Genomic DNA, 41,353 nt, shown 5'->3' with positions numbered 1-41,353 from the left:
CTCAGAGGCCCCGACGACGCGCCGATCAAGCTCAGCACCACCGTACGCATGCTCAGCAGTCGCAAACAGAGGCCAGAGCGGCGACCACCCGCGTGGGGTGGCCGCCGGGCCCGCCGACGGTACGGTCAGGTCAGGAGACGTTGACCGCGGTGTCGTCGATCACGAAGGACGTCTGCAGCGAGACGTCCTCGGTGCCGAGGAACTTCAGGGTGACGGTCTGGCCGGCGTACGCGGCCAGGGAGAACGACTTCTGGCTGTACCCGGTGGCCTTGTTCAGGTTCGAATAGGTGGCCAGAGTCGCCAGCACCGTCCCCGACGAGTTGAGCACCTGCACCTTGAGCGTGTCGTACGCGATGCTGGTGGTCGTCTCGGCCGAGTCGATGTGCAGCCAGAAGCTGAAGTTGTACGTCGTGCAGCCGGTCGGCAGGGCGACCGCCTGCGCGACGTTCTCACTGCTGCTGTAGCCGTAACCGTTCAGCCAGGCGAACCGGGTGCCACCGTGCGCGGTCTGGCCGGCGAACGAACCGATCGCGGTGGTGTTGCCCGTCCACGGGCTGGTCCCGGTCTCGAAGCCCGGGTTACCCAGCTTCTGCCCGGCACCCGTGCAGCCACCACCGGTGCCGTTCACGGTCAGCAGGTAGGTCGCCGAGTGGTTCACCGAGGTGCCGGTGCCGGTGACGGTGACCGAGTAGCTGCCGGGCGGGGTGCTCGCCGAGGTGCTGATGGTGAGGGTGGACGAGCCGCCCGAGGTCACCGAGGACGGGTTGAACGACGCGGTGGCGCCGGTCGGCAGGCCGGACGCGGAGAACGTCACGGTCTGCGCGGTGCCGCTGGTGGTCGCGGTGGACACGGTGGTGGAGATCGCGTTGCCCGCGGTCACCGAGCCGGAGGTCGGCGAGAGCGTGACGGAGAAGTCGTTGCCCGTCGATCCGCAGGGCGCGTCGTTGCCGGCCACGTTCACCGCGGTCCACGCCGCCTGAACGGCCTTGTACTCCGTGGAGCAGTTGCCGTACAGGTCGGTCGCCGCCCGCAGCGTGTACGCCCGGGCGGTGTTCGCCGGGTTGCTGGTGTTGACGTACGTCGTGTTGGAGGTGAAGTACACGTCGAGCGCGCGGTACCAGATCTTCTCCGCCTTGGCCCGGCCGATGCCGGTCATCGCCGGGGCGGAGCCGCAGAGCGGCGAGGTGCCGTACGCGGTGGAGCCGGTGCCCTCGGCCAGGTTGAAGTAGAAGTGGTTGCCCGGGCCGGACGAGTAGTGCACGTCGACGTTCTTGGTGCTGGTCGACCAGCAGGTGTGCGACGCGCCGTCCAGGCCGGGGTTGTACATGTAGCGCAGCGGCGTGCCGTTGCCGTTGATGTTGATCTTCTCGCCGACGTCGTAGTCGCCCGGGTCGCTCGGCGCGTTGGCGTAGAACTCGACCATCGTGCCGAAGATGTCGCTGGTGGCCTCGTTGAGGCCGCCGGACTCACCGGAGTAGACCAGGCCGGCGACCGCCTCGGTGACGCCGTGGCTCATCTCGTGCCCGGCCACGTCGAGCGAGACCAGCGGACGGGCGTTGCTCGACCCGTCGCCGTAGGTCATCTGGGAGCCGTCCCAGAAGGCGTTGACGTAGTTGCTGCCGTAGTGCACCCGGCTCGGCACGCCGGCGCCGTTGCCGAAGATGCCGTTGCGGCCGTGCACGTTCTTGAAGTAGTCGAACGTCTTCGCCGCGCCGAAGTGGGCGTCGACGGCCGCCGACTGCCGGTTGGAGTTGGCGCCGTTGCCCCAGGTGTTGGTCGAGTTGGTGAATGTCGTGCAGGTCGACGTGCCGTTGTTCATGTCGCAGGTGCGGCCGTTGCCGTGCGACGGGTCGACCATCTGGTAGGTGCTGCCGGAGAGCGTCGTGTCGATGGTGACCGTGCCGGAGTAGATGCTGTTGCCGGTGCCGTTGACCGTCTCGATCTCGTCGTACGAGCCGATCACCTTACCCGTCGTGGCGTCGGTGATGACGTGCAGCTTGGACGGCGTCTGCTTGTCCGCCTTCCAGCCGGCGGCGACGGTCTCCCAGGCCAGGCGGCCCTTGCCGGAGCTGGCGTCGACGAAGAGTTCCGGGGCGCCCACCGAGGTGAGCGTGCCGGAAAAGGTCTTGCGCGCGCTCGCCGCGGCCGCGGCCGAGCTGACCTTGGCCGTGGTGCTCAGGGTGAGCGGCGCGTCCAGGCCGACCGAGGCACCGGTCATGGCGCCGTTCGGGGCGGTGTGGATGACGAAGTCACCGCCGTAGACCCGCAGGCCGTGGTAGGTCCGGGTGTACTTGGTGTGCGACGCACCGTTCGGGTCCGTCTTCGTCCGGACGGCCTGGTAGGCCTCCCCGCTGGCGCCCTGGACGGCACCGGGGTTGGCGCGGAGCAGGCTCTCCGCACGAGCTGCAGCAGCGGACTCGGGGGCGGGGGCACTGGGAGTTGCCGCGTACGCCGAGGTGGTGACGCAGGTCAGCACGCCGCTGGCAAGCAGCGCGGCGCTGACGGCGGCAAGGGGTCTTTTCACGGGCCCTCCTGACAGGAGAAAGTTGTGACGGGGGTAGTCACTGATGTAGATATAGTGATACATCGAAGAAGATGGAAGAGGGCGAGCGCTTTCCTGCCGGCAACATTGGCCGTTCGGATGAGGTAGCCCAGGTTGGCGGAACCGGAGGGCCCGGCCGTGCGTCCGAGCGGCATGAGAACAGCCCCCGTCGCGGCGGTCATCCTCGCCGTGCTTCTCGCCCTCACCGGCTGCGCGCAGGCCGGTGGGACCACCGCCACGGAGACCGGCGGGACCACCGCCACCCGGACCGGCGGGCCGACCGCCCCGCAGCCCGACGCCACCGCCGCTCCGGCCACCCCGCCCGCGACGGCCACCGACGCCGGCTCGCCGGGCCGCCCGGGCGTCGACGTGGTGCTGACCAGGACCGGCGGGATCGTCGGGCTGGAGGACACGCTGACCGTGACGCCCGACGGCCACTGGACCAGGGTCGACCGGGCCGGGGCCGCCCGCACCGGCCAGCTCAGCCCCGCGGAACTCGACCGGCTGCGGCAGCTCACCGCCGACCCGCGCCTGGTCGCCGAGGCCACCGCCACCAGGACGACCATGTGCGCGGACGCCTTCACCTACCGGCTCACCGTGGGCCCGGTGACCACCGGCTACGTGGACTGCCCGCCGGAGGTCACCCCGCCCGCCGCCACCGCCGCCGTGGTCGAGCTGCTCACCGGCCTCCTCGACTGACGCCACGGCCCCGCGGCCCGCCGGGGATCGCCCACACGTACGAAAGAGTGGTCATCCCGGCTCGGATGACCACTCTTTCCGTGAATCAGGCGCGTCCTAGCTCAGCTGGCCGCCTCCCGCAGCGCCCGCCGCAGCGTGGCCGACACCCAGCCCCAGCCGGCCACCACCGCCACCGCGAAGACCACCATCGCCACCGGGTGCCCGCCGGCCATCAGCGCCAGCCAGGCCGCCGTGAAGAAGCCTCCGGTCACGCCGCTGTACACCGCCCAGCCGCGCTCACCGCGCCGGGCGAAACGGCGCGCGGCCACCAGGCAGGCCGCGATGAGCGCCGTGAAGGCGACCGCCCCGGCGCCGAAGTGGGCCGCACCGTGCCAGCTCACCTCGCCCGGACCGCGCGGCGTACCGGCCGGGAAGCCGTCCAGCGGATCAGCCACAAAGATCCCGGCCAGCACCAGCCCGACGCCGTACTGGCCGACCAACCAGGGTCCGCTGACTGGACCGAGGCCGGGGTGCGGGATCCGCCGCAGGGCCAGGGCCGCCCCGACGCAGAGCAGGCCGGCCACCACGAAGTTGCTGATCTGCACCCAGCCCAGGTCGCCGGTGCTGAGCACGCTCACCGGGTGTCGGCGTGGGTCGAAGCCCTCCCGGGCCAGCGCCTGGACCAGCGCGACCGCCACCCAGAGCGGACCGGCCAGGACGCCGCCCGCAAGCAGGGCCCGCTCCCCGGTCACCCGGTCGACGGACCGTTCGATCGCCTCGGTCACCGGCCCGCTCCCCTCAGGCCCGCGGGAACATCTGGCCGATGCGGATCTTGTTGCCGAACGGGTCCCGGATGCCGAAGTCGATGCCGTACGGCTGCTCGGTCGGCTCGTCGTAGACGTCCACGCCCTTCGCCACCAGGTCCTCGTACGTCTTGCGGGCGTCGTCCGTGGTCATGAAGAGGTGACCGCCGAGCGCCCCCTTGGTGAGCAGCTCGCGGACCTGCTCGGCGGTGGCCGGGTCCAGGGCCGGCGGCCCGGGCTTCTCCAGCAGGATCTCGCGGTCCGGCTCGCCCGGCAGGTTGACCGTGAGCCAGCGCATGAAGCCGAGGTCCGCGTCGGTGTTGACCTCCATGCCGAGCTTGCCGACGTAGAAGTCGAGGGCCTCGTCCTGGTCGAGAACGTAGATCTGGGAGCGGGAAATCGAGTTCATCGTCATGCCGAAGACGCTAGGCCAGACCGCCGGTCCCCTGCTTATCCAAAACTGATGGATTGGCTGGTCAGGTGGGGATGCTCGGGCGCATCCACGCCTTGATGAAGCAGTTCGGCACCGCCGCGGGCACCGTCTTCCGCGTCCGGTACGCCGAGGGCGGCTCGCCGACGATGTCCCGGAAGGTACGGCTGAAGGTGCCCAGGCTGCCGAAGCCGACCGCGTGGCAGATCTCGGTGACCGGCTGGTCGGTCCGCACCAGCAGGTACATGGCCCGCTCGACGCGCCGGCGTTGCAGGTAGCGGTGCGGGGTCTCGCCGAAGGTGGCGCGGAAGGTGCGGATGAAGTGCGCCTCGGAGACGTGCGCGATCCGGGCCAGCGCGGGAATGTTCAGCGGCTCGGCGTACGCCCGGTCCATGGCGTCCCGGGCGCGCAGCATCGCCCGGTTGGACTCCTCGGCCGCCCGACTCACCGGCCCGCTCCCGCCACCCTGTCGTCGACCGCCAGGTCGAGGGCCCCGAGCTGGTCGGGTTCGGCCACCACCTCGATCCCGATGATCCGGTCGGTGACGGTGAAGCTGAGCGCCAGCCGGATCCGGCCGTCCACGACCACCACGGCCCCCGGCATCCCGTCGACGAACGCGGGCACCGCGCCCTGGGCGCGGCCGTTGAAGAAGTCGGCCACCGGGGACGAGCCGCGGAGCTCGCTGGTCCCGCCCATCCGCACGGCGGCGGCGTCGCCACGCAGCACCACGTACGGGTCGAGGAGGCTCACCAGGTCGTCGAAGCGGCCCTTGCGCGATGCGGCGAGGAAGGCCTCGACGACCCGGCGCTTCCGGACCGGATCGGCCTGCGGGTCGGCCGAGCGGGTCTGCACCCGGCGCCGGGCGCGACTGGCGATCTGCCGGACGGCGATGGAGCTGCGGTCGACCACCGGCGCGATCTCGTCGAAGGAGACGGCGAACATGTCGTGCAGCACGAACACCAACCGCTCGGTCGGGCCGAGGGTGGTCAGCACCACCTCGAGCGCCTGACCGACCGACTCGGAGAGCAGCGCCTCCTGCTCCGGGTCCCGCCCCCCGGGCGCCTCGGTGGCCGGCTCGTCCCCCGCCACGTCCGCCGCCTGTTCGTGCCGGACGCTGCCGGACCGCAGCCGGTCCAGGCAGACCCGCCCGACCGTGGTGGTCAGCCAGCCCGGCAGGTTGTCGATGGTGTCCACGTCGGCGCGGCTGAGCCGCAGCCAGGTGTCCTGCACGGCGTCGTCCGCCTCGGCCGACGAGCCGAGCATCCGGTGGGCCACGGCGCGCAGCCGCGGACGCTGCTCCTCGAAACGCTGGGCCAGCAGATCGGTGTCGCTCACGCCTCGCCATCCCGACCGGACGCGGCCCTTGGGTGACCGCTGTCACATCTGTCACGCCATCCGCCCCGCGCTCGACATCCAGGCGACGGACGACAACGCGGCGGCGATGAACGCCGGCCAGCCTAACAAGACAGGACCAACGGACATGGCTCTCGAAGCACGTATTCAGAATTCCGCGGCGCTGCTCCCGGACGCGGCGAAGGGGGTCAACCTGCTCTACAAGGCGGCGCACTCGGCGGGCGTACCGGCCAGCACCCTGGAGCTGGTCCACCTGCGGGCCAGCCAGATCAACGGATGCAGCGCCTGCGTCGACTCCGGGGCGCGCAACGCCCGGAAGAACGGGGAGACCGAGGAGCGGCTGTTCGCGCTGGCCGCCTGGCGCGAGACGCCGTACTTCACCGACGCGGAGCGGTCGGCGCTCGCCCTGGCCGAGGCGGCGACCCGGCTGCCCGACCGGAGCGACCCGGTGCCGGACGTCATCTGGGACGAGGCGGCCCGCCACTTCGGGGAGAAGGAACTGGCGGCGCTGGTGCTCTGGATCGCCACCACCAACTTCTTCAACCGGATCAACGCGACGACCCGCCAGCCCGCGCCGCAGAACTGGGGCTGACCGCCGGCGTACCCCCGCGGGCGGTCGTGGTTCGACGGCGACCGCCCGCGGGGCCGGGTCATGACCGGCGGTCGTCCGGTGGCGGGGCCGCCTTCGAGGCCTGCTGGGCGGCCTCGATCACCTCGGTGAGGGCGGCGTGCAGCTTCCGGAGGTCGTCGAGCGGCATGCCGAGCCGCTCGACGATGGCCGGCGGGATCCGCTCGGCCTGACTGCGCAGGGCCCGGCCCTTGACGGTGAGCGTCACGGCGAGGCTGCGCTCGTCGGCCGGGTTCCGCTCCCGCTGGAGGTAGCCGCTCGCCTCCAGGCGTTTGAGCAGCGGCGACAGGGTGCCCGGGTCGAGCTGCAGCAGCCGGCTCAGGTCGCGTACGGAGAGTGGCCCGTGCTGCCACAGCGCGAGCATCACGAGGTACTGCGGGTGGGTCAGGCCCATCGGTTCGAGCAGTGGGCGGTACACCGCCACCACCCCGCGGGCCGCGACGGACAGAGCGAAGCAGACCTGCTGCTCCAGCGCCAGCGGGTCGTCGATCCCGCTCAGGTCACCCGATCCTGCACTGCTTCTCGCCACCCTGTTACCGTACCAATAGTTGGTGCACCAACCATTTGCCCACCAACGAGCGGACGCGGGACGGAGCGTGGACGATGGCTGCCGAGGAGAAGAAGGCACCCGGCGAGGGCGGCCGCATCCTGTCGTGGGTGTTCAAGAACCTGGCCGGCCCGCCGACCGTGGAGAACGCCATCCAGGGCGGCTCCCAGCAGGCCCGCGACCTGTGGAAGCAGGACCTCGAGCGGCGTAAGCAGTGGAGCCGGGAGGAGCGCGAGCGCAAGCGCGCCGAACGCGACGCCCGCCGTTCCAACTGAGGACGGCGGGCAGGTGGATGAACTGGTCCAGCCTCTTGTACACCGGTGGCTCCGACAACTTGTCGCAGATCGGGCCGGATGGCTTTTCCCAGACGCCTAAGTAGACATCGTTTCCCTGGCAGCTGCTTTCCGGAGGGAAACCACCGTTCGCCGCCGTTACGCTCTGCGCGCATGTGATGCCGCCGAGGCATCCGGCCGGCGACGGGTTCACGCCGGCGTCCATGCCCAACAAAGGGGGACCACTTGAAGAAGACGCTGATTGGGTTCGTCTCGGCCCTCGCCATCGCCGTCGGCGGGTCGCTGGCCGTCGCCGCCCCGGCGCAGGCGGCCACCCCGGCCGTGATGATCACGAAGGTCTACTACAACTCGCCGGGCACCGACAACAGGTCGAACACCAGCCTGAACGCGGAGTACGTGCGGCTGACCAACAAGCGCAGCTCCACCATCAACCTCAAGAACTGGACCCTGCGCGACAAGTCCAACCACGTCTACAAATTCAGCAGCGACTTCAACCTCAAGGCCGGCTACAGCGTGGTGATCCACACCGGCAAGGGCACCAACACCAGCAGCAACCGCTACTGGGGCTTGTCCTCGTACGTGTGGAACAACACCGGCGACGCCGCCTACCTGCGCAACTCCGCCGGCACGGCGATCGACAGCTGCTCCTGGGGCAGCCGCGGCAGCTACACCTACTGCTGACGGCACCTCCGCCGCAGGCTGCAACGCCGGCCCACTGGAGAAGGTGGGCCGGCGTTTGCCGCAGGGACCGGCGGCGTCGCCACCGACTGATACCGTCCTGACACCATCCATGGAGGGTGATGTCTCCGGCTGACGACCGGATGACCTCTGTGTACTCAGAGAAGTCGGTCAGCCTGCACGTCGACTTCGTCGACGCGGCTACCTGCGAACCGGTCAGCGGGGCGTGTCACCCTGGCCGACCCGGTGCACACCGATGTCTCGCAGTACGGCCAGTGCGGTTCCGAGGTGGACTACAAGAATCTCTTCGCCGCCGAGCACTTCCGGCTCTTCGTCGCGCCGTACGACGGGGAGCACAGCGCAGTGGGTCTCGACGACCGGTGGCGGAACCGGCGACCCGGCCCTGGCCAGGATCTTCGCGCCGACGCCGGGCGAGCGCATCCGGGTGACCGTCAAGCTGGACGGCGCCGGCACCGTGACCGGGGTCGTCCGGGACGCCGCGACCGGAGCCGGCGTGGCCGATGTCTGCCCCAGCCCGACCTGGCCGGCCTTCGACGCCAACGCCGGGCCGAACTCCTCCTGCACGTACGCCGGCGGTCAGTACCAGATCCGCAACCTCGGCCCGTACCAGTGGAAGCTGGCCTTCCCGGCGTTCGACGGGAGGCATGCGTGGGCGTGGTCCGGCAACGCGGCGACCCGGTCGTCCGCGACGCCGGTGCAGGTGACGGCCGGCGAGACCACCGCGCTGGACGTGGCGCTGCCGGCCACGGGCACGGTCAGCGGCACGGTCACCGTGCCCGAAGGCACCTGCCTGCGGTGCGTGTCCATCACCGCGGTCGACCCGACCACCGGTGACTGGGCGGGCGTGGAGACGTCCCCCGCGCCGACGGCACCTTCACGATGAAGGGTTTCAACCCGCAGGACGTGAGACTCCTCTACAGCGTGGGCGACGGCCGGGTGGCGTACCCCGACCTGATCCACACCACGGCGGGCGGTGCCGTCAGCGGCGTCGCGATCACCGTGCCGGCCGCGTAACGCCGGCGACCCCGGGCCCGTCCACCGTCGCGGTGGGCGGGCCCGCTGCCATCGGGCACCCCATCGAGGCGACAGGCGGCAGCGCGGCGCCGATGTCGGACGCCCGCTCGGCCGACCCTTGATGGGCTCGCCGGACGGGTCTTGACCAGTGAAGGCGTGGAGCCCCCGGCCGGGATCGAACCGGCGACATCTCGCTTACAAGGCGAGTGCTCTGGCCAGCTGAGCTACAGGGGCGCGTGGTGCCGTGGTCAGCATAGCGACTGAGGCCCGGAAATCCCGTTCCGCAGGGCTCCCGAGCACGGAAAACGTCAATTTCGTGACCTCGACGCCGACGTATCGACACCGGGCCGCCCGACAGCCGTGGGGATTGATGCCTCGGCGTGCCCGACTGACCGGAATGTGTATGCGGTCCGTCCCATCCCACGCACCCCGTCTTGGCACGATCGGAAAACCCGTTTACCGTGCAGTGACACGGACGACACCTCCGGTCCGCCTCGGCTGCCTGGGGTGACCGCCCGTTGGCCGGCACCGTGGGTGCCGGTCGCTCCTTCCACTCGGATCGTCCGGCACGTTCCTGCCGGTGAAAGGAAGCGCTCCACCATGGCTACGGTCACCTACGCGAAGGCGTCCCGGATCTACCCGGGCACCGAGCGCCCCGCCGTCAACAAGCTCGACCTGGAGATCGGCGACGGGGAGTTCCTCGTCCTGGTCGGCCCGTCAGGTTGCGGCAAGTCCACCAGCCTGCGGATGCTCGCCGGCCTCGAGGACGTCGACGACGGCGCCATCTACATCGACGACCGGGACGTCACCCACCTGCCGCCGAAGGCCCGCGACATCGCGATGGTCTTCCAGAACTACGCGCTCTACCCGCACATGACGGTGTACGAGAACATGGCGTTCGCGCTCAAGCTGCGCAAGACCTCGAAGTCGGAGATCGACCGGCGGGTCAAGGAGGCGGCGGCGCTGCTCCAGCTCGAGGACTTCCTCAACCGCAAGCCGAAGGCGCTCTCCGGTGGTCAGCGCCAGCGGGTCGCCATGGGCCGCGCGATCGTCCGGGAGCCGCAGGTCTTCCTCATGGACGAGCCGCTGTCGAACCTCGACGCCAAGCTCCGGGTGCAGACCCGTACGCAGATCGCGTCGCTCCAGGCCAAGCTGGGCGTCACCACCGTGTACGTGACCCACGACCAGGTCGAGGCCATGACCATGGGTCACCGGGTCGCGGTCATGCTCGACGGCGTCCTCCAGCAGGTGGACACCCCGCGGGCGCTCTACGACACCCCGGCCAACGTCTTCGTCGCCGGCTTCATGGGCTCCCCGGCCATGAACATCAAGACGGTGCCGCTGACCGAGCAGGGCGCCGAGTTCGCCGAGATGCACGTGGCGCTGACCCGCGAGCAGGTCGAGGCGGCCAAGGCCGAGGGCGGCGACGGCAAGGTCACCGTCGGTTTCCGGCCGGAGGACTGCGACCTGGTCAGCCCGACCGAGGGCGGCATGCCGGTCGTGGTCGAGCTGGTCGAGGACCTGGGCTCCGACGCCAACGTCTACGGCCACGCCGCGCTCGGCGGCAGCTCCGAGCGGTTCGTGGTGCGGACCGACCGCCGCACCATGCCGAACATGGGTGACACCGTGTTCGTCAAGCCGCGCCAGGGCCGCAGCCACGTCTTCCACGCCGCCACCGGCAGCCGGATCTGACGTACGTAAAAGGGGCGGTCCGCCACGGCGGACCGCCCCTTTTCGCGTCTTCCGGGAAGGGCGTCAGACCTCGACGGCGCGGCGCCGGGCGACCTCGGCGAGGGTGACCGCGGCGGCGACGCTGGCGTTGAGCGACTCGACGTCGGAGACCATCGGGATGCGCACGGTCAGGTCGCACGTCTCGCCGACCAGCCGGGACAGCCCGCGGCCCTCCGAGCCGACCACCACGACCAGCGGGCCGACCGCGGCCTCCAGGTCGTACAGGTCGGTCTCGCCGTCGGCGTCCAGGCCGACCACCACGAAGCCGGCGTCCTTGCACGCCTTCAGCGACCGGGTCAGGTTGGTGACCTGGGCGACCGGCACCCGCGCGGCCGCGCCGGCGCTGGTCCGCCAGGCGGTCGCGGTGATCCCGGCCGCCCGCCGTTCGGGTACGAAGACGCCCTGCGCGCCGAACGCCGCGGCGGACCGGATCACCGCGCCGAGGTTGCGCGGGTCGGTGACCCCGTCCAGCGCGACCAGCAGCGGGCACGCCTGCTCCAGCGCCGCCGCCATCAGGTCCTCGAACGGCTCGTACGCGAACGGCGGGACCTGGAGGCCGACGCCCTGGTGCAGCACCCCGCCGGTCATCCGGTCCAGCTCGGCCCGGCTGACCTCCAGGAGCGCGATGCCCCGGTCGGCGGCGGTCCGGATGATCTCGTTGACCCGGTCGTCGATGTCGATGCCCTGCGCCAGGTAGAGGGCGGTGGCCGGCACCTGGGCGCGCAGCGCCTCGAGCACCGGGTTCCGTCCGACCAGCAGCTCCGGGCTGTCCTTCGCCGGGTTGGACCGGCGGCCCGGGGCGACCCGGGGACCGCCCCGGGCGGCCGGCTTGCCCTTGCCACCCTTCACCGGGACGCCGGCGCGGCTGCCCTTGCCCCAGGTGGTGTCCTTGCTGCCCGGCTGGCCGATCTTGGGGGCGCGCCCCTCCTCGGCCGCCGAGCGGCGCTCCTTCTCCTGCTTCCAGGCGGTGCGCTGGGGCAGCTTCTCGGTGCCCGAGTATGCCTTGTGCCAGGGTCGCTCGTCGGCGGGCAGGGTGCGGCCACGGCCCGCGAGGGCGTCCCGCCCCTTGCCGCCGGAGCCCTTCGGCGCACCAGCCTTCGGCGTCAGCCGTCGGCCACGGCGCTGCGAGTTGCCGGCCATCAGTCCTGCTCTCCAATAGTCCAACGGGGGCCCTGGGGGGTGTCCTCGACCACCACGCCGGCCTGCTTGAGCTGGTCGCGTACGGCGTCGGCGGCGGCCCAGTCCTTGCGGCTGCGGGCCTGGGCGCGCTGCTCCAGGGCCAGCGCGATCAGGGAGTCCACCACGCCGCGCAGGTCGCTCGCGCGGCCACCGCCGGTCCAGGCCGGGTCCAGGGGGTCGACGCCGAGGATATCCAGCATCGCCCGGGCGGCGGCCAGGGTCGTGCGGACGGTCACATCGTCGCCGGCGGCCAGCGCGCTGTTGCCGTCCTTGACCACCTCGTGCAGCACGGCCAGGGCGGCCGAGGTGTTGAGATCGTCGTCCATCGCGGCGGCGAAGCCGGCCGGCATTTCGCCGCGCTGCCCGCCGCCGACCCGCTCGGCCGCGCGCTGCACGAAACCCTCGATCCGCCGGTACGCGACGGCGGCGTCGCGCAGCGAGTCCTCGGAGTAGTCGATGCGGGACCGGTAGTGCGCGGCGACGTAGTAGTAGCGCAACTCCACCGGGCGCACCCCGAGGGACGCCACGTAGTCCAGGTCGAGGGTGTTGCCCAGCGACTTGCCCATCTTGGCGCCGCCGATGCTGAGCAGCCCGTGGTGCACCCAGTAGCGGGCGAACGCCAGGTCGGCCGCCTGCGACTGGGCGATCTCGTTCTCGTGGTGCGGGAAGGTCAGGTCGAGCCCGCCGCCGTGGATGTCGAACTCCGCGCCCAGGTAGCGCCAGCACATCGCCGAGCACTCGATGTGCCAGCCGGGCCGGCCCCGGCCCCACGGCGACGGCCAGTACGCGTCCGCCGGCTCGTCCGGCTTGACGCCCTTCCACAGGGCGAAGTCGCGCGGATCGCGCTTGCCCCGCTCGGGTGTGTCCCCGGCAGGCTGCATGTCCTCCGGCGACTGCCCGGACAGCGACCCGTACGCCGGCCAGGAGGCCACGTCGAAGTAGACGTCGCCGGAGCCGTCGGTGGCCGGGTAGGCGTGCCCGGTCTCGATCAGCCGGGCGATCAGCTCGTGCATCTCCGGGATGTGCCCGGTGGCCCGCGGCTCGTAAGTCGGCGGCAGCACGTTCAACGCCCGGTACGACTCGCCCAGGATCTGCTCGTTGGCGTACGCGATCGACCAGAACGGCCGCTCCTGCTCCACCGCCTTGACCAGGATCTTGTCGTCGATGTCGGTCAGATTGCGGATGAAGGTCACCTCGAAGCCGGAGGCGAGCAGCCAGCGCCGCAGCACGTCGTAGTTGACGCCGGAGCGAAGGTGGCCGATGTGCGGCGGGGCCTGGAGGGTGAGACCACACAGGTAGACCCCCACCTTGCCGGTTTCCCGCGGGACGAAGTCCCGCACCGATCGGGCGGCGGTGTCATACAGGCGTAGCGTCACCGTACAAGGGTAGCCGTCCGCGACATTTCGAGGTTGTGCGGAGCCGGTCGTACGCTGCGTGCTGTGGACACGGCGGCACGGGCGGGAGAGACGGCCCAGACCCTGGACCGGGGGCTGCGCCTGCTGCACCTGGTCGCGGACGCGCCCGGCGGACTGACGGTCACCGAGGCGGCGAACCGGCTGGGCATCGGCCGGGCGGCGGTCTACCGGCTGGTCGGCGCGCTGACCGGGCACGGCATGCTGCGGCGCGACGGTGCGGGCAAGCTCCGGCTCGGTGCGGGCGTGCTGCACCTGGCCCGCCGCGCCCAACCACTGCTCGCCGAGGGCGCCCTGCCGGCGCTGCGGCGGCTGGCCGAGCAGAGCGGGGCGACGGCCCACCTGACCGTGGTCGAGGGAGGTGAGGGGGTCGCCCTCGCGGTGGTGGAGCCGAGCTGGACGTCGTTCCACGTGGCGTACCGGACCGGGTCCCGGCATCCGCTGGAGCGGGGCGCCGCGGGGCGGGCCATCCTCGCCGGCCGGTCGGGCGCCGCCGGCCCGGTGAGCACCAGCGGCGAACTGCAGTCCGGGGCGTACGGAGTGGCCGCGCCGGTGCTCGGCGTGCCCGGGTTGGAGGCGAGCGTCGGCGTGGTGTCGCTGGCCCCGCTCGACGTGGCGGTGGTCGGCGAGCAGGTCACCGTCGCCGCCCAGGCGATCGCCACCGCCCTCGCCTGACGCTGCCTGGCCCCGCCTGATCGGCGAAGCGGCGGTATCCCCCGGGTCGGATACCGCAAGGTCAGCGACCCGGGGGCCGGACACCGCCGAACCGGCGACAGAGCCGGGAGCCCCCGGAATGAAGGCGGTGGCCACCCAGGGGCCCCTAGCACAAAGTGCGGGCGGTGTGGCGGTTGTCTACAGGGCGGGGCAGCGAGACCGGCCACGGTTGTCCACAGGGATGTCCCTCGCCCGCGCTGCGCCGCCAGGCTTGTTCCCATGCCTCCTCATCCGCACCGGCCGGCCGAGTTGGCCTGGCAGGTCTTCCGTGGCTCGGACGTGGTCCAGCGTGGGCTGCTGACCCGGCATCAGCTCCGGGGCGCATCCTGGCTCCGCATCCGGCACGACGTCTACGCCGACGCCCGGTTCGACCGTGACCACGCGCTGGCCTGCCGGGCCGCCCTGATCCGGCTGCCGCCGGGCACGCTGATCGCCGGGCCCTCGGCCGCGTACCTGCACGGCGTGACGCACGCCGCTGGTTTCGCGGACGACGTGCACGTTCTGCTGCCGCCGATGGCCCGTGCCGACTCCCAGCCTGGCATCCGGGTCCATCGCATCCGTCCGGACGTGTCCCCCACCTGCGCAGGCCTCGTCATCGCCGGCAGCGCCACCGCCGGGGTGCCGGGCACCGCCAGCAGCAGCGCCGACCGGACACAGATCGCCGCCACGACCACTGGGCAGACGAGCGCCCGAAGCCGCACCGCGGACCAGACGAGCACCTCTGGCCGCACCACCGACCAGACGAGCATCGCCGCCGGTCGGACGAGCACCGCGAGCATCGCCGCCGGTCGGATCGACAACGCCAACCGGTCCATTCCGACGTCGGCGCGCGCCACCTCCGTTCGACCGGTCAGGCGGGCTGCCCCGCCCGTCGCCCGTCGGGCCGGTCAGGTCGGAGCAGACCCGATTCGCCCTGGCCGTTCGTCCTGGGTGCCGCGCAGCGGCCCGGCGGCGTGTGCCTGGGAGACTGCGGTGTGGGCCGACCCGGTGCGGGCGGTCGGCATCCTCGACGCGCTGCTGGCTCAAGGCATGGTCAGCCGGAGCACACTCGCCGACACAGCGGACCGCAACGCTGGACGACCCGGTGGCCGACGCGCGAGTTGGGTGTTCGGGTTGGCGGATCCGGCGGCGCAGTCACCGCCGGAGTCGCACCTACGGGTCCGCCTGGTGCTGGCCGGGTTGCCGCGACCGGTCGCGCAGCACCCGGTCCGGTTCGACTCCGGGCTGGTCCTGCATCCTGATCTGGCCTGGCCGCAGTTCCGGGTCGCCGTCGAATACAAACGGCACGTGGCACGCCGACGCCGACCAGCTGCACCGCGACCGGCAACGGCTCAACCAGTTCGTCGGTGGCGGCTGGCTGGTGCTGCACGTGACCAGCCACCGCCTGCACCGGGATTTCCCCGCCGTGGTCCGCGAGGTCCGGGCCGCGCTCGTCGCCCAGGGGGGGCGAGCGTGAGATGCGCCGAAACGTCGATGTGGCGGTATCCCGGGCACCTGGATACCGCCACATCGCCGACACGGTCCACGGTCGCGGACCCGGCGCGGGCCCCGCGGCGGGAGGGTGCGGCTGAGGGCCGGGGGACGAGTCAGGGGCGGGCGAGGAGGTCGAGGAGGAGGTCGGGGAGGTCGGCGAGCGTGGGCACCTCGGCGTCCGGGGTCAACCCGGGGGGGCGGGGCAGGCCGGCCCGGTTCAGCCAGACGGCGCGCAGTCCGACGCGCTGCGCCGCCACCACGTCGTGCTCTGGCGAGTCCCCGACGTACACGATCCGCTCGGGCGGCAGTCCGGCCGCCGTCACCACGGCGGCGTAGAACTCCGGCGCGGGCTTCTTCGGCAGGCCGTTCTCGTGCGCGTACAGCTCGAAGGTGAACTGGCCGGCGAGCCCGCAGCGTTCGGCGCGGCTGTTGCCGTTGGTGGCCAGGCCGAGCAGGTGCCGCGGGCGCAGCGCGGCCAGCGCGGGCACCGCGTCCGGGAACGGCCGGCTCAGCGCGAAGCGGCGGGCGAAGAAGAGCGCGGCGAACTCGTCCAGGTGCTCGTCGAGGCCGGCCCGGGCCAGCGACCGGGCCAGCGCAGCCCGGCGGATCTCCTGCACCGGCGCGGCGCTCAGCGCGCCGAACACCGCACCCCAGTCCGACTCCAGGTCCGCCAGGGAGACCCCCGCGGCCGCCGGGGCCCACCGCCGCATCTCCTCGAGTACGGCCACCAGCGCGCCGGTGACCGCCGGGCGCAGGTCGATCAGGGTCTCGTCGGCGTCGAAGACGACCGCGGTACGCGGTTCGCTCACCGCTCGCCGGCCAGCGCCGGCTCGGTCGGGGCCGGCGGGACCGCCTCCGGCGTGCGCAGCTCGTCCAGCCGGACCAGGGCGACCCCGACCACGATCAAGGCCCCGCCGAGCAACTGGACAGCCGTCGGCAGTTCGGCCAGCACCAGCCAGGCGATCAGCACCGCGAACATCACCTCGGTCAGCCCGACGAAGGAGGACAGGCGCGCGCCGAGCAGCCGGGCTCCCGCGACCCCGGCCAGATACGCGACCACCGCGGCGATCAACGACAGCCCGGCGATCGGCACCAGCCAGCTCACCTGGTGTCCGGCGAAGGTGACGTCGGCGGTGTCGGCCCGCAGCGGCAGCAGCCGGGCCATGCCGAGCAGGGCGAGTGCCAGCGCGCCGATGGCCATCCCGCCGCTCGCCATCACCACGGACGGCAGCGCGGCGTCGACCCGACCGGCGATGACGTAGTAGCCGGCCAGCCCGACCCCGGCGCCAAGCCCCCAGAGCACCCCGATCGGGTCGAGCCGTCCGGCGCCGGTCAGGTCCAGCACGAACACGAGCCCGCCGAGCGCGGTCAGCGACCCGATCACGGTGAGCAGTCGGGGCCGCTGGCCGTGGACCAGCCACATCCAGCCGACCACCAGCACGATGCCCAGATACTCCAGCAGGAGCGCGACACCGACCGGCAGGTAGCGGACCGCGTTGAAGAAGCACGCCTGGGCCACCGCCACCCCGAGCAGTCCGAACACGACGATCGTGCCGGCGTTGCGCCGCAGCACCGGCCACCGCCCGCGCAGCGCCAGCAGCGCCGGCACGGCCAGCACCAGCGCCGCGATGCCGACCCGGGCCAGCACCACCGCCTCGGCGGACCAGTCGCCGGCGATCAGGGAACGGGCGAAGGTGCCCGAGGTGGCGAACGTGAGCGCGGAGAGCAGGGCCAGGCCGAGGCCGACGCCGGACCGTTCACGCATCGACAGCTCCTTGATCGAACGACCGGTCATTGGTGAAACATGGTTATGCTGATGACGCTAGGCCGGCATCCTGACAGGAGTCAAGTTGCTATTCGCCCATGACACCGAGTGTGGCCTGGTCGCCGCCGCAGGACTGGTGAACACCGCCGGGCCGGACCGGGAGGGCCTGCCCGACGTGCCCGCCCTCGACGAGTTCATCGCCGCGCACGGCTGGACCGGCCGGCACGAGCACACCGACGCGGAGCTGCGCGAGGTCCGCGCGCTGCGCCCCCGGCTCCGCCGGATCTGGTACGCCGACACCGACGAGGTGGTGGCCATCGTCAACGGGCTGCTCCGCGAGTCGCACGCGCTGCCCCAGCTCATCCGGCACGACGGCGAGCCGTACCACCTGCACGCCGTGCCGCGCGACGCGCCGCTGGCGACCCGGATCGCCGTCGAGGCCGCCATGGCGATGGCCGACCTGGTCCGCACGGGTGAGCTCAGCCGGCTACGCCTGTGCGACCACCCGGACTGCGACAAGGTACTGGTCGACCTCTCGAAGAACCGGTCCCGCCGGTTCTGCGACACCGGCTGCGGCAACCGTGCGGCGGTGAGCGCCTACCGAGCCCGCAAGGCGGCGGCCCACTCCTGACCGGCCGGCACGATCCGGAGCCCCGGTCAGGGGTGGGTCATCCGGAGCAGGTCCAGGGCCTCGTCGAGCTGGGCCTCACTGAGCTTGCCCGAGGCGACGTGTCCCCGGGAGAGCACCACCTCCCGGATCGACACCTGCCTGGCCAGCGCCTCCTTGGCGATCGAGGCGGCCTCGTCGTAGCCGAGGTGGCGGTTGAGCGGGGTGACGATCGACGGTGAGCCCTCGGCGTACGCCAGACAGACCTCGGCGTCCGCGACCAGGCCGACCACCAGGCGGTCGGCGAAGAGGCGGCTCGACGCGGCCAGCAGCTTGATCGACTCCAGTAGGTTGCGGCCCATCACCGGGAGCATCACGTTCAGCTCGAAGTCGCCCTGCGAACCGGCGAACGCGACGGTGGCGTCGTTGCCGATGACCTGTGCACAGACCTGCCGCATCGCCTCGGCGACCACCGGGTTCACCTTGCCCGGCATGATCGACGAGCCGGGCTGGAGATCGGGGATGCGCAGCTCCCGCAGGCCGGCCCGGGGGCCGGAGCCCATCCAGCGGATGTCGTTGGCGATCTTGTACAGGCCGACCGCGATGGTGCGGAGCTGGCCGGAGGTCTCCACCAGCGCGTCCCGCGCACCCTGCGCCTCGAAGTGGTTGCGCGCCTCGGTCAGCGGCAGCCCGGTCGACTCGCGCAGCTTCTCGATCACCCGGCCCGCGAAGCCGAGCGGGGTGTTGATGCCGGTGCCGACGGCGGTGCCGCCGAGCGGGAGTTCGGCCAGCCGCGGCAGCGCGGACTCCAGCCGCTCGATGCCGTAGCGGACCTGGGCGGCGTACCCGCCGAACTCCTGGCCCAGGGTGACCGGGGTGGCGTCCATCAGGTGGGTACGCCCCGCCTTGACCACGGTCTCGAACTCGGCTGCCTTCTCCTCCAGCGCCCCGGCCAGGTGCTTCAACGAAGGGATCAGATCCTCCACCACGAACTGGGTGGCGGCCAGGTGGATCGACGTCGGGAACACGTCGTTGCTGGACTGCGAGGCGTTGACGTCGTCGTTCGGGTGCACGTTCCGGCCCAGCTCCCGGCTGGCCAGCGTGGCGATCACCTCGTTGGCGTTCATGTTGGACGACGTGCCGGAGCCGGTCTGGAAGACGTCGACCGGGAACTGGTCGTCGTAGCCGCCGTCGGCCACGTGCGCGGCGGCGGTGGTGATCGCCTCGGCCACGTCCGCCCCGATTACCCCCAGCTCGCCGTTGACCTGGGCGGCGGCCCCCTTGATCTGCGCCAGCGCCTTGATCTGGGCCGGTTCCAGGCCCCGCCCCGAGATCGGAAAGTTCTGCACCGCACGCTGGGTCTGCGCCCGCCACAACGCCTCGGCTGGGACCTCCACCTCGCCCATCGAGTCGCGTTCGATCCGGTAGCCGGTCGCCTCTGGAGTCGTCACGCGTACCATCCTGCCGCGCGGGTCGCCGACCCGCAGCGAAAGCTCCGCCCGCGCCGGCCCCGGGGCTCAGCCCAGCTCGGCCAGCAACTGCTCGGTACGCCGCTGGTCCGGCGACTCGATCTGACGGAACAGGGCCAGCGCCCGGCTCGCGTGCGTGCGGGCCTGCTGCGGGTCGGTGTCGCGCAGACAGCGGGCGATGCCGTCCAGCGCCTTGGCCTGCTCGTAACGGACTTTCAGCCTGGTGGCGTCCGCCAGCACCCGGCGGTGCAGGTCGAGCGCGCTCGCCACGTCCCCCTGGTCGAGGATGGCCTGTGCCAGCAGGTTCCGCGAGGCGCACTGCCCGATCCGGTCCCCCACCTCCATCATCTTCACCAGCGCGTCCCGGTGCAGCGAGGCGGCCGCCTCGGGCCGCCCGGCGTGGCGCTCGATCAGGCCGAACTCGTTGAGCACCTCGCCCACGCCCACCTGGTTGCCCGACTTCCGCTTGAGGCGGAGCCCCATGCGGAGCAGCCGGCGGGCCGGCTTCCCGTGGCCCAGGCGATTCCGGATCATCCCCAGGTGGGCGATCGCGTGGGCCAACTGACGGGCGTCGTCGACCTGCCGGGCGAGCAGGAGATGCCGCCGGCTGATCCGCAGCGCCTCGTCGTACCGGCCGGCCATGAAGTGGGCGAAGGACAGGTTGTTCAGCAGGACGGCCATGGCAGCAAGATCGTCCGGTCCCTGGAACATGGCCCGCGCGGCCGCGAAGCACTCCGCGCCGCGGCGGGCGTCACCGTTGATCGTGTGGGAGACGCTGAGGTTGCCAAGCGTGTTGCGTACCTCGTGCGGGAGCCCCAGTCGGCGCCAGAGGTCGACGGCCGTCTCCATCAGGTCGATGGCCTCCGCGAACCGGGCCCGCCGGAAGTACGCCGAGGCGAGGTAGTTCAGCATCGTCGCGAGCGCCTCGTCGTCGCCCAGGCTTTCGGCAGCCCGCCGGCCGACGTCGTGCATCTCGATCAGCTCGTCGAGGTGACCACCGTCGAACTGGGCCCGCCAGCTCGCCCGGGCGAGCTGCCAGCAGTGCCGGAGGAACCCCTCGGCCGCGGCCAGCCGGGCCAGCGCCGGCAGCAGCGCCCGGTTCTCGTCGAACCAGCTCCGCCCCTGGGCGACCGAGGCGGCGACCAGGTCGGGACGGGACGGTTCAGGCAGCCGCAGGGCCAGCCGGCTGGTCGCCCACTCGATCTGACGAGCCAACTCGGCGGCCACATACAGGTGGTGGTCCAGGAGCCGGCGCAGGGCGTCCCGCCGTTCCTCGGCCCGGTCCGGCTCGGCGAGCAGGAGCCGGGCGTACTCCCGGATGAGGTCGTGCAGCCGATACCGGCCCGGCTCCGCTTCCTCGGTGAGGTGGGCGTCGACCAGTTCGTCCAGCACATCCTGAACCTCGTAGACGGACAGATCCGCGAGGGCGGCGGCCACCCGGTTGTCGAACCGTACGCCGGGGTGCAGCCCGAGCAGCCGGAACATCCGTTGCGCGCCGGGCGGCACCTGGGCGTACGACAGGGCGAAAGCCTGCCCCACCGACCGGTCCCCAGCCGCGAACTCGGCCAGCGGGTTCCGCCCACCGGCCAGGCGCTCGGCCAGGTCCGCGATCCGCCAGGCGGGACGGTGGGCCAGGCGGGCGCCGGCCAGCCGGATGGCCAGCGGCAGGTGACCGCAGCGGCGGGCCACCTCGGCGGCGGCGTCCGGTTCGGCGGCGACCCGCTCCGGGCCGGCGATCCGGGCGAGCAGCTCGACCGCCTCGCCGGGCGCCAGCACCGGCAGCGACGAGGGCCGCCCGTCGTCGAGCCCGATCAGCCGACGTCGGCTGGTGATCAGGACCAGATTGTCCGGCCCGTTGGGCAGCAGCGGCGCCACCTGCGCGGTGTCGGCCGCGTTGTCGAGCACCACCACGGCTCGCCGGTTGGCCAGCTCGCTGCGCCACATCGCCAGCCGGTCGTCCAGTTCGAGCGGCACTCGCTCGGGCGGCACGCCGAGCTGGCGGAGCAGCATCGCCACCGCCGCCGCCGGGGTCAGCGGGCTGCGCTCGCTGTGCCCGTGCAGGTCGAGGAAGAGCTGCGCGTCGGGATAACGGTCGCCGAGCACGGCCGCGACGTGCACGGCCAGGGTGGTCTTGCCACTGCCGGCCATCCCGTCGATCAGCTGGATCCGGGCCCCGTCCTCCTCGATCTCCCGTACCAGCCGGGCCACCGTCTCCTGCCGCCCGGTGAAGTCGCCGATCGCCCGGGGCAGCGAGCGGACCGGCAGGGTGAGGCGACTCTCCTGGCCACCGAACGCCAGGTCGCCCGCGAGCACCCGCTGGTGCAGCTCCTGCAACGCGGCACCGGGCTCGATGCCCAGCTCCTCGGCGTAGATGCGGCGGCCCTCGCGATAGACGGCGAGGGCGTCCGCCTGCCGGCCGACCGCGGACAGGGCGAGCATGAGCTGGCCGCGCAGCCGCTCCCGCAGCGGATGCCGGTCCACGCTCTCGGTCAGCTCGTCGATCAGGTCGGCTGCCCGGTGCAGACGCAGTTCGACGTCGACGCACTCCTCCAGGGTGGCGATGCGCTGCTCGTCGAGGGCCAGTGCCCGGCGCCGTACGCGCCGGCTGGCGATGCCGCTCAAGGCCGGGCCGCGCCAGAGCGCGAGCGCGGTCCGGTAGTGCCGGCGCGCCTCGGTCGGCTGTCCGCCGGCCACCGCGGCCCGACCGGCCTCGACCGCACGGGCGAAGACCTCCGCGTCCAGATCGGCCGGATCGATCCGGATGCCGTAGCCGACCGGGTCGGTGACGATGGTCTCCGCGGGCAGCCCGAGCAGGGCGAGCCGCTGCCGCAGTCGCGACACGCAGATCTGGAGCTGGGCGCGGGCGGTGGCCGGGGGGCTCTCCTCCCAGACCGCGTCGACCAGCTCCTCGACGGACACCACCCGGCCGGCACGCAGCAGCAGCATGGCGAGCACGGTCCGGTCCCGTCCCGCGGTGACGGTGGCCTCGCCACCACCCACCCGCAGGGGCCCCAGGATCCCGAACCGCATCTGCTCCCCGTACGCCTTCCTGTGCAACTTCCAGCAGGGTAGCCCGACGGTCACAGATTGCCGCGCCCGGACGATAGCGATGTGATAGCGGATCGACAGCGCCAGCCCGCAGACTCGTCACGGTTGTCGGTGACGACATCCGACGGGGGCGGTGCGCCCGTCCGGGCGCGCTTTCCGGGCGGGCGCACCGATGTCGCCATGCACCTGACGACGGGTGAGCGCCGGACCCGAGGCCCCGTTGCTCGACGAACTTAAGATCATCACATCATTGCGCATCTCACTCGGAGGCTTCATGTCGATTCGACACGGGGGATCGGCGCGGCGGGCGGCCACGACGGCCGGCGCTCTCCTACTGGCCACCGGCGGCCTGTTGGCCGTGACCGGGCAACCAGCGGCGGCGATGGTCGACTACGTCACCCCGGCCAGCGTCGCGTGGACCGACGCCCGCCAGCCGACCAGGTCCTTCTCCCCTTCCGGCGACACCGTTCCGGTCGGCACCTGGGAGGCCGACGGGGCCAAGCACACCGCCCGGGCCTACTTCACCTTCGACCTGACGCCCTACCGAGGGCAGCGGGTCGTCTCGGCCCGCGCCATCACCGGGGAGTCGAAGGTCAACGACTGCGACAAGCCGCGCGAGATCGAGCTGTGGCGGACCGACCCGCCCACCACCGCCCCGACCTGGAACACCGCGCCGAACGTACGGGAGAAGGTGGCGGACATCGCCTACCCCGACCTGCCCTGCGGAAGCAGCTTCATCGGGGTGATGATCACCGAGGCGGTGCGCCAGGCGGTGGCGGACGGGCAGGACCAGCTCACGCTGATGGCGCGGATCGCCGACGACCACGAGGAGAGCAAGCACTACGGCCGCCGGATCAAGAACGTCGGCATCTCCCTAGACCACAACACCCCGCCGAACGTTCCCGACCAGCTCATGGTCGACGGCACGGCGTGCGATAGCCCGCTAATGATCCGTAACACCAGGCCGACACTCCGGGCCAGTGTCTCCGACCCGGACGTCAACGAGACCGGCGGCCACGACCAGGTGGCGGCGACCTTCGCCTGGTGGCCGGTCGACCGGCCGGCCGAGCGGACGGAGGCGACCCTCGACGGTCAGTCCAGCCCGTCCCGGTACGTTTACCAACTCCCGGCGGGCAGGCTCATCCACGGGAACACCTACGCCTTCTCGGTGCGGGCGTCTGACCAGCACGACAGCTCGGACTGGTCGCCGGAGTGCCGGTTCACCGTCGACACGGAGGCGCCGGCTGCGCCGACCGTCACCTCCACCGACTACCCGGCCGGAGGCGATTCGGAGGCCGGCGGGCCCGGCATCCCGGGCAGCTTCACCTTCACCGCCGACGCCGACGACCTGGCGGGCTTCAGCTACGGCGAACCCGGTTTGAGTTCGCACTTCGTCCCAGTGGACCCGTCGGGCCGGTCGGCGACGGTGAGCTACGCACCGATGCTGCACGGACCGAGGCGGCTCGTCGTGCAGAGCGTCGACAAGGCCGGGAACTCCTCCGAGGACACGGTCTACGAGTTCCGGGTCCGCTTCACCGCGCCGACGATCACCGACGAGGACCCGGAGGCACCGGCCGGTACGCCACGTCGGATCACCTTCGCGCCGGGCATGGGGAACGTCGTCGAGTACACCTACCGGCTCAACGAGGGCGAGGAGATCACCGTCCGCGCCGACGCGGACGGCATCGCACGGGTGACCATCACGCCGGAAGTCTCCGACGTGTACTTCCTGTACGTCCGCAGCCGGACCGCGGACGGATTGCCCTCGGCCGAGGCCTGGACCTTCTTCTGGGTGCCGGAAGCGGGGTGACGACAAAAGGGGCGCCGGCAGGCCCGCCCGGCGCCCCTTTTTCGCCTACGTCCGCGTCAGCGCCGGCCGACGGTGAGCACCGGCTTGGTGACCTCGGCGAAGAAGTCGTTGCCCTTGTCGTCGACCACGATGAAGGCGGGGAAGTCCTCCACCTCGATCTTCCAGATCGCCTCCATGCCGAGCTCGGGGTATTCGAGCACCTCGACGTGCTTGATGCAGTCCTGAGCGAGCCGGGCGGCCGGGCCGCCGATCGAGCCGAGGTAGAAGCCGCCGTGCTGCTGGCAGGAGCGGGTGACCTGGGCGGAGCGGTTCCCCTTGGCCAGCATCACCATCGACCCGCCGGCCGCCTGGAACTTCTCCACGTACGCGTCCATCCGGCCGGCCGTGGTCGGGCCGAACGAGCCGGAGGCGTAGCCCTCGGGAGTCTTGGCCGGACCGGCGTAGTAGACGGCGCGGTCGCGGAGGTACTGCGGCATCGGCTCACCGGCGTCCAGCCGCTCGGCGATCTTGGCGTGCGCGATGTCCCGGGCCACCACCAGCGGGCCGGTCAGCGACAGCCGGGTCTTCACCGGGTACTTCGACAGCTCGGCGCGGATCTCGTCCATCGGCCGGTTGAGGTCGACCCGGACCACCTCGGACGCGTCGAGCTGCGCATCGGTCACGTCGGGCAGGTAGCGCGCCGGGTCGGTCTCCAGCCGCTCCAGCCAAACCCCGGACGGAGTGATCTTGGCGACGGCCTGCCGGTCGGCGGAGCAGGACACGGCGATCGCCACCGGGCAGGAGGCCCCGTGCCGGGGCAGCCGGACCACCCGCACGTCATGGCAGAAGTAGCGGCCGCCGAACTGCGCGCCGATGCCGAAGTTGCGGGTCAGCTCCAGCACCTCGGCCTCCAACTCCAGGTCACGGAAGCCGTGCGCGCTCATCGAGCCGGAGGTGGGCAGGGCGTCCAGGTACTTGGCGGAGGCGTACTTGGCGGTCTTCAGCGCGTACTCGGCGGAGGTGCCGCCGATGACGATGGCCAGGTGGTAGGGCGGGCAGGCCGCGGTGCCGATCAGCCGCAGCTTCTCCTCCAGGAACTGCATCATCCGCGTCGGGTTCAACAGCGCCTTGGTCTCCTGGTAGAGGTACGACTTGTTGGCCGACCCGCCGCCCTTGGCCATGAACAGGAACTTGTACGCGTCCGGGTGCCCGTCCGGGTCCTCGGCGTAGAGCTCCACCTGGGCGGGCAGGTTGCTGCCGGTGTTCCGCTCCTCCCACATGGTCAGCGGGGCGAGCTGTGAGTAGCGCAGGTTCAGCCGGGTGTACGCCTGGTAGACGCCGCGTGAGATGGCCTCGGCGTCGGTGCCGTCGGTGAGCACGTGCCGGCCGCGCTTGCCCATCACGATCGCGGTGCCGGTGTCCTGGCACATCGGCAGCACGCCGCCGGCGGCGATGTTGGCGTTGCGCAGCAGGTCCAGCGCGACGAACCGGTCGTTCGGCGAGGCCATCGGGTCGTCGATGATCGACCGGAGCTGGGCCAGGTGCGCCGGGCGCAGGAAGTGGGCGATGTCGTGCATCGCCTCGGCGGTCAGCGCGGTCAGCGCGGAGGGCTCCACGGTGAGGAAGCGACGGCCACCCGGGCCGTTGACGACGTCGACGCCCTCGTCGGTGACCAGGCGGTATTCGGTGTGGTCGGGACCGGTCGGCAGCAAGGGGGCGTACGAGAACGCGGCGGCACTGCTCATGACGGAAAAGCCTAGGGCAGCGGCGTCGATCGGTGGCACCCGCCGGGGGCGTCCTGGGATGCCGCTCTCACCCGCCGTCGCCCGGCGAGTCGCACAGCTCCCGCTTCGGTCCGCAGTTCCCCTGATCCGACGGGGGGTCGGAGGTGCTGCCGCCCGGGTTCGGGCCGGGGACGCTGCCCCCGTCGACGGGCGGGGGCCCCGCCGACGTCCCGGCGCCCCAGCGGGCGTACCCGATCTCCCGACCCTCCCCGATGATCATGCCGTTCGGGCCGACCGCCAGGGCGTTCGCCGAGGTACGCAGCACCGCGAGCTCCCGTCCGGTACGCGGGTCGACCGCGATCAACCGGGACGGCTTCTCCTCGCCGATCACCGCCGCGTACGGGGTGAGGGCCGCCCCGCTCTTCGATCCGGCGGCCCGGGTCCACCGGTTCCGGTCGACCGACAGCTCCCGGCCGAGGATCGAGCGCTTGTCCGCGCTGCGCACCAGCGCGTACCGGTCGTCGACGGCGAGCAGCTTCTCACCGTCCGCGCCGACGTGGAGCAGCCGGCCGTCGTACCCGTCGAGCACCGCCTCGCGGCCGTCCGGGGCGACCCCGATCAGCACGTTCCGGGCGCCCTGCGGGTCCTCCCGCTGCACGCAGCCGGCGTAGTCCGCGGTCCGCAGGTTCACCCCGCTCCGCTGCCACACCTGCTGGCCGGTCGCCGGGTCGACGGCGGAGACGGCGAAGTAGCAGCTGCCGTCGCGGGAGGTGGCGTTGATCCGGAGCAGCCGGCCGCCGATCACGGCCAGCCGCTCCTCCCGGCCGGGCTGGACGTTCTGCAGCACCCGGCCGGTGGCCGTGTCCACCACGTGCACCCGCCCGTCGACGGGGAAGCCGAGCAACGGCGGGACGTCCTCCGGCCCGGCCACGCCGCCGTCGATCCGAGGGGCGCTCAGCCGCCGGGTGCCGAGCAGGTCCGGGTTGTCGGCGAGCAGCCCGCTGTGCACGCCGGGCAGGAACGCGGTCCACAGCGGCTTGGTGCCGCGCGGTTCCCAGGCGCTCAGCGTGCAGTCGGTGGCGTCCGCGCAGCGCGCGTCGAGCAACAGGTTCCGGTAGGTCCAGACCGCCACCGCCCGGTCGTCGCTCCGGCGCACCGCGCCGCTGGTCGGGTCGAGCAGCTCGTACCCCTTCACGAGGAGCTTGCCCACGGCGACGACCGGGTCCCGGTCGCCGCCGGCGACCGCCGCCCAGTCCGCCTTGCGCTCCCAGAGCTGGGTGCCGGTGGCCAGGCTGCGCGCCTCGACCCGGGTGCGTTGCTCGACGACGACGGTGTCGCCGGCGATGGTGACGCTCTTCGGGGTGCCGCCGACCCGCTGCTGCCAGACCACGTCCGGCTCGGCGATCGGCTCGCTCCGGTCGACCCAGTCCCACATGGTCGGGAACGGGTTCCACACGCCGGTGGCGGCGAGCACGATCACGGTGATGAGCCCCAGCAGCAACCAGCCGCGTACGCCAAGGCCCTTCACACCGCACACGGTAGCGACGATCACCGCGCCGCCGAGCCCGCGCGGCTGCGTGTCGCGCCGGTTTCTAAGCCGGCCAGCGTGTTAAGAGGGGCGCCGGACCGCGTAAGGCGTCAGGCCGGGGCCCGGCGGGCGGCGGAGCGGACCAGGGGAAGCGTGCGGTAGGGGATCTGCTCGGCGAGCGCGATGATCGTGGAGGCGCGCCGGATCCCCTCCGACGAGACGATCTGGTCGATCACCCGCTGCAGGTCGGTGTTCGACCGGGCCACGATCCGGCAGAGCAGGTCGCTGGAGCCGGTGATGGTGTGCGCCTCCAGCACCTCGGGGATGGCGGCCAGGTGCGCGGTGACCGGATCGTGGCCGTGCCGCTGGCTGATCTCCAGGGTCACGAAGCTGGTCACCCCGAAGCCGATCGCGGCCGGGGCGATGTCCGGGCCGAAGCCGGCGATCACCCCCCGGTCGGCCAGCTTGTCGAGCCGGGCCTGGACGGTGCCCCGGGCCACGCCGAGTCGGCGGGAGCACTCCAGCACCCCGATCCGCGGCTCCTCGGCGAGCAGTTCGATCAACCGCGCATCCAGCTCGTCGAGCTGTACATCCTGACCAGCGTTCATGGGGTTTCACTTTACGGAATGCACAAGCTGACCAGCAATTCTGGCAACTATTGCCCAACCGGCGGCGGGAAAGCAATCCTCGCCACAACAGCAGTCAACGGCGGCCCACCAGGCCGGCCGGTACGCAAGGGAGGCCACCATGACCCAGGCGATCGACCGACCCCAGTCGACCGAGGAGGTCGACGTCGACGCCCTCGTCGGCGCCGTCGACCACGACATCAGCCGGGACCCGTTCCCGGTCAAGGGTCTCGACCACGTGCACTTCCTGGTGGGCAACGCCAAGCAGGCCGCCCACTACTACTCCACCGCGTTCGGCATGACCTGCGTGGCGTACCGGGGCCCGGAGCAGGGCTACCGGGACCACGCCCAGTACGTGCTGGTCAGCGGCTCGGCCCGATTCGTGCTGACCGGCGCGGTCCGCCCGGACGCCGAGGGCGCCGAGCACGTGGCGAAGCACAGCGACGGCGTCTCCGACATCGCGCTGGAGGTGCCGGACGTGGACGCCGCGTACGCGCACGCCACCGCGCAGGGCGCGACCGGCCTGGTCGAGCCGCACGACGTCACCGACGAGCACGGCACCGTCCGGCTGGCGGCCATCGCCGCGTACGGCGACACCCGGCACACCCTGGTCGACCGGTCCCGCTACACCGGCCCGTTCCTGCCCGGCTTCGTGGCCCGCGGGCCGATCGTGGACCGGCAGCCGATGATCGACGCCGGCATCCAGCCGAAGCGTTTCTTCCAGGCCGTCGACCATGTGGTCGGCAACGTGGAGCTGGGCCGGATGGACGAGTGGGTCGAGTTCTACAAGCGCGTCATGGGCTTCAGCAACATGGCCGAGTTCATCGGCGACGACATCGCCACCGACTACTCGGCGTTGATGAGCAAGGTGGTCGCGAGCGGCACCCGCAAGGTGAAGTTCCCGCTCAACGAGCCGGCCGTCGCCCGCAAGAAGTCACAGATCGACGAGTACCTGGAGTTCTACCAGGGGCCGGGTGCCCAGCACATCGCCGTGGCCACCAACGACATCCTGGCCAGCGTCGACGCCATGCGGGCCGCCGGCGTCGAGTTCCTCGACACCCCGGACTCCTACTACGAGGACCCGGAGCTGCGCGCCCGGATCGGCCAGGTGCGGGTGCCGATCGAGGAACTGCAGTCCCGCAAGATCCTGGTCGACCGGGACGAGGACGGCTACCTGCTTCAGATCTTCACCAAGCCGGTGCAGGACCGTCCGACGGTCTTCTTCGAGCTGATCGAGCGGCACGGCTCGCTCGGCTTCGGCAAGGGCAACTTCAAGGCACTGTTCGAGGCGATCGAGCGGGAGCAGGAGAAGCGCGGCAACCTGTAACACTGTCCGCGTGACCCAGCCTCCCTCGAACGCGTCTCCGCCGCCCGCCGGGCCCCCGCCCGCGGGCGGCGGCTTCGCGCCGCCTTCCGGACCGCCGTACGCGCCCCCCGCGCAGTACGCCCCGCCGGCGTACGCCGGGCTGCCGGGCTATCCCCCGCCCGCGCATCCGCCGTACCCGGGATTCGTGCCGCCGGCGCTGGCGCCGAACGGTCAACCGCTCGCCAGCTTCACCGACCGGCTGCTCGCGTGGCTGATCGACACCGCGGTGGCGAGCGTCCTCGCCATGGTGCTCTTCCTGCCGGTCTTCGTCTGGCTGGTGGTCCGGATGGTGGACCAGATGCCGCCGCCCGGCCCGGACGGGACGGTGGTCGAGCCCGACCCGTCGGTGCTCATCACCGACGTCTTCCTGCCGGTGCTCCTCGCCGAGCTGGGGATCTTCGCGCTCCTGCTCGTCTTCTACTGGCTCTACCACGTGGAGTACGCCCACCGGACCGGCCAGACGCTCGGCAAGAAGGTGACGAAGATCCGCATCGTCCCGGTCGAGCCGGGCGCCACCCTGACCCGGGGCGCGCTGGGCAAGCGGTACCTGGTGGAGTTCGTCGCCGGCTCGCTGGTGCCCTTCGCCAGCTACCTCGACGGTTTCTGGCAGCTCTGGGACAAGCCCTGGCAGCAGTGCCTGCACGACAAGTTCGCCGGAACCGTCGTCGTTAAGGTTGCACCGTGAGCGTGAGGAGTGAGCCGGGTTTGCGAGCCCCGCAGTCGCGAACTGAGACGGCACCGTGAGCGTGAGGAGTGAGCCGGGTTTGCGAGCCCTGCAGTCGCGAACTGAGATGGCACCGTGAGCGAGCGCAACGAGGCACGACCGTGAGCGTGGAACCCGGCTGGCACGTGGACCCCGCCGACCCCGAGACCCGACGGTACTGGGACGGCGAGGGCTGGATCGGCGCGCCGATCCCCGTCGACGCCACCCCGCCCGAGGGCCCGCCGCCGCCCGAGCCGTCCCCCGCTGCCGCGCCGGCCTCCACCGCCCCGGCCCCGTACCCGGGCCAGCCCTCCGCCGCGCCGCATCCAGGGCAGCCGGTCAGCGGGCCGTACCCCGGGCAGCCGACCGCCGGACCGCACCCCGGGCAGCCGGTCGGCGGGGCGTACCCCGGGCAGCCGGTCAGCGGGCCGGCCCAGTGGCCGGGGCAGCCGAGCGGACCGGGCCAGCCGGCGGGGCCGTCGCCGGGCTGGCCGTACCCGACCTGGCCGGTACGCCCGCCCGCGCCGCAGCCGCACGGGCTGCCGCTCGCGTCGTACGGCGCGCGGCTCGTCGCCCGGCTGATCGACCTCGGCGTGGTGTTCCTGCTCAACGTCGTGGTGAACGGCTGGTTCGTCTGGCGCTACATCGAGGAGATCTCGCCGTACCTGCGCGAGTCGGTGCGCCGGTCGCTGGCCGGGGAGACCTCCACCGACGGGCTGCCCCAGCCGGGCGAACAGGCCGCCGCGCTGCAGATCGTCATCCTGCTGATCGCTACCGCGCTCTGGTACGCGTATGAGGTGCCCTCGATGGCCGCCCGAGGACAGACCTTCGGCAAGCGGGTGATGGGCGTCCGGGCGCTGCCGATCGAGGCCGACCAGCCGCTCGGCTTCGGCCGGGCCACCCGGCGGTGGAGCACCCTCGGCCTGCCGACGCTGCTCTGGTACTGCTGCGGCTTCGGCCTGCTGCTCCAGTTCGTCGACGCGGTCTCCCCGCTCTTCGACCAGCCGCTGCGCCAGGCGCTGCACGACAAGCGGGCGCAGACCGTGGTGGTCCAACTCCCCCGCATCAGGCCCGAAACCCGTAGCACCTCGCGCGACAGCGCCAATCCCCCGGGAGACACCCCATGACCGACACCGGACGTCACCAGCCTCCGCTGCGGCTGACCCGCGCCGACCTGGACGCGCTGCCCAGCTACGTGCCCGGGCGCAGCTCGGCCGACCTGGCCCGCGAGCTGGGCCTGCCCGAGGCGATCAAGCTGGCCAGCAACGAGGTTCCATACGGCCCGCTGCCGGGCGTGGTGGAGGCGGTCGCCGAGGCGATGGCCGGCTCGCACCGCTACCCGGACATGGGCGTGGTGGCGCTGCGCCAGGCTCTCGCCGAGCGGTACGGCGTGGACCCCGACCGGATCGCCACCGGCTGCGGCTCGGTGGCGCTGGCCGAGCACCTGGTCCGGGCCACCTGCCTCCCCGGTGACGAGTTGCTCTACTCGTGGCGGTCGTTCGAGGCGTACCCGATCATCGCGGCGACCAGCGGCGCGACCAGCGTGCGGGTGCCGAACGACGCCGGCCACGGCCACGACCTGGCCTCGATGGCGGCGGCGGTGACCGACCGGACCCGGATGATCCTGGTCTGCAACCCGAACAACCCGACCGGCACGGCGGTCCGCAAGGCCGAGCTGGACCGGTTCCTCGACACGGTGCCGGACGACGTGCTCGTGGTGATCGACGAGGCGTACCGGGAGTTCGTGACGGACCCGGAGGTGCCGGACGGCCTGAGCTACCTGGACCGCCCGAACGTGGCCGTGCTGCGCACCCTCTCCAAGGCGTGGGGGCTGGCCGGCCTGCGAATCGGCTGGCTGGTCGCCGAACCGAGCGTGGCCGCCGCCGTCCGCAAGGTCGTCACGCCGTTCTCCACCAGCCTGGCCGCCCAGGCCGGCGCGCTCGCCGCGCTGGCCCAGGCCGACGAGGTCGAGCGCCGCTGCGCACTGGTCGTCGCGGAGCGGGACCGGGTCACCGAGGCGGTGCGCAAGCTCGTCCCGGACGTGCCGACCAGCCAGGCCAACTTCGTCTGGCTGCCGCTCGGCGAGCGGGCCGTCGAGTTCGGCCGGGCGTGCGAGGCGCGGGGCGTGATCGTCCGGCCGTTCCCGGGCGACGGGGTCCGGGTCACCATCGGCACCCCGGCCGAGAACGACGCCTTCCTGGCCGCCGCCGAGGCGGCGCTGACCTGACGGAAGGAGGGCCCCGGCCTTGCGGGGCCCCCGCGGACCGCACCGCCGGCTCGGCCGCCGCCGCAGCGGTCGGCGGAGCCGGCGGTCAGGGGGACGTTCCCGTCGCCGCCAGCAGCACCGCCTCCGGCATCAGGTAGTACGCCTGGTCGTCGTCGTCCGGGGTCGCCCGCTGCCGGACCCGCTCCACGGCGACGTAGCCGTCCGCCGCGTACGCCCGGCCGGGCATCCAGCCGACCCCGTCGTGGCCGAGGTCCAGGACGAAGCGGGACCGTTCCACACCGGTCGCCGGATCGAGGGTGACCAGCTCGTTCCGCTCGGTCAGCAGGTGCACCCGGCCCGGCTCGACCGCGATGATCCGTACCGGCCCCAGGTCCGCCCGCCGCCACAGCTCCTTGCCGGTGCGCGCGGAGCGGCCCGTGATCAGCCCCGCCGACGTGCCGACAGCCCACTCGCCGTCGAGTTCGGTGTCCGTGCCGTCGAGGGCGGGCACGGCGACCGGGTCGCCCGGGCCGACCAGCCAGCCCCGGCCGGTGTCGTCGCCAGGGCCGGAGACCCGCAGCCCCCGACAGTTCGAGTGCCCGTCCCGGCAGCCCACGGGGACCACCATCAGGTCCTCCGGGCCGCCGGGCGGCTGCCAGCGGGTACGTACCGCGCCGGTGGCGGCGTCCCGGAACTCGACCCGCGCCGGGCCGTCGCAGGCGTCCACCGCGAGCAGCTCGCCGGCCACCGTGGTCCCCACCTCGGTACGGCAGTCGCCGCCGACGTCGGCCCGCCAGAGCCGCCGGCCGTCGGCCAGGTCGTACCCGCCGACCCGGCCCGGGCCGGCCGCGACCAGCACCCGCCGGCCGTCGGCGGTACGGGTGGCGTACAGGCCGGTCGGGTCCCAGACGGTCGAGGCGTAGGTCCGGCGGGGCTTCGGCACCGCTCCCGGCACCGGCCCGTCGGCCCGCCAGGCGACCCGTCCGGTACGCGCGTCGAGCGCCACGAGGAGCCCGTCCGACCAGCGGCTGACCACGGTGGTGTCGTCGGCGAGCACCCCGACGAGCTGCGCCGGCCAGCGGCGGTACGACCAGAAGGGGGTCACCCGGTGCTGCCCGTTGACCGGCTGGTCGGCGTACACCTGGCGGTTGCCGGCGTAGACGCGGAGCCGGCCGTCCACGACCAGCGGCGCCACCGGCAGGCGGCCGATCACCCCGGTCTGCGGGCTCGGCGCCGGCGGGTACGCGCTCCGGGCGACCGTGTCGACCTCGGCGGGCGCGAGCACCCGGTAGGCCACGGCGGTCGCCGCGCCGACGGCCAGCACCGCCGCGAGCGCCACCATGATCCACCGCCGTCGCTCGGGCCACCTCATGCCGCACCTCCGCCCGGCACCCTACCCATCGGCGGCGCCAGGTCCCAGCGAGGTGGGGCGGGTCAGGCGGCCTCTGCCGAGCGGGTGGGCCCGACGGCCTGCGCCAGGTCGGCGAGGTCCCGCCGGAGCGCCCCCTCCACGGCGCGGGCGGCCAGGCCGCCGAGGATCAGGGCCAGCATCCGGCCGTATCGGGCGGTCGGCACGGCCTCCTGCTCGACGGTGACCTCGGTGCAGCCGCGCCGCCGGCGCTCGACCGTCCGCAGGGTCCAGGTGATCCGGTAGTCCGCGCCGGCACCCCGCGAGCTGAGCACCAGCCGTCCCGGGGCGACCGCCTCGACCACCACGAACTCCTCCGGCGCCTCGGCGCCGTCCGGCCGGACCCGGGTCTCCCGCCAGGCGGTGCCGGGCCGGAAGTCGCCGGGGGTGAGGACGTCGACCGCGCCGACGGCGGAGAGCCAACGGGCGCGCGCGGGCAGATCGGTGAGGAGCCGCCAGACCTCGACATCCTGCGCTTCGATGAATGCGGAAACCGTGACCGTCGACATGGCACCTCCCGTGTCGTCCACGGTACGGCGCGTGAACGGGAAACGGGGAGCCTGGGGTGACATTTCCACCACCGGTGCCCCCGGGGCGGGACACCAGGCGTGCGGCGGGCGGAGGTCAGCGACGGAACGCGTCGGCCCGGATCGCGGTGACGAACGCCGTCCAGCCCGGCGGGCGGACCGCCAGCGTCGGCCCGCACCGATCCTTCGAGTCGCGCACCCCCACCACGCCGTACGCGGCGACCACGTTGGTCGCCACCTCGACACAGAGACCCTGGTCGTTGGAGCGGCTGCTGGTGCGCCAGACGGCGCCGGTCAGCTCGGTCATCCTCGTTCCCTCCTGTTCCGCTCGGGTGCGCCCCGGCCCGCACTGCCGGGGCGTACCGGATCCCGGACGATCAACGCGGGACGCAACGGCCCCGGTCGCACAGCCGGTGCGACCGGGGCCGGAGGGTGAAGACGCTGCTCAGCGGGGCGGAAGGATGGTGCCGGTGACCTCGCCGAGGGCGATGGTGGTGCCGTCCGGGCCGGGGGCGGTGGCGGTGACGGTGACGGTGTCGCCGTCCTCCAGGAAGGTGCGGGTGGTGCCATCGGCGAACTTGACCGGCTCGGTCCCGCCCCAGGTCAGCTCCAGGAACGAACCGACCTGGCCGCGCTCCGGGCCGGACACCGTGCCGGAGGCGTAGAGATCGCCGGTACGCAGCGACGCCCCGTTGACCGTGAGGTGGGCGAGCTGCTGGGCCGGCGTCCAGTACATGGTGGCGAAGGGCGGCTCGCTGACCCGCTCACCGTTCCACTCCACCGACATGGCCAGGTCCAGCCCGAGGTGCGGGATGTCCTGCAGATAGCCCTGCACCGGCGGGTCCTGGTCGGGGGCGGGGACGAAGGCGTCGGCCAGCGCGTCCAGCGGGGTCACCCACGCCGAGACCGAGGTGGCGAAGGACTTGCCCAGGAACGGGCCGAGCGGCTGGTACTCCCAGGCCTGGATGTCGCGGGCGGACCAGTCGTTGACGAGCACCACGCCGAAGACGTGGTCGGCGAAGTCCGCGACGGACACCCGGTCGCCGAGCCGGCTCGGCAGGCCGACCACGAAGCCGACCTCGGCCTCGATGTCCAGGCGTACGGAGGCGCCGGTGGTCGGGCCCTGCGGGGTGGCCCGCTGCCCGGTGGGCCGGACCACCGGGGTGCCGGAGACCACCACGGTGCCGGCCCGGCCGTGGTAGCCGATCGGCACGTGCTTCCAGTTCGGCAGCAGCGGCGGCTGGCCCGGCCGGAAGATCTGCCCGACGTTGGCCGCGTGGTGCTCGCACGAGTAGAAGTCGACGTAGTCGGCCACCTCGAACGGAAGCAGCAGCTCCACCTCGCGCAGTGGCACCAGCAGCGGCTCCACCGCCGGGCGGTGCGCGGCCTCGGTGAGCAGCTCGGTGACCCGCTGCCGGACGGCGGTCCACTGCGGACGGCCGAGCGCCATGAACTCGTTCAGCGTGGGCCGGCCCAGCGCCCCGGCCGCCAGCACCAGGCCGGCGGCCTCCGCGCCGGCCAGGTCCAGCACGAAGTCGCCGATGCGTACGCCGATCCGCGGCTCGCGGTCGCCGTGCCGGAACACCCCGTACGGCAGGTTCGTCACCCCGTACGCCGATCCCTCGGCACCCGTCACCCAGCTCATTCCTGAAAGCCCCCGTTCACCAGCCCCAGCCGGATCAGATCGGTCAGTGGTTCCTCGATGCTGCACGAGCCGTACCCGACCCAGAGCGGGCGCTCGGTGTCCCGGTTCGCCCGGACCAGCTCCACCACGCGTACCGGGTCGGTGGCGGCGAGCAGCTCGGCGACCGCGTCCACCTCACCGCCGGCGGTGGCGGCGAGGGCCGCGGCGAGCACGTTGACGAAGCCGTGGTGGGTGAAGCCGGTCTCCGGGTCCCGGTGGCGGATCGCGTGGTGCAGCCCGGCGGTCAGCTTGAACGGCAGCTGCCGGTCCCGGCAGGCGCAGATCACCGCGGCCAGCTCGACCGGGGTGGGGAAGAGTTCGGCGGCCAGCCCGCCGGTGCGGAACTTGGCCGCGACCGGCAGCCCGCCGGCCCGCGCCTCGGCGAGCGTGTCCAGGGCACCCAACAGGCCGAAGGTCAGCGGGATCTCCGCGTAGACCCGGGTGCCGTCGAGCCGCTCGGTGAGTTTCAGCAGGTCGGCCAGGCCGGGCTGCGGGTCCTCACCGCGCTTGGCGACCGGCACCTCGATCTGCCGGGCCGTGACCCCGTCCGGCGCGAGGAACGACAGCGCGAAGGGCACGCCCGCGACGCCGGTGTCGCCGATCAGGCCGGTGACGAATCCCTCCGCCGGATCGACCAGCCCGCTGAGTTCGCCGGCGGCGACGGCGGAGGCGGGCAGCAGGAGCGGGCCGACGAGGTCGGCGTACCAGGCGGTGCGATGCCCCCGGTGGGCGACCACCGCCTCCGGCAGCGCGGCGCTGCCGGGCGGGAAGACCGCGGCGTCGTCTACCAGGCCGGCGAAGAGGCGGGGCACCTGCGTTGACACGAGACAAGAATGTACGGGACGCTACGAGGAACGGACAACCGCGTCCGATTATCGGACGCTCCTGGCCGGAGAACGGGACATATCGGGAGGCGAGATGCCGTATTACCGCAGGGTCGGCGAGGTGCCCCGTAAGCGCCACACCCAGTTCCGTCAGCCCGACGGCACCCTCTACGCGGAGGAACTGGTCGGCCAGGAGGGCTTCTCCTCCGACTCGTCCCTGCTCTACCACCGGCACGCGCCGACCGCGATCGTCGCCGCCGAGGAGTTCACCCCGCCCGCCGTCACCCGGGTGCCGAACCTCCCGCTCAAGCCGCGCCACCTGCGTACCCACAAGCTCGACGGGGCCGGTGCCGACCCGGTGCTCGGCCGGCAGTACCTGCTCGCCAACGACGACGTGCGGATCGCGTACGTGCTGGCCGACCGGCCGTCCCCGCTGTTCCGGGACGCCACCGGTGACCACTGCCTCTATCTCGAAGCGGGCTCGCTGCGGGTGGAGTCGCCGTTCGGCGTGCTGGACGCGGTGGCCGGCGACTACGTCATCATCCCCACCTCGACCATCCACCGGCTCGTGCCCACCGGCGACGAACCGGCCCGGCTGCTCGCCATCGAGGCGGCCGGGCACATCGGCCCGCCCAAGCGCTACCTCTCCGTACGCGGGCAGTTCCTGGAGCACTCGCCCTACTGCGAGCGGGACGTCCGGGGGCCGGACGCGCCGCTGCTGGTGGACGACGAGGACGTCGAGGTGCTGGTCCGGCACCGGTCCCGGGCGGCACGCCCGGACGGCAGCGGCACAGTTTGGACTCGTCATGTTTATGCCCACCACCCGTTCGACGTGGTCGGCTGGGACGGGCACCTCTACCCGTGGGCGTTCTCCATCCACGATTTCGAGCCGATCACCGGCCGGGTGCACCAGCCGCCGCCCGTGCACCAGACCTTCCAGGGCCCGAACTTCGTGATCTGCTCGTTCGTGCCGCGCAAGGTGGACTACCACCCGGACGCCATCCCGGTGCCGTACAACCACCACAACGTCGACTCCGACGAGATGCTCTTCTACACCGGCGGCAACTACGAGGCCCGGCGCGGCTCCGGCATCGAACAGGGCTCGATCTCGCTGCACCCGTCCGGCTTCACCCACGGCCCGCAGCCGGGCGCGGCCGAGCGCTCCATCGGGGTGGACTTCTTCGACGAGCTGGCGGTCATGGTGGACACCTTCCGCCCGCTGGACCTCTGCGACGCCGCGTCGGCCTGCGAGGACGACGGGTACGCCTGGACCTGGGCGCGGCGGGTCAGCTGACCGGGCGGGTGAGGATGGCGAATTCGGCGATCAAGGTCACCGTGATGGTGGCCACCAGGGGCCAGGGGCCGCCGACCAGCGCGTAGAGGACCAGCAGCAGGGGCGCGGCGGCGACCGCGTAGACCGCCAGGGCGAGGCTGCGATCGGCGCGCAGCAGCCCGGGCAGGATCGTGTTCAGCAGGGCCGGCATCCGGGCCGCGTACCGCCACACCACCAGCGCCCCGCCGAGCGCGGCCAGCGCGGCGAGGACCCGGGAGAGACCCGGTGCGCCCGGGGCCAGGAAGGCCACCACCACGGTGGCGACCAGCGACCAGCCGGCGCCGTAGAGCACCAGCCGGCGCAGGCCCGCGGAGATCGTCCGGCCGGCGTCGAGTCGCGCCGGGTCCATCGCCGCCGCCTGCGTCAGGTGCTCCAGCGCCTCCGCGTAGCGGCGCTGCTCCAGCCGGATCACGCCCATGTCGTACCGCGCCTCGGCGAGCTGCGGGTCGAGCCGCAGCGCCTCCCGGTACGCCCGCTCGGCCAGGTCGTACAGCTCCAGCCGGGCCGAGACCAGGCCGAGCACCAGGTGCGCCTGCGGTGCCTCAGGCGCCAGCTCCACCCCCCGCCAGGCAGCGTCGAGCGCCTGCTGCCCGTTCCGCGAGCCGGCCAGGATGGCGGCGGCGCTGCGCTGGGCGTACGGGTCGATCGGGCCGAGCGCCAGGATCTCGTCCGCGGTGCTCGCGGCGGCCTTCCAATGTGCCAGGTCGACCAGGGCCATCCCGCGCGCCACCAGCGGCGGTACGGCCCCCGGTGCCGCGGCCACGGCCGCCTCGGCGGCGTCCAGCGCCTCGGCCGCCCGGTCGGCGGCGAGGTGCACCTGGGCCAGCATGGTCAACGCGTCGGCGTTGCCGGGGTCGGTCGCGAGCGCCGAGCTGAGCTCCCCGGCGGCCTCGTCGTACCGGCCCAGCTCGGCGAGGAGCTGTGCGCGCTGGAGGTAGCCGTCGGCGGCGGACTGGTCGGGGGCGGCGTCACTCGGCATCCCGGCGAGCGTAGCCGCCCGCGCCCCGCCCCGCCGACCTACTCCGTCGGGGCCTCGTACACCAGGGCGACCGCGATGCCGGTCAGCCCTTCGCCACGGCCGGTGAAGCCGAGGCCGTCGGTGGTGGCGGCGGAGACGGTGACCGGAGCACCCACCGCCGCGGAGAGCACCCGCTGCGCCTCGTCCCGACGCGGCCCGATCTTCGGCCGGTTACCGATCACCTGGACCGACACGTTGCCGATCCGGAACCCCGCCGCCCGGACCCGCCGGGCGCTCTCGGTCAGCAGGGCCACCCCAGAGGCACCCGCCCACTCCGGCTGGTCGACGCCGAAGTTCGCGCCCAGGTCGCCCAGGCCGGCGGCGGAGAGCAGCGCGTTGCAGGCGGCGTGCGCCGCCACATCGGCGTCCGAGTGACCGGCCAGGCCGTCCTGGTCCGGCCAGTGCAGGCCGGCCACCCAGCACGGCCGCCCGGGTGCGAAGGCGTGCACGTCGGTGCCGATGGCCACCCGAGGAACGATCATGACCCGAGGGTACGCCCGGATCAGTCCAGCCAGCCGGAACGGGCCGCCACGACACCGGCCTGGAACCGGGTACGCACGCCCAGCTCAGCCATCACCCGCGCGACCCGGGCCCGGACGGTCCGTACGGAGAGACCGAGCCGGCGGGCGATGGCGTCGTCGGTGAGTCCCTGGGCCAGCAGCGCCACCACCCGCCGGTGCGGATCGTTCGCCGCACCCAGCGGCACCGCGGTCCGCCACAGCTCCTCGAAAAGGCTGGTCAGCGCCGCCACCAGCACGGCCGAGCGGACCAGGTGGAACTGGTACGCCGAGCCGGCCAGGTCGTCGCCCCACTTCAGCGGCAGAGCGGCGTGCTCGCCCATCACGTAGTAGCCGCTGGGCAGCCGGCCACGGACGCGTACCTCGATGCCGGCCGCGGCGAACCGGGTCAGCGTCCCCGACGCCGCCGGGGATTCCAGCACCTCGGCCTCGACCAGCAACGACATGACCAGTAACCGCTCCCGGGCGGCGTGCAGCAGGTCCTCCATCCACGGCACCACCGCCCCGTCGAACGAGCGCGGGTCCTTCTGGCAGCAGTACGACCGGACCGGCGGGTTGGTCAGCGCGACCGCGAGCGGCACGTCCCGGGCCTCGCCGACCCCGGAGACCAGGCTGACCGACGCGTCCGCGACGACCCGCTGACCGGCGGCGTATTCCCGGCTGAGCGGCTCCAACTCGGCGACCAGCCGCTCGACGTCGGCGAGCCGGCGGGACACCCCGTCCAGTCCATCGCGGAGCAACCGGCCCAGGCCCGCGCCGGGCGGCACGGCCTCGACCCGCCCGTCCACCTCACCGACCAGGCCCAGCGCGGCCAGCCGGCGCAGGCCGTCGGCCACCTGCGCCTGATCTCCGCCGAGCGCGAACGCCAACTCGTCCCGACCGGCACCGGGCATCCGCAGGGTCAGGGCGTAGAGCCCGCGCAGTTCCTCGTCGAGGTCCACGGCGGCACGCTACCGCCGGCCGTCCACGTCGGATTCTCGACCCTGCAGCTTGCTGAAGCTGCAGCTACTGACCTGGATCGTCGGGTCCACCAACCCCACCATTGGTCCGACCCGACAGATCGACAAAGGAGAAGGATGAGACGAGGCAGGGCAGTGCGGGCCGGCGTGGTGGTCGTCGCGGTCGCCGTACTGCTGACCGCGTGCGGACCGGAGGACGTCGACCCCGGCACCCGGGAAGCGGTGGACGCGGCCGCGTCGGCCGGCGTCGAGCCGGACGTACGGCTCGCCGGGGCGGGCACGATCGACCTGGTGATCACGGGCGACCTGCCCCGCACCGAGCTGCGCGGGTCGATCACCGACACCTACGGGGAGCATTGCCGGCTGGGGCGTACCCCGCCGTTCGTCGGTGGGCGGGGCGCGGACGTCGTCAAGTCGAAGGTCGCCAGCGGTGAAAACCCCGCGGTGGCGCTGAAGGTCTGGACGCCCCGACAGGCCGAGGCGGGCGAACTCCAGGGCGACCCGCAGGTGATCGTCGAGGTGAACCTCGACACCGCGTTCGTCGCACCGCTGCCCGCCGGGGCGGTCGACGGCTCCACGCTCCGGCTCGACCTGGACCTGCCCGGCGTCGACGCGTACGTCGGGAAAACGGCACACGTCGTCGCTTCCGTCACCTGCCCGGCCGCCTGACCCGCCCGTACCAGAAAGGACCCAGCATGCGTACCCGACACCTGGCCGCGGCCCTCGCCGCCGTCGTCCTCCTCGCCGGCTGCGGC

At 72.6% G+C, this 41,353-nt stretch carries 41 protein-coding genes and 1 tRNA gene (1 of these 42 only partly in view); 16 read left to right on the top strand and 26 right to left on the bottom strand.

Features of this window, described 5'->3' with window-relative positions:
- Window positions 1–130: 130 nt before the first annotated feature.
- The gene (locus ABZ783_RS18960) at window positions 131–2,524 is read right to left on the bottom strand and encodes a M4 family metallopeptidase (RefSeq protein WP_357439710.1); all 2,394 of its coding nucleotides are present in this window, start codon (window positions 2,522–2,524) and stop codon (window positions 131–133) included.
- A gap of 171 nt (window positions 2,525–2,695) precedes the next feature.
- Here ABZ783_RS18960 and ABZ783_RS18955 point away from each other — a divergent pair, with 171 nt between their 5' ends.
- Window positions 2,696–3,241: a hypothetical protein gene (locus ABZ783_RS18955; RefSeq protein ID WP_357439706.1), complete on the top strand. Its 546-nt coding sequence runs from the start codon at window positions 2,696–2,698 to the stop codon at window positions 3,239–3,241.
- A gap of 101 nt (window positions 3,242–3,342) precedes the next feature.
- On the opposite strand, the gene ABZ783_RS18950 is transcribed toward ABZ783_RS18955, so the two are convergent.
- The 4 genes from ABZ783_RS18950 to ABZ783_RS18935 form a co-directional block, all read right to left on the bottom strand.
- Window positions 3,343–4,005 carry a DUF998 domain-containing protein gene (locus ABZ783_RS18950; RefSeq protein WP_357439704.1) on the bottom strand — a complete coding sequence of 221 codons (663 nt, stop codon included), beginning with the start codon at window positions 4,003–4,005 and terminating at the stop codon, window positions 3,343–3,345.
- 13 nt (window positions 4,006–4,018) lie between these two features.
- Window positions 4,019–4,438 (bottom strand): VOC family protein, encoded by a 420-nt coding sequence (locus tag ABZ783_RS18945; protein ID WP_357439701.1) that lies wholly within the window; start codon window positions 4,436–4,438, stop codon window positions 4,019–4,021.
- 61 nt (window positions 4,439–4,499) lie between these two features.
- Window positions 4,500–4,901: an AraC family transcriptional regulator gene (locus tag ABZ783_RS18940; protein ID WP_357439698.1), complete on the bottom strand. Its 402-nt coding sequence runs from the start codon at window positions 4,899–4,901 to the stop codon at window positions 4,500–4,502.
- The gene (locus ABZ783_RS18935; RefSeq protein ID WP_357439695.1) at window positions 4,898–5,788 is read right to left on the bottom strand and encodes a sigma-70 family RNA polymerase sigma factor; all 891 of its coding nucleotides are present in this window, start codon (window positions 5,786–5,788) and stop codon (window positions 4,898–4,900) included. Before ABZ783_RS18935 ends, ABZ783_RS18940 begins: the two co-directional genes overlap by 4 nt.
- Window positions 5,789–5,933: 145 nt before the next feature.
- Between ABZ783_RS18935 and ABZ783_RS18930 the strand changes: the two genes are divergently transcribed.
- Window positions 5,934–6,398 (top strand): carboxymuconolactone decarboxylase family protein, encoded by a 465-nt coding sequence (locus ABZ783_RS18930; RefSeq protein ID WP_357439692.1) that lies wholly within the window; start codon window positions 5,934–5,936, stop codon window positions 6,396–6,398.
- Between the two features lie 58 nt (window positions 6,399–6,456).
- Here the strand turns inward: ABZ783_RS18930 and ABZ783_RS18925 are convergent, their stop codons facing one another.
- Window positions 6,457–6,924 carry a MarR family transcriptional regulator gene (locus tag ABZ783_RS18925; protein WP_357439744.1) on the bottom strand — a complete coding sequence of 156 codons (468 nt, stop codon included), beginning with the start codon at window positions 6,922–6,924 and terminating at the stop codon, window positions 6,457–6,459.
- Window positions 6,925–7,037: 113 nt separating this feature from the next.
- Here ABZ783_RS18925 and ABZ783_RS18920 point away from each other — a divergent pair, with 113 nt between their 5' ends.
- Together ABZ783_RS18920 and ABZ783_RS18915 are read left to right on the top strand one after the other, a co-directional pair.
- Window positions 7,038–7,256, top strand: a complete 219-nt coding sequence (locus tag ABZ783_RS18920) for a hypothetical protein (protein WP_357439689.1) — start codon at window positions 7,038–7,040, stop codon at window positions 7,254–7,256.
- A gap of 243 nt (window positions 7,257–7,499) precedes the next feature.
- A complete protein-coding gene (locus ABZ783_RS18915) occupies window positions 7,500–7,955 on the top strand; it encodes a lamin tail domain-containing protein (RefSeq protein WP_357439687.1) in 456 nt (151 codons plus the stop codon).
- 213 nt (window positions 7,956–8,168) lie between these two features.
- Here ABZ783_RS18915 and ABZ783_RS18910 read toward each other — a convergent pair whose 3' ends face one another.
- Complete coding sequence (locus ABZ783_RS18910; RefSeq protein ID WP_357439684.1) at window positions 8,169–8,393, bottom strand: hypothetical protein; 225 nt, start codon at window positions 8,391–8,393, stop codon at window positions 8,169–8,171.
- Window positions 8,394–8,397: 4 nt separating this feature from the next.
- On the opposite strand from ABZ783_RS18910, the gene ABZ783_RS18905 reads away from it, so the two are divergent.
- The gene (locus ABZ783_RS18905; RefSeq protein ID WP_357439682.1) at window positions 8,398–8,856 is read left to right on the top strand and encodes a hypothetical protein; all 459 of its coding nucleotides are present in this window, start codon (window positions 8,398–8,400) and stop codon (window positions 8,854–8,856) included.
- Window positions 8,857–9,144: 288 nt separating this feature from the next.
- Here ABZ783_RS18905 and ABZ783_RS18900 read toward each other — a convergent pair.
- Window positions 9,145–9,221 (bottom strand) — tRNA-Thr (locus tag ABZ783_RS18900).
- A gap of 366 nt (window positions 9,222–9,587) precedes the next feature.
- Between ABZ783_RS18900 and ugpC the strand changes: the two genes are divergently transcribed.
- Window positions 9,588–10,679 carry a sn-glycerol-3-phosphate ABC transporter ATP-binding protein UgpC gene (ugpC, locus tag ABZ783_RS18895; protein WP_357439680.1) on the top strand — a complete coding sequence of 364 codons (1,092 nt, stop codon included), beginning with the start codon at window positions 9,588–9,590 and terminating at the stop codon, window positions 10,677–10,679.
- A gap of 63 nt (window positions 10,680–10,742) precedes the next feature.
- Here ugpC and rlmB read toward each other — a convergent pair whose 3' ends face one another.
- Complete coding sequence (rlmB, locus tag ABZ783_RS18890; RefSeq protein ID WP_357439677.1) at window positions 10,743–11,858, bottom strand: 23S rRNA (guanosine(2251)-2'-O)-methyltransferase RlmB; 1,116 nt, start codon at window positions 11,856–11,858, stop codon at window positions 10,743–10,745.
- Complete coding sequence (gene cysS / locus ABZ783_RS18885) at window positions 11,858–13,273, bottom strand: cysteine--tRNA ligase (RefSeq protein WP_357439675.1); 1,416 nt, start codon at window positions 13,271–13,273, stop codon at window positions 11,858–11,860. The genes rlmB and cysS overlap by 1 nt, the downstream gene beginning before the upstream one ends.
- A 63-nt stretch (window positions 13,274–13,336) precedes the next feature.
- On the opposite strand from cysS, the gene ABZ783_RS18880 reads away from it, so the two are divergent.
- The gene (locus tag ABZ783_RS18880) at window positions 13,337–13,984 is read left to right on the top strand and encodes a helix-turn-helix domain-containing protein (protein ID WP_357439672.1); all 648 of its coding nucleotides are present in this window, start codon (window positions 13,337–13,339) and stop codon (window positions 13,982–13,984) included.
- Window positions 13,985–14,373: 389 nt separating this feature from the next.
- Here ABZ783_RS18880 and ABZ783_RS18875 read toward each other — a convergent pair whose 3' ends face one another.
- The 3 genes from ABZ783_RS18875 to ABZ783_RS18865 all read right to left on the bottom strand — a co-directional run bounded on the left by ABZ783_RS18875 (window position 14,374) and on the right by ABZ783_RS18865 (window position 17,261).
- Entirely contained in the window at window positions 14,374–14,823 is a 450-nt protein-coding gene (locus tag ABZ783_RS18875) for a hypothetical protein (RefSeq protein WP_357439669.1), read from the bottom strand.
- A gap of 786 nt (window positions 14,824–15,609) precedes the next feature.
- A complete protein-coding gene (locus ABZ783_RS18870; RefSeq protein WP_357439666.1) occupies window positions 15,610–16,305 on the bottom strand; it encodes an HAD family hydrolase in 696 nt (231 codons plus the stop codon).
- Window positions 16,302–17,261: an EamA family transporter gene (locus tag ABZ783_RS18865; RefSeq protein ID WP_357439663.1), complete on the bottom strand. Its 960-nt coding sequence runs from the start codon at window positions 17,259–17,261 to the stop codon at window positions 16,302–16,304. Before ABZ783_RS18865 ends, ABZ783_RS18870 begins: the two co-directional genes overlap by 4 nt.
- Before the next feature lie 85 nt (window positions 17,262–17,346).
- Here ABZ783_RS18865 and ABZ783_RS18860 point away from each other — a divergent pair, with 85 nt between their 5' ends.
- Window positions 17,347–17,892, top strand: a complete 546-nt coding sequence (locus tag ABZ783_RS18860; RefSeq protein WP_357439660.1) for a CGNR zinc finger domain-containing protein — start codon at window positions 17,347–17,349, stop codon at window positions 17,890–17,892.
- 26 nt (window positions 17,893–17,918) lie between these two features.
- Here ABZ783_RS18860 and ABZ783_RS18855 read toward each other — a convergent pair whose 3' ends face one another.
- Both ABZ783_RS18855 and ABZ783_RS18850 read right to left on the bottom strand, forming a co-directional pair.
- On the bottom strand, window positions 17,919–19,328 hold the full coding sequence (locus ABZ783_RS18855; protein WP_357439657.1) for a class II fumarate hydratase: 1,410 nt from the start codon (window positions 19,326–19,328) through the stop codon (window positions 17,919–17,921).
- Window positions 19,329–19,385: 57 nt separating this feature from the next.
- The gene (locus ABZ783_RS18850; RefSeq protein ID WP_357439741.1) at window positions 19,386–22,367 is read right to left on the bottom strand and encodes a BTAD domain-containing putative transcriptional regulator; all 2,982 of its coding nucleotides are present in this window, start codon (window positions 22,365–22,367) and stop codon (window positions 19,386–19,388) included.
- Window positions 22,368–22,659: 292 nt separating this feature from the next.
- On the opposite strand from ABZ783_RS18850, the gene ABZ783_RS18845 reads away from it, so the two are divergent.
- Window positions 22,660–24,195 carry a hypothetical protein gene (locus tag ABZ783_RS18845; RefSeq protein WP_357439654.1) on the top strand — a complete coding sequence of 512 codons (1,536 nt, stop codon included), beginning with the start codon at window positions 22,660–22,662 and terminating at the stop codon, window positions 24,193–24,195.
- 56 nt (window positions 24,196–24,251) lie between these two features.
- Here ABZ783_RS18845 and ABZ783_RS18840 read toward each other — a convergent pair whose 3' ends face one another.
- The 3 genes from ABZ783_RS18840 to ABZ783_RS18830 form a co-directional block, all read right to left on the bottom strand.
- The gene (locus ABZ783_RS18840; RefSeq protein WP_357439652.1) at window positions 24,252–25,919 is read right to left on the bottom strand and encodes a fumarate hydratase; all 1,668 of its coding nucleotides are present in this window, start codon (window positions 25,917–25,919) and stop codon (window positions 24,252–24,254) included.
- A 67-nt stretch (window positions 25,920–25,986) separates the two neighbouring features.
- Window positions 25,987–27,435, bottom strand: a complete 1,449-nt coding sequence (locus ABZ783_RS18835) for a PQQ-binding-like beta-propeller repeat protein (protein ID WP_357439649.1) — start codon at window positions 27,433–27,435, stop codon at window positions 25,987–25,989.
- Between the two features lie 101 nt (window positions 27,436–27,536).
- Window positions 27,537–28,034, bottom strand: a complete 498-nt coding sequence (locus tag ABZ783_RS18830) for an Lrp/AsnC family transcriptional regulator (protein WP_357439647.1) — start codon at window positions 28,032–28,034, stop codon at window positions 27,537–27,539.
- A gap of 139 nt (window positions 28,035–28,173) precedes the next feature.
- On the opposite strand from ABZ783_RS18830, the gene hppD reads away from it, so the two are divergent.
- From hppD to hisC, 4 genes are all read left to right on the top strand, one after another.
- The gene (hppD, locus tag ABZ783_RS18825; RefSeq protein ID WP_357439645.1) at window positions 28,174–29,379 is read left to right on the top strand and encodes a 4-hydroxyphenylpyruvate dioxygenase; all 1,206 of its coding nucleotides are present in this window, start codon (window positions 28,174–28,176) and stop codon (window positions 29,377–29,379) included.
- Window positions 29,380–29,389: 10 nt separating this feature from the next.
- Entirely contained in the window at window positions 29,390–30,103 is a 714-nt protein-coding gene (locus ABZ783_RS18820) for an RDD family protein (protein ID WP_357439644.1), read from the top strand.
- Between the two features lie 140 nt (window positions 30,104–30,243).
- Window positions 30,244–31,248, top strand: a complete 1,005-nt coding sequence (locus ABZ783_RS18815) for an RDD family protein (RefSeq protein ID WP_357439641.1) — start codon at window positions 30,244–30,246, stop codon at window positions 31,246–31,248.
- Window positions 31,245–32,348: a histidinol-phosphate transaminase gene (hisC, locus tag ABZ783_RS18810; protein ID WP_357439638.1), complete on the top strand. Its 1,104-nt coding sequence runs from the start codon at window positions 31,245–31,247 to the stop codon at window positions 32,346–32,348. Before ABZ783_RS18815 ends, hisC begins: the two co-directional genes overlap by 4 nt.
- An 85-nt stretch (window positions 32,349–32,433) precedes the next feature.
- Here hisC and ABZ783_RS18805 read toward each other — a convergent pair whose 3' ends face one another.
- The 5 genes from ABZ783_RS18805 to ABZ783_RS18785 form a co-directional block, all read right to left on the bottom strand.
- Complete coding sequence (locus tag ABZ783_RS18805; RefSeq protein WP_357439635.1) at window positions 32,434–33,699, bottom strand: PQQ-binding-like beta-propeller repeat protein; 1,266 nt, start codon at window positions 33,697–33,699, stop codon at window positions 32,434–32,436.
- 62 nt (window positions 33,700–33,761) lie between these two features.
- Entirely contained in the window at window positions 33,762–34,244 is a 483-nt protein-coding gene (locus ABZ783_RS18800) for an SRPBCC family protein (RefSeq protein WP_357439632.1), read from the bottom strand.
- A gap of 115 nt (window positions 34,245–34,359) precedes the next feature.
- Complete coding sequence (locus ABZ783_RS18795; RefSeq protein ID WP_357439630.1) at window positions 34,360–34,569, bottom strand: DUF397 domain-containing protein; 210 nt, start codon at window positions 34,567–34,569, stop codon at window positions 34,360–34,362.
- Between the two features lie 138 nt (window positions 34,570–34,707).
- Complete coding sequence (gene fahA, locus ABZ783_RS18790) at window positions 34,708–35,907, bottom strand: fumarylacetoacetase (RefSeq protein WP_357439628.1); 1,200 nt, start codon at window positions 35,905–35,907, stop codon at window positions 34,708–34,710.
- Window positions 35,904–36,770, bottom strand: a complete 867-nt coding sequence (locus tag ABZ783_RS18785; protein WP_357439625.1) for a hypothetical protein — start codon at window positions 36,768–36,770, stop codon at window positions 35,904–35,906. The genes fahA and ABZ783_RS18785 overlap by 4 nt, the downstream gene beginning before the upstream one ends.
- A 94-nt stretch (window positions 36,771–36,864) precedes the next feature.
- On the opposite strand from ABZ783_RS18785, the gene ABZ783_RS18780 reads away from it, so the two are divergent.
- Window positions 36,865–38,064 carry a homogentisate 1,2-dioxygenase domain-containing protein gene (locus tag ABZ783_RS18780; RefSeq protein ID WP_357439622.1) on the top strand — a complete coding sequence of 400 codons (1,200 nt, stop codon included), beginning with the start codon at window positions 36,865–36,867 and terminating at the stop codon, window positions 38,062–38,064.
- Here ABZ783_RS18780 and ABZ783_RS18775 read toward each other — a convergent pair.
- The 3 genes from ABZ783_RS18775 to ABZ783_RS18765 are packed head-to-tail and all read right to left on the bottom strand — an operon-like array spanning window position 38,057 to window position 40,580.
- A complete protein-coding gene (locus tag ABZ783_RS18775) occupies window positions 38,057–39,082 on the bottom strand; it encodes a tetratricopeptide repeat protein (RefSeq protein ID WP_357439619.1) in 1,026 nt (341 codons plus the stop codon). The genes ABZ783_RS18780 and ABZ783_RS18775 overlap by 8 nt on opposite strands.
- 38 nt (window positions 39,083–39,120) lie before the next feature.
- Window positions 39,121–39,603, bottom strand: coding sequence for a 2-C-methyl-D-erythritol 2,4-cyclodiphosphate synthase (gene ispF / locus ABZ783_RS18770; protein WP_357439617.1), 483 nt, complete (start codon window positions 39,601–39,603; stop codon window positions 39,121–39,123).
- Between the two features lie 20 nt (window positions 39,604–39,623).
- Window positions 39,624–40,580 (bottom strand): helix-turn-helix transcriptional regulator, encoded by a 957-nt coding sequence (locus ABZ783_RS18765; protein WP_357439614.1) that lies wholly within the window; start codon window positions 40,578–40,580, stop codon window positions 39,624–39,626.
- A 135-nt stretch (window positions 40,581–40,715) separates the two neighbouring features.
- Between ABZ783_RS18765 and ABZ783_RS18760 the strand changes: the two genes are divergently transcribed.
- Together ABZ783_RS18760 and ABZ783_RS18755 are read left to right on the top strand one after the other, a co-directional pair.
- Window positions 40,716–41,267, top strand: a complete 552-nt coding sequence (locus ABZ783_RS18760) for a hypothetical protein (protein WP_357439611.1) — start codon at window positions 40,716–40,718, stop codon at window positions 41,265–41,267.
- A gap of 26 nt (window positions 41,268–41,293) precedes the next feature.
- Window positions 41,294–41,353, top strand: partial view of a hypothetical protein gene (locus tag ABZ783_RS18755; protein ID WP_357439610.1) — the start only. The gene runs 570 nt beyond the window's last position; 60 of the gene's 630 nt are visible here — the first part of the coding sequence; the start codon lies at window positions 41,294–41,296; its stop codon lies off the right edge, out of view.

Origin of the sequence: Micromonospora sp. NPDC047738 (genome assembly GCF_040642675.1) — a bacterium.
GTDB lineage: Bacteria > Actinomycetota > Actinomycetes > Mycobacteriales > Micromonosporaceae > Micromonospora.
This window is presented reverse-complemented; position numbering and strand designations above follow the sequence as displayed.

Coding starts and splice junctions, on each gene's coding strand:
- ABZ783_RS18955 (WP_357439706.1), top strand. CDS start 2,696: ATGAGAACAGCCCCCGTCGCGGCGGTCATCCTCGCCGTGCTTCTCGCC.
- ABZ783_RS18945 (WP_357439701.1), bottom strand. CDS start 4,438: ATGACGATGAACTCGATTTCCCGCTCCCAGATCTACGTTCTCGACCAG.
- ABZ783_RS18930 (WP_357439692.1), top strand. CDS start 5,934: ATGGCTCTCGAAGCACGTATTCAGAATTCCGCGGCGCTGCTCCCGGAC.
- ABZ783_RS18920 (WP_357439689.1), top strand. CDS start 7,038: ATGGCTGCCGAGGAGAAGAAGGCACCCGGCGAGGGCGGCCGCATCCTG.
- ABZ783_RS18910 (WP_357439684.1), bottom strand. CDS start 8,393: ATGCGCTCGCCCGGCGTCGGCGCGAAGATCCTGGCCAGGGCCGGGTCG.
- ugpC (WP_357439680.1), top strand. CDS start 9,588: ATGGCTACGGTCACCTACGCGAAGGCGTCCCGGATCTACCCGGGCACC.
- rlmB (WP_357439677.1), bottom strand. CDS start 11,858: ATGGCCGGCAACTCGCAGCGCCGTGGCCGACGGCTGACGCCGAAGGCT.
- ABZ783_RS18865 (WP_357439663.1), bottom strand. CDS start 17,261: ATGCGTGAACGGTCCGGCGTCGGCCTCGGCCTGGCCCTGCTCTCCGCG.
- ABZ783_RS18855 (WP_357439657.1), bottom strand. CDS start 19,328: ATGGTACGCGTGACGACTCCAGAGGCGACCGGCTACCGGATCGAACGC.
- ABZ783_RS18850 (WP_357439741.1), bottom strand. CDS start 22,367: ATGCGGTTCGGGATCCTGGGGCCCCTGCGGGTGGGTGGTGGCGAGGCC.
- ABZ783_RS18845 (WP_357439654.1), top strand. CDS start 22,660: ATGTCGATTCGACACGGGGGATCGGCGCGGCGGGCGGCCACGACGGCC.
- ABZ783_RS18840 (WP_357439652.1), bottom strand. CDS start 25,919: ATGAGCAGTGCCGCCGCGTTCTCGTACGCCCCCTTGCTGCCGACCGGT.
- ABZ783_RS18830 (WP_357439647.1), bottom strand. CDS start 28,034: ATGAACGCTGGTCAGGATGTACAGCTCGACGAGCTGGATGCGCGGTTG.
- hppD (WP_357439645.1), top strand. CDS start 28,174: ATGACCCAGGCGATCGACCGACCCCAGTCGACCGAGGAGGTCGACGTC.
- hisC (WP_357439638.1), top strand. CDS start 31,245: ATGACCGACACCGGACGTCACCAGCCTCCGCTGCGGCTGACCCGCGCC.
- ABZ783_RS18805 (WP_357439635.1), bottom strand. CDS start 33,699: ATGAGGTGGCCCGAGCGACGGCGGTGGATCATGGTGGCGCTCGCGGCG.
- ABZ783_RS18800 (WP_357439632.1), bottom strand. CDS start 34,244: ATGTCGACGGTCACGGTTTCCGCATTCATCGAAGCGCAGGATGTCGAG.
- ABZ783_RS18795 (WP_357439630.1), bottom strand. CDS start 34,569: ATGACCGAGCTGACCGGCGCCGTCTGGCGCACCAGCAGCCGCTCCAAC.
- fahA (WP_357439628.1), bottom strand. CDS start 35,907: ATGAGCTGGGTGACGGGTGCCGAGGGATCGGCGTACGGGGTGACGAAC.
- ABZ783_RS18780 (WP_357439622.1), top strand. CDS start 36,865: ATGCCGTATTACCGCAGGGTCGGCGAGGTGCCCCGTAAGCGCCACACC.
- ABZ783_RS18775 (WP_357439619.1), bottom strand. CDS start 39,082: ATGCCGAGTGACGCCGCCCCCGACCAGTCCGCCGCCGACGGCTACCTC.
- ispF (WP_357439617.1), bottom strand. CDS start 39,603: ATGATCGTTCCTCGGGTGGCCATCGGCACCGACGTGCACGCCTTCGCA.
- ABZ783_RS18760 (WP_357439611.1), top strand. CDS start 40,716: ATGAGACGAGGCAGGGCAGTGCGGGCCGGCGTGGTGGTCGTCGCGGTC.